We start from the raw sequence: 57,671 nt of genomic DNA, 5'->3' as shown, positions 1-57,671 counted from the left end.
CAACGACCCGAAGATCGAGACGGCCACGCTCCGCCAGATCGAGCGCGCCTACCAGGTCGCCGAGCGCTGGCACCGCGGCCAGAAGCGCAAGAGCGGCGACCCGTACATCACGCACCCCCTCGCCGTCACCACCATCCTCGCCGAGCTGGGCATGGATCCGGCCACGTTGATGGCCGGCCTGCTGCACGACACGGTCGAGGACACCGAGTACGGCCTGGACGACCTGCGCCGCGACTTCGGCGACGTCGTCACGCTGCTCGTCGACGGCGTCACCAAGCTGGACAAGGTCAAGTTCGGCGAGGCCGCGCAGGCCGAGACCGTGCGCAAGATGGTCGTCGCCATGGCCAAGGACCCGCGCGTCCTGGTCATCAAGCTCGCCGACCGCCTGCACAACATGCGCACCATGCGCTACCTCAAGCGCGAGAAGCAGGAGAAGAAGGCGCGCGAGACCCTCGAGATCTACGCGCCGCTCGCCCACCGCCTGGGCATGAACACCATCAAGTGGGAACTGGAGGACCTCGCCTTCGCGATCCTCTACCCCAAGATGTACGACGAGATCGTCCGGCTGGTGGCCGAGCGGGCACCGAAGCGCGACGAGTACCTGGCCATCGTCACCGACGAGGTCCAGCAGGACCTGCGCGCGGCCCGTATCAAGGCGACCGTCACCGGCCGCCCGAAGCACTACTACAGCGTCTACCAGAAGATGATCGTCCGCGGCCGGGACTTCGCGGAGATCTACGACCTGGTGGGCATCCGCGTCCTCGTGGAGACCGTCCGCGACTGCTACGCGGCCCTCGGCACCGTGCACGCGCGATGGAACCCGGTCCCCGGCCGGTTCAAGGACTACATCGCGATGCCCAAGTTCAACATGTACCAGTCGCTGCACACGACGGTCATCGGCCCCGGCGGCAAGCCGGTCGAGCTGCAGATCCGCACGTTCGACATGCACCGCCGCGCCGAGTACGGCATCGCCGCGCACTGGAAGTACAAGCAGGAGGCCGTCGCCGGCGCGTCCAAGGTGCGCACCGACGCCCCCAAGTCGTCCGGCAAGAGCAAGGACGACCACCTCAACGACATGGCGTGGCTGCGCCAGCTCCTCGACTGGCAGAAGGAGACCGAGGACCCGGGCGAGTTCCTGGAGTCCCTGCGCTTCGACCTGTCCCGTAACGAGGTCTTCGTCTTCACCCCCAAGGGCGACGTCATAGCGCTCCCCGCCGGGGCCACCCCGGTGGACTTCGCCTACGCGGTGCACACCGAGGTCGGGCACCGCACCATAGGCGCCCGCGTCAACGGCCGGCTGGTCCCGCTGGAGTCCACCCTCGACAACGGCGACCTGGTGGAGGTCTTCACCTCCAAGGCGGCCGGGGCCGGCCCCTCCCGGGACTGGCTCGGCTTTGTCAAGTCACCGCGCGCCCGCAACAAGATCCGCGCCTGGTTCTCCAAGGAGCGCCGCGACGAGGCGATCGAGCAGGGCAAGGACGCCATCGTCCGTGCGATGCGCAAACAGAACCTGCCGATCCAGCGCATCCTGACCGGCGACTCCCTGGTGACCCTCGCGCACGAGATGCGCTATGCCGACATCTCCGCGCTGTACGCGGCGATCGGCGAGGGCCATGTCTCCGCGCAGAACATCGTGCAGAAGCTGGTCCAGGCCCTGGGCGGCGAGGAGGCCGCCACCGAGGAGATCGACGAGTCGGTCCCGCCGGCCCGCGGCCGCAGCCGCAAGCGCCGCTCCAGCGCCGACCCGGGCGTCGTGGTCAAGGGCGTCGAGGACGTGTGGGTCAAGCTGGCCCGCTGCTGCACACCCGTCCCCGGCGACCCCATCATCGGCTTCGTCACCCGCGGCAGCGGGGTGTCGGTCCACCGCAGCGACTGTGTGAACGTCGACTCGCTTTCCCGTGAGCCCGAGCGCATCCTCGACGTCGAGTGGGCGCCCACCCAGTCCTCGGTCTTCCTGGTCGCCATCCAGGTCGAGGCCCTGGACCGCTCCCGGCTGCTCTCGGACGTCACGCGCGTGCTGTCCGACCAGCACGTCAACATCCTCTCCGCGGCCGTCCAGACCTCCCGCGACCGCGTCGCCACCTCCCGCTTCACCTTCGAGATGGGCGACCCGAAGCACTTGGGCCACGTCCTCAAGGCGGTCCGCGGAGTGGAGGGCGTCTACGACGTGTACCGGGTGACCTCGGCGCGCAGCAGGTCCTAACCGCCCACTGCGGCCACACGAGAGGGGGGCTGCCGTACGAGGTGTACGGGAGCCCCCCTCTCGCGTGCGCGTCGGCCGATCAGCCTCCGAACTCCTGCAGACCCTTCAGCGCCTGGTCCAGCAGCGCCTGCCGGCCGTCCAGCTCACGCTGGAGCTTGTCGGCCTTGGCGTTGTTGCCCTGCGCGCGGGCCTGCTCGATCTGACCCCGGAGCTTGTCCACGGCGGCCTGCAGCTGGCCGGTCAGACCCGCGGCACGCGCGCGTGCCTCCGGGTTCGTCCGGCGCCACTCGGCCTCCTCGGCCTCCTGGATGGCCCGCTCGACGGCGTGCATCCGGCCCTCGACCTTGGGCCGGGCGTCGCGCGGCACGTGGCCGATGGCCTCCCAGCGCTCGTTCACGTTCCGGAAGGCCGCGCGGGCCGCCTTCAGGTCCGTGACCGGCAGGAGCTTCTCGGCCTCCTCGGCCAGCTCCTCCTTCAGCTTCAGGTTCTCCGCCTGCTCGGCGTCCCGCTCCGCGAAGACCGAGCTGCGGGCCGCGAAGAAGACGTCCTGGGCACCGCGGAAGCGGTTCCACAGGTCGTCCTCGTGCTCGCGCTGAGCGCGGCCCGCGGCCTTCCACTCGGACATCAGCTCGCGGTAGCGCGCCGCCGTCGCGCCCCAGTCCGTCGAGTTCGACAGCGCCTCCGCCTCGGAGACCAGCCGCTCCTTGGTGCGGCGGGCCTCCTCGCGCTGCGCGTCCAGCTGCGCGAAGTGCTGCTTGCGCCGCTTGGAGAACGCCGACCGCGCGTGCGAGAAGCGGTGCCACAGTTCGTCGTCGGACTTGCGGTCCAGACGGGGCAGCCCCTTCCAGGTGTCCACCAGGGCCCGCAACCGCTCACCGGCCGCCCGCCACTGGTCGGACTGCGACAGCTCCTCCGCCTCGGCGACCAGCGCCTCCTTGGACTTGCGCGCCTCGTCGGACTGCTTCGCCCGCTGCGCCTTGCGCTCCTCGCGGCGCGCCTCCACCAGCTCCACGAGCTTGTCCAGCCGGACCCGCAGGGCGTCCAGGTCGCCCACCACGTGGTGCGCGTCGACCTGCTCCCGGATGTGGTCGATGGCGGCCTGGGCGTCCTTGGCCGACAGGTCGGTGGTCTTCACTCGCTTCTCGAGGAGGCCGATCTCGACAACCAGGCCCTCGTACTTGCGCTCGAAATAGGCCAGCGCCTCCTCGGGGGAGCCCGCCTGCCAGGAACCGACGACCTGCTCGCCGTCGGCCGTACGCACGTACACGGTCCCCGTCTCGTCGACGCGGCCCCACGGGTCGCTGCTCACAGCGCCTCCTCCACATGATGCCTGCGGGGGGCCTGAAGCTCCCCCGGGCATCGTCCACAGTTTCGTCACGGCCAACATAGGCGACCGGCGGGGGGCCTGTCCGCATCCCGCGCGACCGAAATTTCGCAGTTGGGGGTCAGGATTCGGTGATCGTGGCCTTGTTGATCACGACCGTCGCGTTGGGCGCCGTATTGCCCGTCTGAGGGTCGGGAGCCTGCGCCCCGGCGGCCGCGATCTTCTTCAGGACCTTCATGCCCGCCTCGGACACCGTACCGAACGGTGTGTAGTCGGCCGGCAGCTGACTGTCCTGGTAGACGAGGAAGAACTGGCTGCCCCCGGTGTTCCGGCCCTTCTTGGCCTGCGGGTTGTACTGGTTCGCCATCGCGACCGTGCCCGCCGGGTAGACCCCGCCCTTGAGGCTCTTGTCCTTGAGGTTCTCGTCCGGGATGGTGTAGCCCGGTCCGCCCATGCCGGTGCCCTGCGGGTCACCGCATTGCAGGACGTAGATGCCCTGGTCGGTGAGCCGGTGGCACTTGCTGTGGTCCAGGTAGCCCTTGCCGAGCAGGAAGTCGAACGAGTTGACGGTGTGCGGCGCGGCCGACGCCTTCAGCGCGACGTCTATCTCACCGCAGGTCGTGTCCAGCTTCATCGTGTACTGCGCGGACTTGTCGATGGTCATCGCCGGTTCCTTCTTCCAGGTCTGCGACTTGACCTTGCCCGGGGCCGGCTTCTCGCAGGGGTCCGGCGCCTTGCTGGGCGTCGCGCTCGGGCTGACCTCCGCGTTCGCGTTCTCCTTCTTGCCGTCGTCCTCGAACGGCTTGGTCAGGAAGACCGTCACCGAGAGCACCACGACCACGCCGAGAACCGAGGCGATCACGGAGTTGCGGATACGGGCCTTGCGTCGCGCGTCCGTGCGTCGCTGCTGCTGCCGCAAGAACTTCTCCCGGGCGAGCTGACGCCGCCGCTGTTCCTGGCTGACCACCGGGTTCTCTCCTCATGGGTCTCGAACGTCGACCGGTACGCCTGCGTCCTGAGTGCCGAGCGCCTGCGTGTGCCCCGTACCGTATATGGGTTCGCTGAGGAATCGGCAGCGCCGGTAGGCTCTGTGAGCAGCCGTAGCCGCCCGTATCGACACAACGAAGGACGATCGTGCTCATTGCCGGGTTCCCCGCCGGGGCCTGGGGGACGAACTGCTACCTCGTCGCCCCCGCCGCCGGTGAGGAGTGCGTGATCATCGACCCCGGCCATCAGGCCGCCGACGGCGTCGAGGAAGCGATCAGGAAGCATCGCCTCAAGCCGGTGGCCGTCGTCCTCACCCACGGCCACATCGACCACGTCGCCTCGGTCGTCCCGGTGTGCGGCGCGCACGACGTGCCGGCCTGGATCCACCCCGACGACCGGTACATGATGAGCGACCCCGAGAAGGGGATCGGCCGCTCCATCGGCATGCCGCTGCTGGGCGAGCTGACCGTGGGGGAGCCGGACGATGTCAAGGAACTGGCCGACGGGGCGAAGCTGGAACTGGCCGGCCTGGAGCTGTCCGTCGCGCACGCGCCCGGCCATACCAAGGGGTCGGTGACCTTCGGCATGCCCGAGGCGGCGGACATCCCGCCGATCCTGTTCTCGGGCGACCTGCTGTTCGCCGGCTCCATCGGACGCACCGACCTGCCCGGCGGTGACATGGCCGAGATGCTCGACTCGCTGGCCCGCGTGTGCCTGCCGCTCGACGACTCGACCGTGGTGCTGTCCGGCCACGGCCCCCAGACGACCATCGGCCAGGAGCGCGCCACCAACCCGTATCTGCGGCAGGTGGCGGCCGGCCAGGGAGCTCCCGAGGCTCCCCGACGAGGAATGTGACGAGACCTTCCGTGAGCACCTTCAAGGCCCCCAAGGGCACGTACGACCTGATCCCGCCGGACAGCGCCAAGTACCTGGCCGTCCGTGAGGCGATCGCCGCCCCGCTGCGCAACTCCGGCTACGGCTACATCGAGACGCCGGGCTTCGAGAACGTCGAGCTCTTCGCGCGCGGCGTCGGCGAGTCCACCGACATCGTCACCAAGGAGATGTACGCCTTCGAGACCAAGGGCGGCGACCGGCTCGCCCTGCGCCCCGAGGGGACGGCCTCCGTCCTGCGCGCCGCGCTGGAGGCCAACCTGCACAAGGCGGGCAACCTCCCGGTCAAGCTCTGGTACTCCGGCTCGTACTACCGCTACGAGCGTCCCCAGAAGGGCCGCTACCGCCACTTCTCGCAGGTCGGTGCCGAGGCGATCGGCGCGGAGGACCCGGCGCTGGACGCCGAGTTGATCATCCTGGCCGACCAGGCGTACCGCTCGCTGGGCCTGAGCGACTTCCGGATCCTGCTCAACAGCCTCGGCGACCAGGAGTGCCGGCCGGTGTACCGGTCGGCGCTGCAGGAGTTCCTGCGCGGCCTGGACCTCGACGAGGACACCCTGCGCCGCGCGGAGATCAACCCGCTGCGCGTCCTGGACGACAAGCGCGAGGCGGTCCAGAAGCAGCTGGGGGACGCGCCCCTGCTGCGGGACTACCTGTGCGACGCGTGCAAGGCGTACCACGAGGAGGTGCGCGAGCTGATCACGGCGGCGGGCGTCTCCTTCGAGGACGACCCGAAGCTGGTGCGCGGCCTGGACTACTACACCCGCACCACCTTCGAGTTCGTCCACGACGGCCTCGGCTCCCAGTCCGCGGTGGGCGGCGGCGGCCGTTACGACGGTCTGTCCGAGATGATCGGCGGTCCCGCGCTGCCGTCCGTCGGCTGGGCCCTCGGCGTCGACCGCACGGTCCTCGCCCTGGAGGCGGAGGGCGTCGAGCTCGAACTGCCCGCCACCACCAGCGTGTTCGCCGTCCCGCTCGGCGAGGAGGCCCGCCGCGTCCTGTTCGCCAAGGTCACCGAGCTGCGCAAGAACGGCATCGCGGCCGACTTCTCCTACGGCGGCAAGGGCCTCAAGGGCGCCATGAAGAACGCCAACCGCAGCGGCGCCCGCTACACGGTCGTCGCCGGTGAACGCGACCTCGCCGAGGGCGTCGTCCAGCTCAAGGACATGGAGTCGGGCGAGCAGACGGCGGTGGGCGTCAACGAGATCGTGGCCGAGCTGGAGGCCAGGCTCGGCTGAGTGCCGCGGAGGGCGCCGGGGTCTCCCGGCGCCCTGCGCACCGCGCCGGAGCGTCAACTCCGGTCACGTCGACGACGAGGTCGTACCCCTGTGCGCCCATGCGACGAGAGACGGCCGGAATGCACCCCTCGGGGACGACCGGACGGACATCCTTATGTCCACTGAACGGTGGACGGCGGCCCCGTTGCGGCACAATGGCCCTGCCCGAAGATGTTCAGGTCTCAAGTGACGGATCGGCGTGATGAGCAAGACGACAGTCAAGGACGTCTCCACGGAGCCCGAGCCGCAGCGCGCCGAGAGCGCGCCCCGGGCGGAGGGCGGCAGCCGGGCCCTCGCCCTGCTGCTGGTGATCACCGGCGCGGCCGGACTGCTCGCCGCCTGGGTCATCACGATCGACAAGTTCAAGATCCTCGAAGCCAAGGTCGAGGGCAAGACGTTCACGCCCGGCTGCAGTTTCAACCCCGTGGTCTCCTGCGGCAGCGTCATGGAGAGCAAGCAGGCCGCGGTCTTCGGGTTCCCCAACCCGATGCTCGGCCTCGTCTGCTACGGGATCGTCGTCGGCGTCGGCATGGCCCTGCTCGCCCGGGCCCGCTTCCCGCGCTGGTACTGGCTCACCTTCAACGCCGGCTGCCTCTTCGGCGTGGGCTTCTGCGCCTGGCTGATGTTCCAGTCCCTGTACCGGATCAACGCGCTCTGCCTGTGGTGCAGCCTCGCCTGGGTCGCCACCATCCTGATGTTCTGGTACGTGACGTCGTTCAACATCCGCAAGGGCTTCCTGCCCGCCCCGAGCTGGCTCAAGAGCTTCTTCGGCGAGTTCACCTGGGTGATGCCCGTGCTGCACATCGGCATCATCGGCATGCTGATCCTGACCCGCTGGTGGGACTTCTGGCTCAGCTGAGCCGCCGGATCCGGGGCCCGGCCGGACTGTCAGTGCCGTGAATTAGGGTTTTGGACGTGGAGCCCGACCTGTTCACCGCCGCAGCCGAAGAACGCCAGGAGAAGGAGCCGTCCAGCAGCCCCCTGGCCGTTCGCATGCGCCCGCGCACCCTCGACGAGGTCGTGGGCCAGCAGCATCTGCTCAAGCCGGGATCCCCGCTGCGCAGACTGGTGGGGGAGGCCTCCGGCCCGGCCGGCCCCTCCTCGGTGCTCCTGTGGGGCCCGCCCGGCACCGGCAAGACCACCCTGGCCTATGTCGTCTCCAAGGCGACCGACGCCCGCTTCGTGGAGCTCTCGGCGATCACCGCCGGCGTCAAGGAGGTCCGCGCGGTCATCGACGGTGCCCGCCGCGCCTCCGGCGGCTACGGCAAGGAGACCGTCCTCTTCCTCGACGAGATCCACCGCTTCAGCAAGGCCCAGCAGGACTCCCTGCTCCCTGCCGTCGAGAACCGCTGGGTGACGCTCATCGCCGCGACGACGGAGAACCCGTACTTCTCGGTGATCTCACCCCTGCTGTCCCGCTCGCTGCTGCTCACCCTCGAACCGCTCACGGACGACGACATCAGGGCCCTCATCCGGCGCGCCCTCACCGACGAGCGCGGCCTCAAGGACGCCGTCACCCTCCCCGAGGAGACCGAGGACCACCTCCTGCGCATCGCAGGCGGCGACGCCCGCCGCGCCCTGACCGCCCTGGAGGCGGCCGCCGGAGCAGCGCTCGACAAGGGTGAGGCGGAGATCGGCCTGACGACCCTGGAGGAGACGGTCGACCGGGCCGCCGTGAAGTACGACCGCGACGGCGACCAGCACTACGACGTGGCGAGCGCCCTGATCAAGTCCATCCGCGGCTCGGACGTCGACGCCGCGCTGCACTACCTGGCCCGGATGATCGAGGCCGGCGAGGACCCCCGCTTCATCGCCCGCCGCCTGATGATCTCCGCCAGCGAGGACATCGGCCTGGCCGACCCGACCGCCCTGCAGACGGCGGTCGCCGCCGCCCAGGCCGTGGCCATGATCGGTTTCCCCGAGGCCGCCCTCACCCTCAGCCACGCCACCATCGCCCTCGCCCTGGCTCCCAAGTCCAACGCCGCGACCACCGCGATCGGCGCCGCCCTGGAGGACGTCCGCAAGGGCCTGGCCGGCCCTGTCCCCGCCCACCTGCGGGACAGTCACTACAAGGGCGCGACCAAGCTCGGCCACGGCCAGGGCTACGTCTACCCGCACGACCTGCCCGAGGGCATCGCCGCCCAGCAGTACGCCCCGGACGAGCTGAAGGACCGCGAGTACTACGCACCGACCCGGCACGGCGCCGAGGCCCGCTACGCGGACGCGGTGGAGTGGACCCGGAAGAACCTCGGTCGAAAGCGGTCCTGAGCACCCTGTAAACTCGTCCGGAGTGCCGCGTCCCGTGCAGTCAGAACGGGACAGCCGGCCGGAGTCCCGATCCCCCGGGATCGGCTCCAGGAGCGTCGCGCACCGTCGAACGGTGTCGCGGGCAGCCCACCACCACCCGTCCCGCGACGGGAGCGGTCGGTGGGCCACTCGCGTGCTGCACGTATGTGCCCAGACCAGGGGAGCGGCTGCCCACCCGGGCCCGACAGGGTCCCAGGCGGGTTTCCCCGGCTGCGGATGCGACCTCCCACCACCCTGACAAGCCGATACAACGAAAGCGAAAAACAGTGGCGAACCAGTCCCGCCCCAAGGTCAAGAAGTCGCGTGCCCTCGGCATCGCGCTGACCCCGAAGGCCGTCAAGTACTTCGAGGCCCGCCCCTACCCCCCGGGTGAGCACGGCCGCGGCCGCAAGCAGAACTCGGACTACAAGGTCCGTCTGCTCGAGAAGCAGCGTCTGCGCGCGCAGTACGACGTGTCCGAGCGCCAGCTCGTCCGCGCCTACGAGCGTGCCTCCAAGGTCCAGGGCAAGACCGGTGAGGCCCTGATCATCGAGCTCGAGCGTCGTCTCGACGCCCTGGTCCTGCGTTCGGGCATCGCCCGCACCATCTACCAGGCCCGTCAGATGGTCGTCCACGGCCACATCGCGGTCAACGGCAAGAAGGTCGACAAGCCCTCCTTCCGCGTCCGCCCGGACGACGTCGTCCAGGTCCGTGAGCGCTCCAAGGAGAAGACCCTCTTCACGATCGCTCGTGAGGGTGGCTTCGCCCCCGACGGTGAGACCCCGCGCTACCTCCAGGTGAACCTCAAGGCCCTGGCGTTCCGCCTGGACCGCGAGCCGAACCGCAAGGAGATCCCGGTGATCTGCGACGAGCAGCTCGTCGTCGAGTACTACGCCCGCTGATCCACGGCAGGCACGCGGTACCCCGGCCCGCCGTCTCCCCGCCCCTCCGGGCGGGCGAGGCGGCGGGCTTTCGCGTTGCCCGGCCGAGGGGGCGCTCCGACGCGGGCTGTCGCGTTCGCCCTGGCCGGAGGGCGATCCGGCGCGGGCTTCGGCGATCGACCCGGTGGCAGAGGGCGATGCGGAGAGGGCTTTCGCCATCGACCCGGTGCCGGAGGGTAATCCGGTACGGAGCGCCACCCCCGGCGCGATAGGCTCGTCGCACGACTTTTTCGATGTTCAGGCACGTTTCAGGGAGCGGGTGCACACAGTGTCCGGTGGAGAGGTTGCCGGGATTCTGGTGGCCGTCTTCTGGGCGATCCTGGTCTCCTTCCTCGCCGTCGCACTGGCGAGGGTGGCCCAGACGCTCAAGGCGACCACCAAGCTCGTGGCGGACGTGACCGACCAGGCCGTCCCGCTGCTGGCCGACGCCTCCGCGGCGGTGCGCTCCGCGCAGACCCAGATCGACCGGGTCGACTCGATCGCCTCCGACGTACAAGAGGTCACGTCGAACGCCTCCGCGCTGTCGACCACCGTCGCCTCCACCTTCGGCGGCCCCCTGGTCAAGGTCGCGGCCTTCGGCTACGGCGTGCGCCGGGCCCTCGGCGGCGGCAAGGAGGACGTGCCCGGCAAGGCGTCCAGGCGTACCGTGATCGTGGGCCGCACGGTGACCCGGCGCAGCGCCCGAGACAAGAGGGACTGAGAGCCAGCGATGTTCCGCCGTACCTTCTGGTTCACCACGGGCGTCGCCGCCGGTGTGTGGGCCACCACCAAGGTCAATCGCAAGCTGAAGCAGCTGACCCCCGAGAGCCTTGCCAGAACCGCCGGGAACAAGGCGCTCGAGGCCGGTCACCGCATCAAGGACCGAGCGGTCGGCTTCGCGCTCGACGTCAGGGACAACATGGCCCTGCGGGAGGCCGAACTCGGCGACGCCCTCGGGATCAACGAGAATCCCGAACTCCCCGCGCCCCGGCGGCACATCGCCATCGAGAACCGCAACAACCCCAAGTACGTCGACGGTTCGCAGCACCAGACGTACCAGACGTACCCGTACAACCGGAATGAGGACCACTGATGGAGTCGGCTGAGATTCGCCGCCGCTGGTTGAGCTTCTTCGAGGAGCGCGGTCACACCGTCGTCCCTTCGGCGTCGCTCATCGCGGACGACCCGACTCTGCTCCTCGTCCCGGCCGGCATGGTGCCCTTCAAGCCCTACTTCCTGGGAGAGGTCAAGCCGCCCTTCACGCGCGCCACCAGCGTGCAGAAGTGCGTGCGCACGCCGGACATCGAAGAGGTCGGCAAGACCACCCGGCACGGCACGTTCTTCCAGATGTGCGGCAACTTCTCCTTCGGTGACTACTTCAAGGAAGGCGCCATCAAGTTCGCCTGGGAGCTGCTCACCAGCCCCCAGGACAAGGGCGGTTACGGCCTCGACCCCGAGCGCCTGTGGATCACCGTCTACAAGGACGACGACGAGGCCGAGCAGATCTGGCACGAGGTCGTCGGCGTGCCGAAGGAGCGCATCCAGCGCCTCGGCATGAAGGACAACTTCTGGTCCATGGGCGTGCCCGGCCCCTGCGGTCCCTGCTCCGAGATCAACTACGACCGCGGCCCCGAGTTCGGCGCCGAGGGCGGCCCCGCCGTCAACGACGAGCGGTACGTGGAGATCTGGAACCTCGTCTTCATGCAGTACGTGCGCGGCGAGGGCATCGGCAAGGACAACTTCGAGATCCTCGGCGAACTGCCCAGCAAGAACATCGACACGGGCCTCGGCCTGGAGCGTCTCGCCATGATTCTGCAGGGCGTGCAGAACATGTACGAGATCGACACCTCCATGGCCGTCATCAAGAAGGCCACCGAGCTGACCGGCGTGGCCTACGGCGACGCCCACGAGTCGGACGTCTCCCTGCGCGTGGTCACCGACCACATGCGCACCTCCGTGATGCTGATCGGCGACGGTGTCACCCCCGGCAACGAGGGCCGCGGCTACGTCCTGCGCCGCATCATGCGCCGCGCCATCCGCAACATGCGCCTGCTCGGCGCCACCGGTCCGGTCGTCAAGGACCTGGTCGACACCGTGATCGAGATGATGGGCCAGCAGTACCCCGAGCTCATCACCGACCGCGAGCGCATCGAGAAGGTCGCCCTCGCCGAGGAGAACGCCTTCCTCAAGACGCTCAAGGCCGGCACCAACATCCTCGACACGGCCGTCACCGACACCAAGGCCGCCGGCGGCACCGTCCTGCCCGGCGACAAGGCCTTCCTGCTCCACGACACCTGGGGCTTCCCGATCGACCTCACCCTGGAGATGGCCGCCGAACAGGGCCTCTCCGTGGACGAGGAGGGCTTCCGCCGCCTGATGAAGGAGCAGCGGGAGCGCGCCAAGGCCGACGCCCAGGCCAAGAAGACCGGGCACGCCGGCGCCGGCGCCTACCGTGAGATCGCCGACCAGGCCGGTGCCACCGACTTCATCGGCTACACCGACACCGAGTCCGAGTCCACGATCGTCGGCATCCTCGTCGACGGCGCCTCCTCCCCGGCCGCCACCGAGGGCGACGAGGTCGAGATCGTCCTCGACCGCACCCCCTTCTACGCCGAGGGCGGCGGCCAGATCGGCGACACCGGCCGCATCAAGGTCGACACCGGTGCCGTCATCGAGGTCCGCGACTGCCAGAAGCCGGTCCCGGGTGTCTACGTGCACAAGGGCGTCGTCCAGGTCGGCGAGGTGACCGTCGGCGCCAAGGCTCACGCCTCGATCGACTCCCGCCGCCGCAAGGCCATCGCCCGTGCCCACTCGGCCACGCACCTGACCCACCAGGCCCTGCGCGACGCCCTCGGCCCGACGGCCGCCCAGGCCGGTTCCGAGAACCAGCCCGGCCGCTTCCGCTTCGACTTCGGCTCGCCCTCGGCCGTCCCGACGGCCGTGATGACCGACGTCGAGCAGAAGATCAACGAGGTGCTCGCCCGCGACCTGGACGTCCGCGCCGACGTCATGGGCATCGACGAGGCCAAGAAGCAGGGCGCCATCGCCGAGTTCGGCGAGAAGTACGGCGAGCGCGTCCGCGTGGTCACCATCGGCGACTTCTCCAAGGAGCTGTGCGGCGGCACCCACGTGCACAACACCGCCCAGCTGGGCCTGGTCAAGCTGCTCGGCGAGTCCTCCATCGGCTCCGGTGTCCGCCGCATCGAGGCCCTGGTCGGCGTGGACGCCTACAACTTCCTCGCCCGCGAGCACACGGTCGTCGCCCAGCTCCAGGAGCTGATCAAGGGCCGACCGGAGGAGCTCCCGGAGAAGGTCTCCGCCATGCTCGGCAAGCTCAAGGACGCCGAGAAGGAGATCGAGAAGTTCCGCGCCGAGAAGGTCCTCCAGGCCGCCGCCGGTCTCGCCGAGTCGGCCAAGGACATCCGCGGCGTTGCTGTCGTGACCGGTCAGGTCCCGGACGGCACGACCGCCGACGACCTGCGGAAGCTGGTCCTCGACGTGCGCGGACGCATCCAGGGCGGGCGGGCCGCCGTCGTCGCCCTGTTCACGGTGGCGAACGGTAAGCCGCTCACGGTCATCGCCACCAACGAGGCCGCCCGCGAGCGCGGCCTGAAGGCCGGCGACCTCGTCCGCACGGCCGCCAAGACCCTCGGCGGCGGCGGAGGCGGCAAGCCGGACGTCGCCCAGGGCGGCGGCCAGAACCCTGCCGCCATCGGTGACGCCGTGGACGCCGTGGAGCGTCTGGTCACCGAGACGGCCAAGTAAGAGACGGGTCGGACAGCATGCGCAGAGGACGTCGACTCGCGATCGACGTCGGGGACGCCCGCATCGGGGTCGCCTCGTGCGACCCCGACGGGATCCTCGCCACCCCGGTGGAGACGGTCCCGGGGCGTGACATCCCCGCAGCTCAGCGACGGTTGAAGCAACTCGTCGAGGAGTACGAGCCCCTGGAGGTCGTGGTCGGTCTCCCACGCTCCCTCAAAGGGGGCGAGGGCCCGGCCGCGGTCAAGGTCCGGGGCTTCACCCAGGAACTGGCCCGCATGATCTCACCGGTTCCGGTGAGACTCGTCGACGAACGCATGACGACGGTGACGGCCAGCCAGGGACTGCGCGCCTCGGGCGTGAAGTCCAAGAAGGGCCGGTCCGTCATCGACCAGGCAGCGGCCGTGATCATCCTGCAACAGGCCCTCGAATCCGAACGGGTGTCAGGTAAAGCACCCGGCGAAGGCGTCGAAGTGGTCATCTGATCGCGGTACGGTAACGTTCCGCGCGATGCGGCGGCATTCGAACAGCCACCGCACAGCAAGAGGCGGGGCGGGAGCCGGGCCGGAAGCCGCGCGACCGCCGCCTCGCGGCTCTAGGGGATCGATGACTGAGTATGGCCGGGGCCAAGGCTCCGAACCGTGGCATCCGGAGGACCCGTTGTACGGGGACGGCGGATGGGACGGGCAGCACGCCCACCAGGGTCAGCAGCCCCCCTACGGCGGCCAGCCGCAGCACTATCCACAGCAGCCGCAGCAGCAGTACGGCGACTGGGGCGCCGGTGACCAGTCCGGCTACGGTCAGGCGCAGCAGCAGTACCCGTACGACCAGCAGTACGCGGCGCAGGCCCATGGTCACCAGCAGTACCCCGGCCCCCAGGGTCCCGGACCCCAGCAGCCCCAGGGCTACCCCCCGCAGCAGTACGACACCGGCGGCTGGGCCACCGGCTCCCACCAGCAGGTCCCGTACCCCGGTGACCCCCAGGACCCGTACGGCCAGCAGGCCGGTGCGTACGACGCGGGCCGGCAGGACTACTACGGCACGCCCGACGCCTATCCACCCCCGGAGCCGCCCGGCCGGCGCGGGGTCGAGCCCGAACTGGCCGCACCGGAACCGGAGACGGACTGGGACCCCGGCCCCGACCAGGGCGAGCACGCCTTCTTCGCGGGCGGGGACGACGATGACGACGGTGACGAGCCGGAGGGGCGTCGCGGGCGCGACGACAAGCGGGGACGCGGCGGCGGCACACCGAAGAAGCGCCGCAACGGCATGGCCTGCCTGCTGGTCGCCGTGATCCTCGGCGGCGGTCTGGCGGGTGTGAGCTACTTCGGCTACCAGTTCTACCAGGACCGTTTCGGTGACGCCCCGGACTTCGCGGGGGACGGCAACGGGCAGCAGGTGTCCGTCGAGATCCCCGCGGGGTCGGACGGGTACGCGATCGGGCGGGCGCTGAAGTCCGCCGGTGTCGTCAGGAGCGTCGACGCCTTCGTCTCGGCCCAGGCCGACAACCCCGAGGGCCGGAGCATCCAGGACGGCGTGTACACGCTGCAGAAGCAAATGTCGGCCGCCAGCGCGGTCGAACTGATGCTCAGTCCGAAGAGCCGCGACAACCTGATCATCGCCGAGGGCCGGCGCAACGCCGACATCTACCGCCTGATCGACAAGCGGCTGGGCGTCAAGGCGGGCACCACCGCGGCGGTGGCCGAGAAGGACTACAAGAAGCTCGGCCTGCCCGCGTGGGCGCAGAACCACGCCCAGGTCAAGGACCCGCTGGAAGGCTTCCTCTACCCCTCCAGCTACGGCGTGAGCGAGGGGCAGAAGCCCGCCGAGGTCCTGAAGCAGATGGTCGCCCGGGCCACCGCGACGTACGAGAAGCTCGGGGTCGAGAAGAAGGCCGAGAGCCTCGGACTCGAGGACCCGTGGCAGCTCGTCACCGTCGCCAGTCTGGTCCAGGCCGAGGGCACCAGCCACGACGACTTCCGCAAGATGGCCGAGGTCGTCTACAACCGCATGAAGCCCGGGAACCCGCAGACCAACGGCATGCTGGAGTTCGACTCCACCTACAACTACATCAAGAACCAGAGCAAGATCGACCTGAGTCTGAGCGAACTGCGGAACTACGACAACCCGTACAACACGTACTTCCACAAGGGGCTGCCGCCCGGTCCGATCGACAACCCGGGCGAGGACGCGATCAAGGGCGCCCTGAAGCCGACGGACGACGGCTGGTACTACTTCATCTCGCTCGACGGCAAGACCAGCAAGTTCACGAAGACGAACGCCGAACACCAGAAGCTGGTCGACAAGTTCAACGCCTCGCGGAACAACTGAGGAACCCCCTGATGGCCGCACCCCGTCGAGCCGCCGTGCTCGGCTCCCCGATCGCCCACTCGCTCTCGCCGGTCCTGCACCGCGCGGCCTACCGGGAGTTGGGCCTGGCCGACTGGACCTACGACAGGTTCGAGGTCGACGAGGCCGGGCTGGCCGGGTTCTTCGAGGCGCTCGGGCCCGAGTGGGCCGGGCTCTCGCTGACCATGCCGTTGAAGCGGGCCGTGATCCCGCTGCTCGACGAGATCAGCCGGACCGCCGCCTCGGTCGACGCCGTCAACACGGTCGTCCGCACCGGGGACGGACGCAGCATCGGCGACAACACCGACATCCCCGGCATGGTCGCCGCCCTGCGGGAGCACGGCATCGACAAGGTCGACGCCGCCGCCGTCCTCGGTGCCGGCGCCACCGCCTCCTCCGCGCTCGCCGCGCTGGCCCGGATCTGCCCGGGCGAGATCACCGTCTACGTGCGCAGCGAGGCCCGGGCCGCCGAGATGCGGCAGTGGGCCGAGCGGCTCGACGTCGCCGTCCGTATAGCCGACTGGGCGGACGCCGAGCAGGCCCTGCGCGCCCCGCTGGTGATCAGCACCACACCGGCCGGTGTCACCGACGCCCTCGCCCGGTCCGTGCCGGAGCGCCCGGCCGCCCTCTTCGACGTCCTCTACGACCCCTGGCCCACCGACCTCGCAGCCCGCTGGTCGGCGTACGGCGGTGCCGTCGTCAGCGGCCTCGACCTGCTGGTGCACCAGGCCGTGCTCCAGGTCGAGCAGATGACGGGGAGGGCACCGGCGCCCCTGGACGCCATGCGAAAAGCGGGCGAGCGGGCTCTCGCCGACCGATAAGATCCGCTCTCGGTTCCGCAGGGGGCGGAACAGGGGAGGGGAACGTCCGTCATGTCCACAGGCCTGCCGCAGGCATCCGTCAAGTCCCAGATATTCGAGTCGCTGCTGGGATTCCTGCCCGACTGGGTGCAGATCACGGTGCTCGCCCTGATCGTGCTCGCCGTCGTGGCGTCCTGGGTCGTCAAGATCAAGCGGAAGATCGCCTACCGGCGGGCCGTCCGGAACGGGCAGCCGGTGCACGCCGCCGCCCGGTACGGGCAGGGACGCGGCGCGGACTACCTGGGGCAGTACGCGCCCCAGCAGACCCAGCCGGGACAGCAGGGCAGCGGGGCCGGTCACCCGGGGGCCGTCGCCCCGCAGGCGCGGCCCGCGCAGCAGCCGAGCGGTGCCGACTTCCTCGGGGCGTACGCGCCGCAGCAGCGCCAGGGCGACGGTCCGTCCGCGAACGCGTCCGCTTGATGGACCGGACGCCGGGCGAGCGGCCTCGGCGTGGGAGGATCGGAGACGGCGGACCGGGCCGCGCACCCGGGCACGCCGTCGCCGTACGCGACGAGGCGCGTACGCAGGGCAGTACCAGAGCGCGAGCACTGAGGAGCACCGTTGAGCAGGTTGCGCTGGCTGACCGCGGGGGAGTCCCACGGTCCCGCACTCGTGGCGACGCTGGAGGGCCTTCCCGCCGGCGTGCCGATCACCACGGACATGGTGGCGGACCATCTCGCGAGGCGGCGCCTGGGCTATGGGCGCGGTGCCCGGATGAAGTTCGAGCGCGACGAGGTCACCTTCCTCGGCGGCGTCCGGCACGGCCTGACCCTCGGCTCCCCGGTCGCGATCATGGTGGGCAACACCGAGTGGCCGAAGTGGGAACAGGTCATGGCCGCCGACCCGGTCGACCCGGAGATCCTCGACGGGCTCGCCCGCAACGCCCCGCTGACCCGGCCCCGGCCCGGCCACGCCGACCTGGCGGGCATGCAGAAGTACGGCTTCGACGAGGCCCGGCCGATCCTGGAGCGCGCCTCCGCGCGTGAGACGGCCGCCCGCGTCGCCCTCGGAGCGGTGGCCCGCTCGTACCTGAAGGAGACCACCGGCGTCGAGATCGTCAGCCACGTGGTGGAGCTGGCGGCGGCCAAGGCGCCGAAGGGCGTGTACCCGGCCCCGGCCGACGTCGAGAAGCTGGACGCGGACCCGGTGCGCTGCCTGGACGCGGACGCGTCGAAGGCGATGGTCGCCGAGATCGACCAGGCCCACAAGGACGGCGACACCCTCGGCGGCGTGGTCGAGATCCTGGCGTACGGCGTGCCCGTCGGCCTCGGTTCGCACGTGCACTGGGACCGCAAGCTGGACGCCCGGCTCGCCGGCGCCCTCATGGGCATCCAGGCGATCAAGGGCGTCGAGATCGGCGACGGATTCGAACTGGCCCGGATCCCCGGCTCCAAGGCGCACGACGAGATCGTGAAGACCGACGAGGGCATCCGGCGCACCTCCGGCCGCTCGGGCGGCACCGAGGGCGGTCTGACCACGGGCGAGCTGCTGCGGGTCCGCGCCGCGATGAAGCCGATCGCGACCGTGCCGCGCGCCCTGCAGACCGTGGACGTCACCACCGGCGAGGCGGCGCAGGCCCACCACCAGCGCTCCGACGTCTCCGCGGTCCCCGCCGCCGGCATCGTCGCCGAGGCCATGGTGGCCCTGGTGCTCGCGGACGCGGTGGCGGAGAAGTTCGGCGGCGACTCGGTGGCCGAGACCCGCCGCAACGTCACGTCGTACCTCGACAACCTCGCCATCCGATGAGCGGCCCGCTGGTCGTCCTGGTCGGTCCCATGGGCGTCGGCAAGTCCACCGTCGGGCAGCTGCTCGCCGAACGGCTCGGCGTCTCCTACCGGGACACCGACGACGACATCGTCACCGCCCAGGGCCGGACCATCGCCGAGATCTTCGTCGACGAGGGCGAGTCCGCCTTCCGGGCGATCGAGAAGGCCGCCGTCCACACGGCGATCGCCGAGCACCACGGGGTGCTGGCCCTCGGCGGCGGCGCGATCCTCGACGCCGACACACGCGCGCTGCTCGCCGGGCAGCGGGTGGCGTACCTCTCCATGGACGTCGAGGAGGCCGTCAAGCGCACCGGCCTCAACGCCGCCCGCCCGCTGCTCGCGGTCAACCCGCGCAAACAGTGGCGCGAGCTGATGGAGGCCCGCCGCCACCTGTACGAGGAGGTCGCCACGGCCGTGATCGCCACCGACGGCCGTACGCCCGAAGAGGTCACCGAAGCCGCCCTGGACGCACTGGAGTTGAAGGAAGCATGAGCGAGGCAGTGACGCGGATCCAGATCGGCGGCACGGCGGGCACCGACCCCTACGAGGTGCTGGTCGGCCGGCAGTTGCTGGGGGAGCTCGGCGGACTGATCGGCGACAAGGCCCAGCGGGTCGCGATCGTCCACCCCGAGGCTCTGGCCGAGACCGGTGAGGCGCTGCGCGCGGACCTGGCCGAGCAGGGCTACGAGGCCATCGCCGTCCAGGTGCCCAACGCCGAGGAGGCCAAGACCGCCGAGGTCGCCGCCTACTGCTGGAAGGCGCTCGGCCAGTCCGGGTTCACGCGCACGGACGTCATCGTCGGCGTCGGCGGCGGCGCGACCACGGACCTCGCCGGGTTCGTCGCCGCCACCTGGCTGCGCGGGGTGCGCTGGATCGCCATCCCGACGACCGTGCTCGCCATGGTGGACGCGGCCGTCGGCGGCAAGACCGGCATCAACACCGCCGAGGGCAAGAACCTCGTGGGCGCCTTCCACCCGCCCGCCGGTGTGCTCTGCGACCTGGCCGCGCTGGACTCCCTGCCGGTCAACGACTACGTCTCCGGACTCGCGGAGGTCATCAAGGCCGGCTTCATCGCCGACCCGGTGATCCTCGACCTCATCGAGTCCGACGTGCAGGGCGCCCGCACCCCGGCCGGTCCGCACACCGCCGAGCTCATCGAGCGCTCCATCCGGGTCAAGGCCGACGTCGTGTCGTCCGACCTCAAGGAGTCCGGCCTGCGCGAGATCCTCAACTACGGCCACACGCTGGGTCACGCCATCGAGAAGAACGAGCGCTACAAGTGGCGCCACGGCGCGGCGGTCGCCGTCGGCATGCACTTCGCGGCCGAACTGGGGCGTCTGGCAGGCCGGCTGGACGACGCGACGGCCGACCGGCACCGCACGATCCTCGAAGCGGTCGGACTGCCCCTGCACTACCGGTACGACCAGTGGCCCAAGCTGCTGGAGACCATGAAGGTCGACAAGAAGTCCCGGGGCAACCTGCTGCGCTTCATCGTCCTCGACGGTCTGGCCAAGCCCACCGTCCTGGAGGGGCCCGACCCGGCCGTGCTGCTCGCCGCGTACGGCGAAGTGGGGCAGTAAGTCCCCCGGCGCGCCTTCCGCCCGAAATCACCTTACGGCGCCGGGCACTTCGGGCCGCCCCCGGCCGTTCACACATCGACGACCGGGGGCGGTACCGTTCGGTAGCACGCGGGTACCGCCCCGCTGTCAGCGACCATCGCCTGTACGAGACGGAGTGGCACCGGATGCAGCACGCAGTGGGTTCTCCGCTGCCGCCGCCCCATCAGCCGGGGCACGGACCGGCCACGAGCTGGTCGCCGGCCGCACATCACCCGGGCCCGCCGAACGCGGGCGCCCACCAGGGCTCCGTGCCCGTCCCCCCGCCGCCCCCGGCTCCCGGCTACCCGGCGCCCCCGCCCGGACCGGCCTCGGCCACCGCCCCGCCGGCGCCGGAGACCACCGGCCATGTACCGCTGCCGCCGGGCGGCCCGGTCGCCATGCCCATGGCCCCGCCCGCCGCGACCGTCCCCGACCCCGCCGGCACGACCCTCGCGGTGCTGCTCATCGGCCCCGCGGGCGCCGGCAAGACCAGCGTCGCCAAGTACTGGGCGGACCACCGCCGGGTCCCCACGGCGCACATCAGCCTCGACGACGTCCGCGAGTGGGTCCGCTCCGGCTTCGCCGACCCCCAGTCCGGGTGGAACGACAACTCCGAGGCGCAGTACCGCCTGGCCCGCCGCACCTGCGGCTTCGCCGCGCGCAACTTCCTCGCCAACGGCATCTCGTGCATCCTCGACGACGCGGTCTTCCCCGACCGCCCGGTCGTCGGCCTCGGCGGCTGGAAGCGTCACGTGGGGCCGGGCCTGCTGCCGGTCGTGCTCCTCCCCGGGCTGGACGTCGTCCTCGAACGCAACGCGGAGCGCTCGGGCAACCGGCGGCTGTCCGACGAGGAGGTCGCCCGCATCCACGGCCGCATGGCCGGGTGGTACGGCTCCGGTCTCCCGATCATCGACAACTCCCAGCTGGACGTCCCGGAGACGGCGAGGGTCCTGGACGAGGTCCTGGCCAGGTCGATCGCCAGCCCACCCCAGTGGTGAGCGCCCCGTAGGGGCGCGGGGAACTGCGCGACAAGCCACCACATGGCCGCGGACGGCATACGACCCCGCACGGCAGGCCGTCTCCCGAGCGGCACCCCGCACCGGACGCCGCCCACCCCAGTGGTGAGCGCCCCGTAGGGGCGCGGGGAACTGCGCGACGAGCCACCACACGGCCGCGGACGGCCTACGACCCCGCACGGCACGCCGTCTCCCGAACGGCACCCCGCACCGGACGCCGCCCACTCAGCCGCCCTCAACCGGCACAAAACCGGCGAAGCCCATACGCTCGGGTCATGTCAGAGGTGTACGCGGCCCGCCGGACGCGTCTGAGGGACTACTGCAACGCGGGCGGCAGCGCGGCGGCGCTGGTCTCCCGCCCCGCCAACGTGCGCTATCTCGCGGGCGCCGCCCCGCCCGGCGCCGTCCTGCTGCTGGGCCGGACCGAGGAACAGGACCTCCTGGTCTGTGCCGGACCTGCGGCCGACCGCCCCACGCCCGAACGCCCCGACGAGGCCCTGCGCGTCCACACCCTTCCCGGCGCGGACGGCGGCGACCCGGCCGTCGCGGCGGCCCGCCTCGCCGAGGGCCAGCGCGCCGACTCCCTCGCCGTCGAGGAGCACCACCTCACCGTCGCCCGGCACCGCGCCCTCGGCTCGGCCGCGCCGCGGCTGCGTCTGGCGGCTCTCGGCAGCGCGGTCGAGCAGCTCAGGGTCGTCAAGGACGAGGAGGAGATCTCCTGCCTGCGCATCGGCGCCGAGATCGCCGACCAGGCCCTCGGCGAGCTGCTGGAGTCGATCCTCGTCGGCCGCACCGAACGCCATCTCGCCCTGGAGCTCGAGCGGCGACTCGTGGACCACGGGGCGGACGGACCGGCCTTCCCGACGTCCGTGGCGACCGGACCGAACTCCGGCCGCCCCGGACACCGGCCCACCGACCGCCGCGTCGAGGAGGGCGACTTCCTCTCCGTGTGCCTCGGCGCGACGTATCGCGGCTACCGCTGCGAGATCGGCCGCACCTTCGTCATCGGCACCGCTCCCGCCGACTGGCAGATCGAGCTGTACGACCTGGTCTTCGCCGCCCAGCGGGCCGGGCGTGAGAGCCTGGTACCCGGCGCCGCCTGCCGGGACGTCGACCACGCCGCCCGCCAGGTCCTGGACTCCGCGGGGTACACGGAGGGCCTGACGCTCCTGACCGGACACGGTGTGGGGCTCGAAATCGACGAGGACCCTCAATTGAGTCCCGCGGCCATGGGTAAACTGGACGCTTGCGTGCCAGTCACCGTCGAACCGGGGGTCCACCTCCCGGGCCGGGGCGGTGTCCGGATCGATGACACGCTCGTCGTCCGCCCCGAGGCGGACGGCGGACCCGAGCTACTCACCATCACGACCAAGGAGCTGCTCGCCCTGTAGCCAGGCAGGTGCGTGCCCCGGGGTCGTACGTCAGTCCAGGAGATTCCGCAACCGTGGCTTCCACGAACGACCTCAAGAACGGCATGGTGCTCAAGCTCGAAGGCGGCCAGCTCTGGTCCGTCGTCGAGTTCCAGCACGTCAAGCCCGGCAAGGGCCCGGCCTTCGTGCGCACCAAGCTCAAGAACGTGCTCTCCGGCAAGGTCGTCGACAAGACCTTCAACGCCGGCGTCAAGGTCGAAACGGCCACCGTCGACAAGCGCGACATGCAGTTCTCCTACATGGACGGCGAGTACTTCGTCTTCATGGACATGGAGACCTACGACCAGCTCCACGTCGACAGGAAGGCCGTCGGCGACGCCGCCAACTTCCTGATCGAGGGCTTCACCGCCACCGTCGCGCAGCACGAGGGCGAGGTGCTCTTCGTCGAGCTGCCCGCCGCCGTCGAGCTCGTCATCCAGGAGACCGAGCCGGGCGTCCAGGGCGACCGCTCCACCGGCGGCACCAAGCCCGCCATCCTGGAGACCGGTCACCAGATCAACGTGCCCCTCTTCATCACCACCGGTGAGAAGATCAAGGTCGACACCCGCACCAGCGACTACCTCGGCCGGGTGAACAGCTAACCGTGGCTGCCCGCAACACGGCCCGTAAGCGCGCCTTCCAGATCCTCTTCGAGGGGGACCAGCGCGGCGCTGAGGTGCTGACCGTCCTCGCGGACTGGGTCCGGCTGTCCCGGGCGGACACCCGGCAGCCTCCGGTCAGTGAGTACACGATGGAGCTGGTCGAGGGCTACGCGAAGCACGCGAAGCGCATCGACGAGCTGATCGCGCAGTACTCCGTGGGCTGGACCCTCGACCGGATGCCCGTCGTCGACCGCAACATCCTGCGGCTCGGTGCCTACGAGCTGATCTGGGTCGACGCGACGCCGGACGCCGTCGTCCTCGACGAGATGGTGCAGCTCGCGAAGGAGTTCTCCACGGACGAGTCGCCCTCGTTCGTGAACGGCCTGCTCGGCCGTCTGAAGGAACTCAAGCCCTCGCTCCGCCGCGACGAGGACTGAGACGGACCACATGCCGGAGGGCCCGCAGCGTCACCGCTGCGGGCCCTCCGGCGTTCCCGGACGTCCTCGGCCCGGCACGGCGGCGTCGGCGCCGCACAACGCCGTCGGGGGCAGCCGAGAACCATATGGTTTCGGCCACCCCCGGCGGCACGTTTCTGCTCAGCCCTTCCGCCGGCCCGGCGGAGCGGTCAGGCCTCCTCGTGGGACGCCACCGCGCGGCGCGCGTCCGCGTCCAGGACACCCCAGCTGATCAGCTGCTCCGTGAGGACGGACGGCGACTGGTCGTAGATGACGGCCAGTGTGCGCAGGTCGTCCTGGCGGATCGACAGCACCTTGCCGTTGTAGTCACCGCGCTGCGACTGGATCGTGGCCGCGTAGCGCTGGAGGGGGCCCGCCTTCTCGGCCGGCACCGTGGCCAGCCGCTCCAGGTCCAGGACCAGCTTCGGCGGCGGCTCGGCGGCTCCGCCCGGGGTCGTGCCCGGAAGCAGTTCCTGCACCGGAACGCCGTAGAAATCCGCCAGCTCGGCAAGGCGCTGTACGGTCACGGCACGGTCGCCGCGCTCGTACGAACCGACCACGACCGCCTTCCAGCGTCCCTGGGACTTCTCCTCGACACCGTGGAGGGAAAGGCCCTGCTGGGTGCGGATCGCCCGGAGCTTGGCCCCGAGCTGTTTGGCGTATTCGCTGGACATATAGCTCCCCGGCACTGTGTCGACGCGTCTGGCGTGGGTGCCAGCCCGCGCGGCTGGTAACTCACTGTGAGGTTACGCAGCGTTACTCTGCCGCGTCAAGCCGAATGGTCCGCACCGACTCTTCCGTGGTATCGGCCTCCCATTGGGCCGGATGGGTGATCCGAGGGGGCCGTACGGGCGATCTGGGGGACCTGCTACCGTGTATGGCGCAATCTCGACGTCCTTTAAGGTCCGTCCCGTGAGGCGGAGAAGGAGGTCCGTTTCGTATGGACACGCACGACACGCAGTCCGATGCCCGGCCCGTTCTCGAAGGGCCCGACATCGCGCGCGTGCTGACCCGCATCGCCCACGAGATCGTCGAACGCGCCAAGGGCGCCGACGACGTGGTGCTCCTCGGCATTCCGACCCGGGGCGTCTTCCTGGCCCGGCGCATCGCCGACAAGCTCGAGCAGATCACCGAGCGCAAGGTCCCCTGCGGCTCGCTCGACATCACCATGTACCGCGACGACCTGCGCATGCACCCGCCGCGCGCGCTGGCCCGCACCGAGATCCCCGGTGACGGCCTCGACGGCAAGCTCGTCGTCCTCGTCGACGACGTGCTCTTCTCCGGCCGCACCATCCGCGCCGCCCTCGACGCCCTGAACGACCTCGGGCGCCCGCGCGCGGTGCAGCTCGCCGTCCTCGTCGACCGCGGACACCGCGAACTGCCCATCCGCGCCGACTACGTCGGCAAGAACCTCCCCACGTCGTTGCGGGAGACGGTCAAGGTCCAGCTCGCCGAGGAGGACGGTCGCGACACCGTGCTGCTCGGTGCCAAGCCGACCCCGCAGTAGCGCTCCAGGCGTACGCCGCGTCGTACGCCTGCCCGGCCCGCGCTCCCGCGCGCCCGTCTGCCCCGATTCTCCCGAATGAACTGCCTTACGGAGCCTGACAGATGCAGCGTCATCTCATCTCGGCCGCCGACCTCACCCGCGACGACGCCGTCCTGATCCTCGACACCGCCGAGGAGATGGCCCGCGTCGCCGACCGGCCGATCAAGAAGCTGCCGACCCTGCGCGGCCGCACGATCGTCAACCTCTTCTTCGAGGACTCCACCCGGACCCGGATCTCCTTCGAGGCCGCCGAGAAGCGGCTGTCCGCGGACGTCATCAACTTCACCGCCAAGGGCTCCAGCGTCTCCAAGGGCGAGTCCCTGAAGGACACCGCCCAGACCCTGGAGGCCATGGGCGTCGACGCCGTCGTCATCCGGCACGGCGCCTCCGGAGCCCCGTACCGCCTCGCCAACTCCGGCTGGATCGACGCCGCCGTCGTCAACGCCGGCGACGGCACCCACCAGCACCCCACCCAGGCCCTGCTGGACGCCTTCACCATGCGCCGCCGCCTGATCGGCCCGGACGCCGGACTCGGCCAGGACCTGGAGGGCAAGCGCATCACGCTCGTCGGCGACGTCCTGCACAGCCGGGTCGCCCGCTCCAACGTCGACCTGCTGCACACCCTCGGCGCCGAGGTCACCCTCGTCGCCCCGCCCACCCTGCTGCCGGTCGGCATCGAGACCTGGCCCTGCGAGGTCTCCTACGACCTCGACAGCACGCTGCCGAAGTCCGACGCGGTGATGATGCTGCGCGTCCAGCGCGAGCGCATGAACGCCGCCTTCTTCCCCACCGAGCGCGAGTACTCCCGGCGCTACGGCCTCGACGGCGACCGCATGGCCCGGATGCCCGAGCACGCCATCGTGATGCACCCCGGCCCGATGGTCCGCGGCATGGAGATCACCGCCGAGGTCGCCGACTCCGACCGCTGCACCGTCGTCGAGCAGGTCGCAAACGGAGTGTCCATCCGGATGGCCGTCCTGTACCTGCTGCTCGGTGGGAACGAACCCGCCGTCACCCACCCCCGCACCGAGGAGAAGTAAGACAGATGAGCAAGACCCTGATCCGTGGTGCCAAGGTGCTGGGCGGCGCGCCGCAGGACGTGCTGATCGACGGCGGCACCATCGCCGAGGTGGGCGGCGGGCTGTCCGCCGAGGGCGCGGAGGTCGTCGAGGCCGACGGCAAGGTGCTGCTGCCGGGCCTGGTCGACCTGCACACCCATCTGCGCGAGCCCGGCCGTGAGGACTCCGAGACCGTCCTCACCGGCACGCGCGCCGCCGCCTCCGGCGGTTTCACCACCGTCTTCGCCATGGCCAACACCTTCCCGGTCGCCGACACCGCCGGTGTCGTCGAGCAGGTCTGGCGGCTCGGCAAGGAGCACGGCTACTGCGACGTCCAGCCCATCGGCGCCGTCACCGTCGGCCTGGAGGGCAGGAAGCTCGCCGAGCTGGGCGCCATGCACGAGTCCGCCGCCGGCGTCACCGTCTTCTCCGACGACGGCAAGTGCGTCCACGACGCCGTGATCATGCGCCGGGCCCTGGAGTACGTGAAGGCCTTCGGCGGTGTCGTCGCCCAGCACGCGCAGGAGCCGCGGCTGACCGAGGGCGCCGAGATGAACGAGGGCGTCGTCTCCGCCGAGCTCGGCCTCGGGGGCTGGCCCGCGGTGGCCGAAGAATCGATCATCGCCCGGGATGTCCTGCTCGCCGACCACGTCGGCTCCCGCGTCCACATCTGCCACCTGTCGACCGCCGGGTCCGTGGAGATCGTCCGCTGGGCCAAGTCCCGCGGCATCCAGGTCACCGCCGAGGTCACCCCGCACCACCTCCTCCTCACGGATGAGCTGGTGCGCACCTACAACCCCGTCTACAAGGTCAACCCGCCGCTGCGCACCGAGCGCGACGTGATGGCCCTGCGCGAGGCGCTCGCCGACGGCACGATCGACATCGTCGCCACCGACCACGCCCCGCACCCGCACGAGGACAAGGACTGCGAGTGGGCCGCGGCCGCCATGGGCATGGTCGGCCTGGAGACCGCGCTGTCAGTGGTGCAGGAGACCATGGTCGACACGGGTCTGCTGGACTGGGCCGGCGTCGCCGACCGGATGTCCGCCAAGCCCGCGCAGATCGGACAGGCCACGGGCCACGGACGTCCCGTCTCGGCAGGTGAGCCCGCCAACCTCACCCTGGTCGACACGGCATACCGTGGCCTGGTGGAACCCGCGGGCTTCGCCTCGCGCAGCCGCAACACCCCCTACGAGGGACGCGAGCTGCCGGGCCGTGTGACGCACACGTGGCTGCGGGGCAAGGCCACGCTCGTCGACGGGAAGCTCACGTGACACCTGTACTCCTGCTCGCCGCCGAGAAGGAATCGGCGCAAGTGACCGACTGGGCCGCCCGCATCGGCTGGGTCGTCGGCCTCGCCCTGTTCGTCGCGCTCGTCTACTGGCTGATGCGCGAGGGCTGGAAGTGGCGCGGCACCCTCCAGGGCGACCTGCCCGAGCTGCCCACCACCCCGGACGCGCCGGGCCCGGCGCGACTGACCATGAGCGGCCGCTACCACGGCTCCACCACCGCCGGGCAGTGGCTCGACCGCATCGTCGCGCACGGCCTGGGCACCCGCAGCCGGGCCGAGCTGGCCCTGACGGACGCCGGCCTCGACGTCGTACGCCCCGGCGCGGAGGACTTCTTCGTCCCGGTCGCGGCCCTGCGCGAGGCCCGCCTCGACAAGGGCATCGCCGGCAAGGTGCTCACCGAGGGCGGCCTGCTCGTCGTCACCTGGGAGCACGGCGACCGGCTGATCGACTCCGGATTCCGCTCCGACCACGCCGCCGAGCACCACGAGTGGGTCGCGGCCCTCACCTCGATGATCGAAACGCACAGCAAGGAAGGCGCCGAACGATGACCACCTCCACCAGGGGAGCCGCCAGGACTCCCGCCGTACTCGTCCTGGAGGACGGCCGGGTCTTCCGCGGCCGCGCCTACGGGGCCGTGGGGGAGACCTTCGGCGAAGCGGTGTTCTCCACCGGCATGACCGGCTACCAGGAGACCCTGACCGACCCCTCCTACCACCGCCAGGTGGTCGTGATGACCGCCCCGCACGTCGGCAACACCGGCATCAACGACGAGGACATGGAGTCCCGGAAGATCTGGGTCTCCGGCTACGTCGTGCGCGACCCCGCGCGCGTGCCGTCCAACTGGCGCTCCCGGCGCACACTGGACGAGGAACTGGACGCCCAGGGCGTCGTCGGCATCAGCGGCATCGACACCCGCGCCCTCACCCGTCACCTGCGCGAGCGCGGCGCGATGCGCGTCGGCATCTTCAGCGGTGACGCCGTCCGGGACGACGCCGCACTGCTGGCCCGCGTCCAGGAAGCCCCGCAGATGAAGGGGGCGAACCTCTCCGCCGAGGTCGCCACCACCGAGCCGTACGTCGTCCCGGCCATCGGCGAGAAGAAGTTCACCGTCGCCGCCGTCGACCTCGGCATCAAGGGCATGACCCCGCACCGCATGGCCGAGCGCGGCATCGAGGTGCACGTGCTCCCGGCGACCGCCACCGTCGAGGACGTCTACGCGGTGAACCCGGACGGCGTGTTCTTCTCCAACGGCCCCGGCGACCCGGCCACCGCCGACCACCCCGTCTCCGTGATGCAGGGGGTCCTGGAGCGCGGCACCCCGCTGTTCGGCATCTGCTTCGGCAACCAGATCCTGGGCCGCGCGCTCGGCTTCGGCACCTTCAAGCTGAAGTACGGCCACCGCGGCATCAACCAGCCGGTGCAGGACCGCACCACCGGCAAGGTCGAGGTCACCGCGCACAACCACGGCTTCGCCGTCGACGCCCCCCTCGACCAGGTCTCCGAGACCCCGTTCGGCCGCGCCGAGGTGTCCCACGTCTGCCTGAACGACAACGTGGTGGAGGGGCTCCAGCTGCTCGACCGCCCCGCCTTCAGCGTCCAGTACCACCCCGAAGCAGCAGCCGGTCCGCACGACGCCGCCTATCTGTTCGACCGCTTCGTATCCCTGATGGAGGGCCAGCGTGCCTAAGCGCACCGATATCCAGTCCGTCCTGGTCATCGGCTCCGGCCCGATCGTCATCGGCCAGGCCGCCGAGTTCGACTACTCCGGCACCCAGGCGTGCCGCGTCCTCAAGGCCGAGGGCCTCAGGGTCGTCCTGGTGAACTCCAACCCGGCGACGATCATGACCGACCCGGAGATCGCCGACGCCACCTACGTCGAGCCGATCACCCCCGAGTTCGTCGAGAAGATCATCGCCAAGGAGCGCCCCGACGCGCTGCTGCCCACCCTGGGCGGCCAGACGGCCCTCAACACGGCCATCTCGCTGCACGAGGCGGGCACGCTCGACAAGTACGGCGTCGAGCTGATCGGCGCCAACGTCGAGGCCATCAACAAGGGCGAGGACCGCGACCTCTTCAAGGAGGTCGTCGAGGCCGTACGCCAGAAGATCGGCCACGGCGAGTCCGCCCGCTCGGTCATCTGCCACTCCATGGACGACGTCCTCCAGGGCGTCGAGACGCTCGGCGGCTACCCGGTCGTCGTCCGTCCCTCCTTCACCATGGGCGGCGCCGGCTCCGGCTTCGCCCATGACGAGGAGGAGCTGCGCCGCATCGCCGGCCAGGGCCTCACGCTCTCCCCGACCACCGAGGTGCTCCTGGAGGAGTCCATCCTCGGCTGGAAGGAGTACGAGCTGGAGCTGATGCGCGACAAGCACGACAACGTCGTGGTCGTCTGCTCCATCGAGAACTTCGACCCCATGGGCGTGCACACCGGCGACTCGATCACCGTGGCGCCCGCCATGACGCTCACCGACCGCGAGTACCAGACCCTGCGCGACATCGGCATCGCCGTGATCCGCGAGGTCGGCGTCGACACCGGCGGCTGCAACATCCAGTTCGCGGTGAACCCCGAGGACGGCCGGGTCATCGTCATCGAGATGAACCCGCGCGTGTCCCGCTCCTCGGCGCTCGCCTCCAAGGCGACCGGCTTCCCCATCGCCAAGATCGCCGCCAAGCTCGCCGTCGGCTACACCCTCGACGAGATCCCGAACGACATCACGCAGGAGACCCCGGCCTCCTTCGAGCCGACGCTCGACTACGTGGTCGTGAAGGCCCCGCGGTTCGCCTTCGAGAAGTTCCCGAGCGCCGACAGCACGCTGACCACCACCATGAAGTCGGTCGGCGAGGCCATGGCCATCGGCCGCAACTTCACCGAGGCCTTCCAGAAGGCGCTGCGCTCCCTGGAGAAGAAGGGCAGCCAGTTCACCTTCGTCGGCGAGCCCGGCGACAAGGAGCAGCTGCTGCGCGAGGCGGTCCGCCCCACCGACGGCCGCATCAACACCGTCATGCAGGCCATCCGCGCGGGCGCCACGCCCGAGGAGATCTTCGACTACACGAAGATCGACCCCTGGTTCGTCGACCAGCTCTTCCTGATCAAGGAGATCGCCGACGAGCTGGCCGAGGCCCCCGAGCTGACCGCCGGCCTCCTCGCCGAGGCCAAGCGGCACGGCTTCTCCGACCTGCAGATCGCCGAGATCCGCGGCCTGCGCGAGGACGTCGTCCGCGAGGTCCGGCACGCCCTGGGCATCCGCCCGGTCTACAAGACGGTCGACACCTGCGCCGCCGAGTTCGCCGCGAAGACGCCGTACTTCTACTCCTCCTACGACGAGGAGACGGAGGTCGCCCCCCGTGAGAAGCCGGCCGTCATCATCCTGGGCTCCGGCCCGAACCGCATCGGCCAGGGCATCGAGTTCGACTACTCCTGCGTCCACGCCTCCTTCGCCCTGAGCGACGCGGGCTACGAGACGGTGATGGTCAACTGCAACCCCGAGACCGTCTCCACGGACTACGACACCTCCGACCGCCTGTACTTCGAGCCGCTGACGCTCGAGGACGTGCTGGAGATCGTGCACGCCGAACAGCAGGCCGGCCCCGTCGCCGGTGTCGTCGTCCAGCTGGGCGGCCAGACCCCGCTGGGCCTGTCGCAGGCGCTCAAGGACAACGGCGTGCCGATCGTCGGCACCTCCCCGGAGTCCATCCACGCCGCCGAGGACCGCGGTGCTTTCGGCCGGGTCCTCAAGGAGGCCGGCCTGCCCGCCCCCAAGCACGGCACGGCCACGACCTTCTCCGAGGCCAAGGCCATCGCCGACGAGATCGGCTACCCGGTCCTGGTCCGCCCCTCCTACGTCCTCGGCGGGCGCGGCATGGAGATCGTCTACGACGAGGCGCGCCTGGAGGCGTACATCGCCGAGTCGACCGAGATCAGCCCCTCGCGGCCGGTCCTGGTGGACCGGTTCCTCGACGACGCCATCGAGATCGACGTCGACGCCCTCTACGACGGCGAGGAGCTCTACCTCGGCGGCGTGATGGAGCACATCGAGGAGGCCGGCATCCACTCCGGCGACTCGGCGTGCGCCCTGCCCCCGATCACCCTCGGCGGCTTCGACATCAAGCGCCTGCGCGCCTCCACGGAGGGCATCGCCAAGGGCGTCGGGGTGCGTGGCCTGATCAACATCCAGTTCGCGCTCGCTGGTGACATCCTGTACGTCCTGGAGGCCAACCCCCGCGCGTCCCGCACCGTCCCCTTCACCTCGAAGGCGACGGCGGTGCCGCTGGCCAAGGCCGCCGCGCGCATCTCGCTCGGCGCCACCATCGCCGAGCTGCGCGCCGAGGGCCTCCTCCCGGCCACCGGCGACGGCGGCGAGCTGCCGTTCGACGCGCCGATCTCCGTCAAGGAGGCCGTCATGCCGTGGTCGCGCTTCCGCGACATCCACGGCCGCGGCGTCGACACGGTCCTCGGCCCGGAGATGCGCTCCACCGGCGAGGTCATGGGCATCGACTCCGTCTTCGGCACGGCGTACGCCAAGTCGCAGGCCGGTGCCTACGGCCCGCTGCCCACCAAGGGACGCGCGTTCATCTCGGTCGCCAACCGCGACAAGCGCTCGATGATCTTCCCGGCCCGTGAGCTCGTCGCGCACGGCTTCGAGCTGCTCGCCACCTCCGGTACGGCCGAGGTCCTCAAGCGCAACGGCATCAACGCCACCGTCGTGCGCAAGCAGTCCGAGGGCACCGGCCCGAACGGCGAGAAGACCATCGTCCAGCTCATCCACGACGGCGAGGTCGACCTCATCGTCAACACCCCGTACGGCACGGGCGGCCGCCTCGACGGCTACGACATCCGTACGGCGGCCGTGGCGCGCTCCGTGCCCTGCCTGACGACGGTCCAGGCCCTCGCGGCGGCGGTCCAGGGCATCGACGCCCTCAACCGCGGCGACGTGAGCGTCCGATCGCTCCAGGAACACGCCGAGCACCTGACCGCGGCCCGCGACTAGCAACCCCGAGGGGGACACCGGAAACGGTGTCCCCCTCTTCGTGAGGACACCACGTCCTCGTGAGGACACCATGTACACGTTCTTCTTCCGTCTCGTCTTCAAGCGGCTGGACCCGGAGCAGGCCCACCACATGGCCTTCCGCTGGATCCGCCTGGCCGCCCGCGTGCCCGTGCTGCGCACCTTCCTCGCGGCCGCCCTCGCGCCCCGCTACGAGGAGCTGCGCACCGAGGCCCTCGGGCTGCGCATGCACGGCCCCTTCGGGCTCGCGGCCGGCTTCGACAAGAACGCCGTCGGCATCGACGGCATGGCCATGCTCGGCTTCGACCACGTCGAGATCGGCACGGTGACCGGTGAGCCCCAGCCCGGCAACCCCAAGCAGCGGCTGTTCCGCCTGGTCAAGGACCGGGCGCTCATCAACCGCATGGGCTTCAACAACGACGGCTCGCTCCGCGTCGCCGCCCGCCTGGCCTCCCGGACGCCCGTCTTCAAGCCGGTCGTCGGCGTCAACATCGGCAAGACCAAGGTCGTCCCCGAGGAGGAGGCCGTCGCCGACTACGTGAAGTCCGCCGAGCGGCTCGCCCCCTACGCCGACTACCTGGTCGTCAACGTCTCCTCACCGAACACGCCCGGCCTGCGCAACCTCCAGGCCACCGAGGCCCTGCGCCCGCTGCTGAGCGCCGTCCGCGAGGCCGCCGACCGCACGGTGTCCACCCGCCGCGTGCCACTCCTGGTGAAGATCGCGCCGGACCTCGCCGACGAGGACGTCGACGCCGTCGCCGACCTCGCCGTGGAGCTCGGGCTGGACGGGATCATCGCCACGAACACCACCATCGCGCGCGAGGGACTCGGCCTGAAGTCCGACCCCACCCTGGTCAAGGAGACCGGCGGCCTGTCGGGGGCACCCCTGAAGGAACGCTCCCTGGAGGTCCTGCGCCGCCTCTACGCGCGCGTGGGCGACCGCATCACCCTGGTGGGCGTCGGCGGCATCGAGAACGCCGAGGACGCCTGGCAGCGCATCCTGGCCGGTGCCACGCTGGTCCAGGGCTACAGCGCCTTCATCTACGAGGGGCCCTTCTGGGGCCGCGCGATCCACAAGGGGCTCGCCGCACGCCTGGCCGGCAGCCCGTACGCCACGCTCGCCGACGCGGTGGGCGCCGACGTGAGGAAGACGGCATGAGCGGTCTCGAACCCTTCGGCGCACGCCTGCGCCGGGCCATGGACGAGCGCGGTCCGCTGTGCGTCGGCATCGACCCGCACGCCTCCCTGCTCGCCGAGTGGGGCCTGAACGACGACGTGGCCGGCCTGGAGCGGTTCAGCCGCACGGTCGTCGAGGCCGTCGCCGACCGGGTCGCCGTGCTCAAGCCGCAGAGCGCTTTCTTCGAGCGCTTCGGCTCCCGCGGCGTCGCCGTCCTGGAGAAGGCGGTCGCCGAGGCCCGGGCGGCGGGCGCGCTGGTCGTCATGGACGCCAAGCGCGGCGACATCGGCTCCACCATGGCCGCCTATGCCGAGTCCTTCCTGCACAAGGACGCACCGCTGTTCTCCGACGCCCTGACGGTCTCCCCGTACCTCGGCTACGGATCGCTCGGCCCGGCCGTCGCGCTGGCCCGTGAGAGCGGCGCCGGACTGTTCGTGCTGGCGCTGACCTCGAACCCGGAGGGCGGCGAGGTCCAGCACGCGGTGCGGGCCGACGGCCGGAACGTCGGAGCGACGATGCTGGCGCACCTCGCCGCCGAGAACGCGGGGGAGGAGCCCCTGGGATCCTTCGGCGCGGTCGTGGGCGCCACCCTCGGTGATCTGTCGACGTACGACCTGGACATCAACGGCCCCCTCCTGGCGCCCGGCATCGGCGCCCAGGGCGCCACGCCGGCCGATCTTCCGGGGGTCTTCGGCGCGGCGGTGCGCAACGTCGTGCCGAACGTCAGCCGGGGAGTGCTGCGCCACGGTCCCGACACGGTCGCTCTGCGTGACGCCGCGAAACGCTTCGCGGAGGAGATCCGCGTGGCCGTGACGTCCTCGTGAGGCGGTCCAGACCTTCTGGTGAGACCTCCGATGAGTGGTCCGGGGCCGGCTTGAGTCTGAATACATCCTCAAATCCGGGGCAGTATGTCCTAAATGTCCGTTCAGATGAAGGCTGACCAGGACTTTTCCGCTGTTCTCAATGACTCCGGCGGACTTGCCCGCTAGTCTCCGACGAGAGAACGGGCAAGCGTGTGTTGCTCGTGGCTCCCCAGGTGTGGGGCGACTAGGTTCCTCACCGGTCCGTATCCGACAGTTCGACATCCGAGGTGACGTAGGCGTGGCTCTTCCGCCCCTTACCCCTGAACAGCGCGCAGCCGCGCTCGAAAAGGCCGCCGCGGCTCGCCGGGAGCGGGCCGAGGTCAAGAATCGACTCAAGCACTCCGGCGCCTCCCTTCACGAGGTCATCAAGCAGGGCCAGGAGAACGACGTCATCGGCAAGATGAAGGTCTCCGCCCTCCTCGAGTCGCTGCCGGGCGTGGGCAAGGTCCGCGCCAAGCAGATCATGGAGCGACTCGGCATCTCCGAGAGCCGCCGCGTGCGCGGTCTCGGTTCCAACCAGATCGCCTCCCTGGAGCGCGAGTTCGGCAGCACCGGCTCCTGAAGCGGGCCGTCCGGGGAACCGAGTCCCGGGCACTCCGCGATTGCTGGATAATCGCTGCATGGCTGCAACACCCCGGGGGACGTCCCCCGTACCCCCGGACGTACGTCCGCGGCTGACCGTGCTCTCCGGCCCCTCCGGGGTCGGCAAGAGCACGGTCGTCGCCCACATGCGCAAGGAACACCCCGAGGTCTGGCTCTCCGTGTCGGCCACGACCCGGGGGCCCCGCCCCGGCGAGCAGCACGGAGTCCACTACTTCTTCGTCTCCGACGACGAGATGGACAAGCTCATCGCCAACGGGGAGCTGCTGGAGTGGGCCGAGTTCGCCGGCAACCGCTATGGCACGCCGCGAGCGGCCGTGCAGGAGCGCCTGGAGAACGGCGAGCCCGTCCTCCTCGAGATCGACCTGCAGGGCGCCCGACTGGTCCGCGAGTCGATGCCCGAGGCCCAGCTGGTGTTCCTGGCTCCCCCCTCATGGGAGGAACTCGTGCGCCGACTCACCGGGCGGGGCACCGAACCGCCCGAGGTGATCGAGCGCCGGCTCGATGCGGCGAAGATCGAACTCGCGGCGGAGCCGGAGTTCGACACCACCCTGGTCAACACCTCCGTCGAGGACGTGGCACGCGAGCTGCTAGCCTTGATGGACGTCGTGTGACCATCGCTGATCATTCCGGTCGGCCGATCACCCCGACAGAATCTTTCCCATCCATCGGAAGGTAGAGCGTGTCCTCTTCCATCTCCGCGCCCGAGGGCATCATCAACCCGCCGATCGACGAGCTCCTCGAGGCCACCGACTCGAAGTACAGCCTCGTGATCTACGCGGCCAAGCGTGCCCGCCAGATCAACGCGTACTACTCGCAGCTCGGCGAGGGTCTCCTCGAGTACGTCGGTCCTCTCGTCGACACCCACGTCCACGAGAAGCCGCTGTCGATCGCCCTCCGCGAGATCAACGCGGGGCTCCTGACGTCCGAGGCCGTCGAGGGCCCGGCGCAGTAAATAGGATCTTCAGCTTGACGCTGACTTGTCCACAGGCCCGGCAGGCCGACTGCCGGGCCTGTGGTGTGTCATGGAGTCGTACGGTGGGCCGGTCACCGAGGTCCGGGAGAGACGGGGAGAGACGTGGACAAGCCGAAGGTCGTTCTGGGGGTCAGCGGTGGCATCGCCGCGTACAAGGCCTGTGAGCTGCTGCGGCGGCTGACGGAGTCGGGCCACGACGTGCGCGTGGTGCCGACGGCCTCCGCGCTGCAGTTCGTCGGCGCCGCCACCTGGTCCGCGCTGTCCGGCAACCCCGTCTCCACCGAGGTCTGGGACGACGTGCACGAGGTCCCGCACGTCCGCATCGGTCAGCACGCCGACCTGGTCGTCGTCGCCCCCGCCACCGCCGACATGCTCGCCAAGGCGGCCCACGGCCTCGCCGACGACCTCCTCACCAACACGCTGCTCACCGCCCGATGTCCGGTGGTCTTCGCGCCCGCCATGCACACGGAGATGTGGGAGCACCCGGCCACCCAGGACAACGTGGCGACGCTGCGCCGCCGCGGCGCCCTCGTCATCGAGCCGGCCGTGGGCCGCCTCACCGGCGTCGACACCGGCAAGGGCCGGCTGCCCGACCCGGGCGAGATCTTCGAGGTCTGCCGCCGTGTGCTGGCCCGGGGCGTCACCGAGCCCGACCTCACGGGCCGGCACGTCGTCGTCACCGCCGGCGGCACCCGCGAGCCCCTGGACCCCGTCCGCTTCCTCGGCAACCGCTCCTCCGGCAAGCAGGGCTACGCCCTCGCCCGCACCGCCGCCGCCCGCGGCGCCCGCGTCACGCTGATCGCGGCCAACAGCACCCTGCCCGCCCCGGCCGGCGTCGACGTCGTCCCGGTCGGCACCGCCGTGCAACTGCGCGAGGCCGTGCTGCGTGCCGCCCCCGACGCCGACGCCGTGGTGATGGCGGCCGCGGTGGCGGACTTCCGCCCCGCGGCGTACGCGGCCGGGAAGATCAAGAAGAAGGACGGCCGGGAGCCGGAGCCGATCACCCTCGTGCGCAACCCCGACGTCCTGGCGGAGATCTCCGCGGACCGGGCCCGCGCCGGACAGGTGATAGTCGGCTTCGCCGCCGAGACGGACGACGTCCTCGCCAACGGCCGTGCCAAGCTCAAGCGCAAGGGCTGCGATCTGCTGGTGGTGAACGAGGTGGGCGAGCGCAAGACCTTCGGCTCCGAGGAGAACGAGGCGGTCGTGCTCGGCGCCGACGGCAGCGAGACCGCCGTGGCGCACGGGCCCAAGGAAGCCCTCGCCGAGACCGTCTGGGACCTGGTGGCCGAGCGCCTGCGCTGATGTCCGACCACCCCGGGCCCACTCGAAAACGGGTCGACCCGGGCGTGGCGCCTCTGGCCAAGGCAGCTCGCCATTGGGCAGAATGCCTGTGCCGCAGGTCACAGCACTCCCGAGTGGCGAGACAGGGGGACCGTGGCCGAAGCGTGACCCGTAAACTGTTCCACGGACGGCGCCGGGTGCAGCCCCCGCCGTCCGCCAATGATCAGACAGCAGCCGCTGCAACCTCAGGGAGCGTTGTGTCCCGTCGCCTTTTCACCTCGGAGTCCGTGACCGAGGGTCACCCCGACAAGATCGCTGACCAGATCAGCGACACCATCCTCGACGCGCTCCTGCGCGAGGACCCGTCCTCCCGGGTCGCCGTCGAGACCCTGATCACGACCGGCCTGGTGCACGTGGCCGGCGAGGTCACGACCAAGACGTACGCGGACATCGCGACGCTGGTCCGGAACAAGATCCTCGAGATCGGCTACGACTCCTCCAAGAAGGGCTTCGACGGCGCGTCCTGCGGCGTGTCGGTGTCCATCGGCGCGCAGTCCCCGGACATCGCCCAGGGCGTGGACACGGCCTACGAGAAGCGCGTCGAGGGCGACGAGGACGAGCTCGACAAGCAGGGCGCCGGCGACCAGGGCCTGATGTTCGGCTACGCGACGGACGAGACGCCGACGCTGATGCCCCTGCCCATCTTCCTGGCCCACCGCCTGTCGAAGCGGCTGTCCGACGTGCGCAAGAACGGCACCATCCCCTACCTGCGCCCCGACGGCAAGACCCAGGTCACCATCGAGTACGACGGCGACAAGGCGGTCCGTCTGGACACCGTCGTGGTCTCCTCGCAGCACGCCTCCGACATCGACCTGGACTCACTGCTGGCTCCGGACATCAAGGAGTTCGTGGTCGAGCCCGAGCTGAAGGCTCTGCTGGACGACGGCATCAAGCTCGACACGGAGAACTACCGGCTCCTGGTCAACCCCACCGGCCGCTTCGAGATCGGCGGCCCGATGGGTGACGCCGGCCTGACCGGCCGCAAGATCATCATCGACACCTACGGCGGCATGGCCCGCCACGGCGGCGGTGCGTTCTCCGGCAAGGACCCGTCCAAGGTCGACCGCTCCGCGGCGTACGCGATGCGCTGGGTCGCGAAGAACGTGGTCGCCGCGGGTCTCGCCACCCGCTGCGAGGTCCAGGTCGCGTACGCGATCGGCAAGGCCGAGCCGGTGGGCCTGTTCGTCGAGACCTTCGGCACCGCCAAGGTCGACACGGACCGGATCGAGAAGGCGATCGACGAGGTCTTCGACCTCCGCCCGGCCGCCATCATCCGCGACCTCGACCTGCTCCGCCCGATCTACTCCCAGACGGCGGCGTACGGCCACTTCGGCCGCGAGCTCCCCGACTTCACGTGGGAGCGCACGGACCGCGTGGACGCGCTGCGCAAGGCGGCGGGGCTGTAAGTCCCGCGCCCAGGTCATCCGCACGAGGCCCGGCTTCCTTGGGAGGCCGGGCCTCGTCGTGCGCCCAGGGGCTCCGTCTCCTTCGCGCCCGTCGTCTTCTCCTGCGGGTTCTCCCGCGGGTTCTCCTGCGGGCGGAACGGTTCGCGGGCCGCGACGGGCGGTCCCTGCGCTGGAGGCGCGCCCGGCGCCCGGTGAGTCCGGTGCCTCCGGTGCGCCCGGTACGCCCGGTACGAAGGCTACGGATACTTCTGGCTCACAGGAGCCTCGCGGGTTCGGATCCCGCCGTCGGCCGGGCCGTGCCCGGTGGCGTGGCCGAGTGGTCCAAGGCGCGGTGAACGCCGTCGTCGCCGGGGAACTCGGGCGCTGCCGGTTGTCAGTGGTGTTTGGTAAGAATGCAAGCGTGAGCAGCGAGAACGAACAGGCGGGGCGGGGTGCGGAGGGTGCGCCGCCCGAGCAGCTCGCGCTCATCCGGGACAGTGTGCGCAAGGCCGGCACGCCCCGGGCCAAGCCGCGGACCTGGCGGGGGGCCGCGCTCGCCAAGGAGCTGCCCGTCGCGCGGGTCCTCGTCGACAAGGGCGTGCTCCACCTCGACCGGTACTTCGACTACGCCGTGCCCGAGGAGCTCGACGCGGACGCCCAGCCGGGCGTGCGGGTGCGGGTCCGGTTCGGAGCCGGGCGGCATCGCGTGCGCGAAGGGCGGCGCGAGGGCGGCGGGCTGATCGACGGCTACCTCATCGAGCGGCTGCCGGAGTCCGACTACTCCGGGCCGCTGGCCGCCCTCGCCCAGGTCGTGTCGCCCGAGCGGGTGCTGAGCGAGGAGCTCCTCGGGCTGGCCCGGGCGGTCGCCGACCGGTACGCCGGCAGCCTCGCCGACGTCCTGCAGCTCGCCGTCCCGCCGCGCAACGCCCGCGCCGAGCAGCGGTCCTCTCCCGACCCGCTGCCCCCGCCCCCGGCGCCCGGGGCGGGCTCCTGGCAGCGGTACGAGCGGGGTACGGCCTTCCTGGAGTCCCTGGCCGCCGGCGGGGCGCCCCGGGCCGTGTGGAACGCCTTGCCCGGGCCGCGGTGGAGTGAGGAACTGGCCCGCGCCGTCGCCGCGACACTGGCCTCCGGGCGCGGGGCGCTCGCCGTCCTGCCCGACGGGCGGGCGGTCGCCCGGGTCGACGCCGCCCTCACCGCCCTGCTGGGGGAGGGGCGGCACGCGGTGCTCACCGCCGACGCCGGCCCCGAGAAGCGGTACGCGCAGTGGCTCGCGGTGCGGCGCGGATCCGTGCGGGCCGTGATCGGGACCAGGGCCGCCATGTTCGCACCGGTCCAGGACCTCGGTCTGGTCGCCCTCTGGGACGACGGCGACGACAGCCACAGCGAACAGCACGCCCCGCAGCCGCACGCCCGCGAGGTGCTCCTGCTGCGCGCCGCCCAGGACAAGTGCGGCTTCCTGCTGGGGAGCTGGGGCTGCACGGTGGAGGCCGCGCAGCTCGTCGAGAGCGGCTGGGCGCGGCCGCTCGTCGCCGGGCGGGAGCAGGTACGCCAGGCGGCCCCGCTCGTACGGACCGTCGGGGACCAGGATCTCGCCCGGGACGAGGCCGCCCGGGCCGCCCGGCTGCCGACTCTCGCCTGGCAGGCCGTCAGGGACGGGCTGCGGAACGGCCCGGTGCTGGTGCAGGTGCCCCGCAGGGGGTACGTGCCGCGCATGGCCTGTGCCGGCTGCCGGGCGCCCGCGCGCTGCCGGCACTGCTCCGGGCCGCTGGAGGCGCCGGACGGCGGTGCTCTGAACTGCGGGTGGTGCGGGCGCGAGGAGAGCCGCTGGCACTGCCCGGACTGCGGATCCTTCCGGCTGCGCGCCTCGGTCGTCGGGGCCCGGCGGACCGCCGAGGAGCTGGGCCGTGCCTTCCCCGCCGTCCCCGTGCGCACCTCGGGGCGCGAGCACGTGCTGGACACGGTGCCGGGGGCGCCCGCGCTGGTGGTGAGCACACCGGGGGCCGAGCCGGTCGCCGAGGGCGGGTACGCGGCGGCGCTGCTGCTCGACGGGTGGGCCATGCTCGGGCGGCCCGACCTGCGGGCCGGGGAGGACGCGCTGCGGCGGTGGATCGGGGCCGCGTCCCTCGTCCGGCCCCAGGCGGCCGGCGGCACGGTGGTGGTCGTGGCCGAGCCGACGCTGCGGCCCGTGCAGGCGCTGGTCCGCTGGGATCCCGTCGGTCACGCGGTGCGGGAGCTCGCCGAGCGGGCCGAGCTGGGCTTTCCTCCGGTGTCGCGGATGGCGGCCGTCTCGGGCCCGCCGGAGTCGGTGGCCGACTTCCTGCGTGCGGCCGAACTGCCGCCCGAGGCAGAGGTGCTGGGGCCGGTGCCGTTGCCCGTGTCCGCCGCCGGGCGACCGCGGCGGGCGGGAGCGCCACCGCCCGGGGAGCAGTGGGAGCGGGCGCTGCTTCGGGTGCCGCCGGGCAGGGGCGCGGCGCTGGCAGCCGCGCTCAAGGCCGCGCAGGCCGCGCGGATGGCCCGGGGAAACGGAGGGGGAGCGCGGACGGCCCGGGGGAGCGGCGCGGGAGCCGGAGCCGGAGCCGGAGCCGGGGCCGGTGCCGGGGTCTGGGTGCGGATCGACCCGGCCGACATCGGGTGAGCGTCCGACGGGAACGCCCTCCTGGCCGGATACGCGGCTGCCCTCTCGGAGGGGAAGCCGTCTTGGCCGGGTACGTGGCTGCCCTCCCGAAGGGGAAGCCGTCCTGGGCGGGTACGCGGCCACCTCTCGAAAGGGAAGCCGCCCTGGCCGGATACGCGGCTGCCCTCCTGAAGAGAAGCCGTCCCGGCCGGGATACGCGGCCGCCCTCCCGGAGGTGTTCCGAGAGGGCGGAGCAGAGGGCTCGTCAGCCGTTGCGCGGGCCCGGGAAGGCCGTCGGCCTGACCTCGTCGCGGAGGGACGGGCTGCCGGCCGTCGGCTGCGTGGGCATGGAGCGCGCCGCGGGGACCGTCGGCACGGTGGGCAGGCCGGTGGTCACGTTGACCGAGCGGCCGCCCGTCGGCTCCGGCGTGCGCTCCGGCTCGGGGGCGGCCGTCTGGGCCGCGGTGCGGCGGGCGCCGTAACGGCGGTGGACCGCCTGCTTGGTGACTCCGAGCGCGGAGCCCACCGCGTCCCACGAGAAGCCGAGTGAACGGTCGAAGTCCACGGCCGCCGTGACCAGCGTCTCGACACTGTCCCGCAGCTCCTGGGCGAGACGTACCGTCGGGGCGGGAGCGCGTCCGTAGACGACGAAGCCCGTGGAGGGACCGGAGCGGCGCGGGCGGTAGACGTTACCCAACTGGGCGGTGAGGGTGCGCAGTGCGTCCACCTGCCGGCGGACCCGCTCGATGTCCCGCACCAGCAAGTGCAGGCTGGCCCGAGCCTGGGCGTCGTGGGTTGCGTGGTCGGCCATGAACAAGCCTCTCGAACCGGCGTTGAAAGGAATGGGCCGCGATCGCGGCCCTTTGTGGTCAACTCTGTCTTGACAACGCGGATTCGCCCCCCGGGTCACGGTGTGGGGGCGCGGGGGCATATGCGTGCGCCCGTTTGCGCGGGGTGCGCGCCTCGGCCAACGGCCTTCGGTGGCTCTCCCCACCCGGGCTCATAGACTTGGGCGTTGCCCGTCACCGTCCCCGCCCGAGAGGCCCCCACCACCCCATGAAGCTCGTCTTCGCCGGTACACCCGAGGTCGCCGTTCCCGCCCTGGACGCTCTGCTCGCCTCCGGGCGGCACGAGGTGGCCGCCGTCGTCACGCGGCCCGACGCCCCGGCCGGGCGCGGACGCCGGCTCGTCGCGTCGCCCGTCGCCGAGCGGGCGGAGGAGGCCGGCATCGAGGTGCTGAAGCCCGCGAAGCCGAAGGACCCCGAGTTCCTGGAGCGGCTGCGGGAGATCGGGCCGGACTGCTGCCCCGTCGTCGCCTACGGCGCGCTGCTGCCCCGGGTGGCCCTCGACATCCCCGCGCACGGCTGGGTCAACCTGCACTTCTCCCTGCTGCCGGCCTGGCGCGGTGCCGCCCCCGTGCAGCACGCCATCATGGCCGGCGACGAGATCACCGGGGCGTCCACGTTCCTGATCGAGGAGGGGCTCGACTCCGGCCCGGTGTACGGGACGGTGACCGAGGAGATCCGGGCCACCGACACCAGCGGGGACCTGCTGACGCGGCTCGCCTTCGCCGGGGCCGGGCTGCTCGCGGCGACCATGGACGGCATCGAGGACGGCACTCTGAAGGCCGTACCGCAGCCGGCCGACGGGATCAGCCTCGCCCCGAAGGTCAACGTCGAGGACGCGCACCTGGACTGGAACGCCCCCGCGCTGCGGGTCGACCGGATGGTGCGGGGCTGCACCCCGGCCCCCGGCGCCTGGACCACGTTCCGTGGTGAGCGGCTCAAGCTCATCCAGGTCGCCCCCGTGCCCGACCGGACGGACCTCGCCCCGGGGCAGATCGCCGCCGGGAAGAACAACGTGTACGCCGGCACCGGCTCGTACGGCGTCGAGCTGCTGTGGGTGCAGGCCCAGGGCAAGAAGCCGATGCGGGCGGCGGACTGGGCCCGCGGCGTACGGATCGGCGAGGGCGAGCAGCTCGGGAGCTGATGCTCGGCAGAGCCCCGCACGTGAGTCGGCACGGCCCCGCAGCCGCAGCCGGGCAGCCCCCGCCCCGGCCCGGCAGCCGCAGCCGGGCAGCCCCCGCCCGGCCCGGCAGCCCAGCCGGGCAGGCCCCGCCCGTGGCCCCCCGCCCGCCCGGCAGCCGCAGCCGGGCAGCCGCAGCCGGGCAGCCCCCGCCCGGCCCGGCAGCCCAGCCAGGCAGCCCCCGACCGTGGCCCCGCCCAGCCCCGCAGCCGCAGCCGCAGCCGGAGATGCCCCACCCCTCGCGCAGGCTGCCCGGGCACTCCGGGCGGCCGCTCCGCGACGTACCCCGCTGCCGTTCCCCTCACCTCCCTGCGGCGTAGGCTGGACGGCGCACTTCCTCTCACCACCGGAGCACCTTTTTCGTGAGCGAACAGCCCCGTCGAGCCCGCACGTCAGGCAAGCCCTACCGCCGGCCAAAGAAGGACCCCGTCCGCATCCTCGCCTTCGAGGCGCTGAGGGCCGTGGACGAGCGGGACGCCTACGCCAACCTCGTCCTGCCCCCGCTGCTGCGCAAGGCGCGGGAGAACGACGACTTCGACGCCCGGGACGCCGCGCTCGCCACCGAGCTGGTGTACGGCACGCTCCGGCGGCAGGGGACGTACGACGCGATTCTGGCGTCGTGTGTGGACCGGCCGCTCGGCGAGGTCGACCCGCCCGTGCTGGACGTGCTGAGCCTCGGCGCGCACCAGCTGCTCGGCACCCGCATCCCGACGCACGCGGCCGTGTCCGCCACCGTCGAGCTCGCCCGGGTCGTGCTCGGCGACGGGCGTGCCAAGTTCGTCAACGCGGTGCTGCGCAAGGTCGCGCAGGACGACCTGGACGGCTGGCTGGAGCGGGTCGCGCCCCCGTACGACGAGGACCCCGAGGACCATCTCGCCGTCGTCCACTCGCATCCCCGGTGGGTCGTCTCCGCGCTGTGGGACTCCCTGGGCGGCGGGCGCGACGGCGTCGAGGAGCTGCTGCGCGCCGACAACGAGCGGCCCGAGGTGACCCTCGTGGCACGGCCCGGCCGGGCCACCGCCGAGGAGCTGCTCCAGGAGGACGCCGCCGTGGCGGGCCGCTGGTCGCCCTACGCCGTGCGGCTGACCGAGGGCGGTGAGCCGGGTGCCGTCCCGGCCGTGCGGGACGGGCGTGCGGGCGTGCAGGACGAGGGCAGCCAGCTCGTGGCGATCGCTCTCGCCAACGCGCCCCTGGACGGGCCCGACCGGCGCTGGCTGGACGGGTGCGCGGGGCCGGGCGGCAAGGCGGCGCTGCTCGGCGCGCTGGCCGCCGAGCGGGGCGCCCTGCTCGTCGCCTCGGAGAAGCAGACCCACCGCGCCGGCCTCGTCGCGAGGGCGCTGGACGGCAACCCCGGGCCGTACCAGGTGATCGCCGCCGACGGGACGCGTCCGGCCTGGCGGCCGGGCAGCTTCGACCGGGTGCTGGTCGACGTGCCCTGCACCGGCCTCGGCGCGTTGCGTCGCCGTCCCGAGGCGCGCTGGCGGCGCCGCCCCGAGGACCTGGAGGGCTTCGCGCCGCTGCAGCGCGGGCTGCTGCGCACGGCCCTGGAGTCGGTGCGCGTGGGCGGCGTCGTGGGCTACGCGACCTGCTCGCCGCACCTCGCCGAGACCCGGGCCGTGGTCGCCGACGTACTCAAGCAGTACCCGGACACCGACCTCGTCGACGCCCGGCCGCTGCTGCCGGGCGTACCGGATCTGGGCGAGGGGCCCGACGTACAGCTGTGGCCGCATGTGCACGGGACCGACGCGATGTACCTGGCGCTCATTCGCCGGACCGGCTGACCCCCGCTCCCACGCCCTCCCGGGCCGCCGCGCCACCGTCCTCCCTGGCCAGCCGGTGCGGCCACCACACCTTCGGGCCGACGTCCAGGAACAGCGCCGTCACCAGGACCGAGCGCACGACGAACGTGTCGATGAGGACGCCCAGCGCGACCGCGAAGCCGATCTCGGCGAAGCCCACCAGCGGGAGGGTGCCGAGGGCGGCGAAGGTGCCGGCCAGGACCAGGCCGGCGGAGGTGATGACCGCGCCGGTGGTGGCGAGCCCGGTGACCACGCCCGGTCTGGTGCCCTGGCGGGTCGCCTCCTCGCGGATGCGGGTGGTCAGGAAGATGTTGTAGTCGATGCCCAGGGCGACCAGGAAGACGAAGACGAACAGCGGGAAGTCGGTCGCCTCCCCCGCGTAGTCGAACACGTACCGGAAGGCCAGGGCGCTGATGCCGAGCGCCGCCGTGAACGACAGGATCACCGTACCGACCAGCAACAGGGGGCCGATCAGGGCGCGCAGCAGCACGCACAGGATCAGCAGGACGACGAGCAGCACCAGCGGGATGATCAGCACGTTGTCATGGGTGGTCGCCTCGTCCATGTCCAGCAGGGCCGCCGTACCGCCGCCCACCTGGGCGTCGGCGTCCGGCACCGCGTGCACGGCGTCCCGGACGCGCTCCACCGTCCGCTTGGCGGCCTCGCTGTCCGCCGGGGCGGTCATGGTGGCCTCGAAGAGGACCTTGCCCTCGTGGAACGGTTTCGTGCCGGGTGGCAGCCCCAGGGACGTCGGAACCACACCCTGCGTCCCGGCGACCGTGCGGCCCACCTGCTCGGCCTGCGCACGGTTGCTCACGATGACCAGGGGATCTCCGCTGCCCGCCGGGAAGTAGCGCGCCGACACCTCCTGACCGGTGATCGAGTCGGGTTTCCCGGTGAAGGCGTCCGCGTTGCCGATGCCCTCCGCGCGCAGCTGGACCAGGCCCAGCGAGCAGATCGCCAGGGCCACCGCCGTCACCCCCCACGTCATCCGGGGCCGGTGTGCGATGCGGCGGCCCATGCGCGCCCAGACGCCGCGCTCGGTCGGATCGGGGGTGCCCAGGTGCGGGATCACCGGCCAGAAGATCCACCGGCCGAAGATCACCAGCAGGGCGGGGAACAGACTCATCATCGCCAGCAGGGCGACCGCCACGCCGATCGCGGCGACCGGTCCCAGGCTGCTCGTGGAGTTCATCTCGGCGACCAGCAGCACCAGCATGCTCAGCACCACGGTCGCACCGGAGGCGAGGACCGCGGGGCCGGCGCGGTGCAGCGCCAGGGCCATCGCCTCGTGCCGGTCCTCGTGCCGGCGCAGCTCTTCCCGGTAGCGGGCGACCAGCAGCAGGGCGTAGTCGGTCCCGGCGCCGAAGACGAGCACCGTGAGGATGCCCGCGCTCTGCCCGTTGACCGTCAGGCCCGCGTGCGCCGCCAGCAGGTAGACCAGCGCCTGTGCGGTGAACAGCGCGCACACCACCGCGATCAGCGGGACCAACAGCAGGGTCGGGCTGCGGTACGTGATGAGCAGCATGACGATGACGACGGCCATCGCCGCGAACAGCAGCGTCGAGTCGATGCCCTCGAAGGCCTTCGCGAAGTCGGCGGAGGTGCCGCCCGGGCCGGTGATGTGCACCGTCATCCCGTCGCTGCCGGTGCCGACGTCGTCCCGGATCGAGTCCACTGCGGGCGAGATCCGCTCCCAGCCCTTCTCGTCCATCATGATCGGTACGAGCACCTGCGCCGCCCGCGGATCGACCTGCCGGTCGAACACCGGCCCCCGGGTCTGCTCCCCGATGATGCCGTGGTCGCTCAGCTGCTTCAGCTGCCGCACGTCCCCGGCGATCACCGCCCGGTCCTGGGCCGTCAGGCCGCTCTCACGCGCGTAGATCACCACCGCCGGGATCTGCTCCGGACGGAAGTCCTCGGAGATCTGCAGCACCTGGGTCGACTCGGCCGACCCGGGCAGCCAGGACGCGGCGTCGTTGTCCTGGGCGTCGGTGAGCTTCATGGCGAGCGGCGCGGCGACGACCACCACGACCACCCAGAACACCAGCACGACCCACTTGGCCCGCCGCCCGCAGACGAGGTGCGCGACGCCCTCTTTCATGCCGTTCCCTTCCGCGAGGACGCCCGGTGAAGGGCGCGGGGCTGTGACATGTGCGGCTCCGCCGCGTGGGCGCGGCACGCCACGTGAGTCCCGCAGCCGACAGACCAGCTGGGTCCGATGCTCACAAGCCCCGAAGGGCATGGCAGTCTTAGGACATGGCCGCGCAGATCAACCCCAGCATCCTGTCCGCAGACTTCGCCCGCCTCGCGGACGAGGCGAAGGCCGTGGAGGGAGCCGACTGGCTCCACGTCGACGTGATGGACAACCATTTCGTCCCGAACCTCACGCTCGGCGTGCCGGTCGTAGAGTCGCTGGCCCGTGCGACGGACACCCCGCTGGACTGCCATCTGATGATCGAGGCCCCCGATCGGTGGGCGCCCCAGTACGTCGAGGCGGGGGCCGGTTCCGTCACCTTCCACGTCGAGGCCGCCGCCGCACCGGTCCGGCTCGCCCGGGAGATCCGTGCCAAGGGCGCCCGCGCCTCCATGGCGCTGAAGCCCGCGACCCCCATCGAGCCGTACGAGGACCTGCTCCCCGAGCTCGACATGCTGCTGATCATGACGGTCGAACCGGGCTTCGGGGGACAGGCCTTCCTCGACATCATGCTTCCGAAGATTCGCCGCACCCGCGAGTTGATCAGCAAGCACGGACTGGAGCTCTGGCTCCAGGTGGACGGCGGAGTTTCCGCGTCCACCATCGAGCGGTGCGCGGACGCAGGAGCCGACGTCTTCGTGGCCGGATCGGCGGTCTACGGGGCAAACGACCCGGCAGAAGCGGTACGTGCACTACGCACCCAGGCCGAGTCGGCGACGGCGAAGGCCACCTGGGCCTGCGACCACTGAGCCACAGCAAAGTGAACGGCTCTCATCAGGGCTGATCAACCGCGCCACATCTGCAAGGATGAACGGCGAATCCAGAGTGTGAACAGCAGTGAGGAGAACGCCGTGTCGGGTATGTCGGCGGGCCGGTCAGCCATGCGGATGGGACCCGCTGAGCTGGTGCAGGCGGCGGCCATGGCCCGCCGCTTCTACCTCGAGGGCAAGTCCAAGATCCAGATCGCGGAGGAGTTCGGCGTCAGCCGCTTCAAGGTGGCCCGGGTCCTGGAGACCGCCCTCGAACGGGATCTCGTACGGATCGAGATCCGCGTGCCCGCCGAGCTGGACGCCGAGCGCTCGGACGCGCTCCGCGCCCGCTACGGCCTCAGGCACGCCGTCGTGGTCGAGTCCCCGGCCGAAGCCGAGGAGACGCCCGACCCCGAGAACCTGGGAGAAGTGGCCGCCGACCTGCTCGGCGAACTGGTCGACGAAGGGGATGTGCTGGGCCTGGCCTGGGGCCGCTCCACCATCCACATGGCGGCCGCGCTGGACCGGCTGCCCCCGTGCACGGTGGTGCAGCTGACGGGTGTCTACGACGCCGGGACGGCCGAACGCGGCTCCGTCGAGGCCGTACGCCGCGCCGCCCAGGTGTCCGGCGGCGACGCCCACCCCATCTACGCCCCGATGCTGCTGCCCGACGCGGCCACGGCCACGGCGCTGCGCAACCAGACGGGGATCGCCCGGGCCTTCGAGCACTTCGACAAGGTCACCGTCGCCTGTGTCTCCATCGGCTCCTGGGAGCCCGGCATCTCCACCGTGCACGACATGCTCAGCGACGAGGAACGCGCGCACTACGCCTCCCTCGGCGTCGCCGCCGAGATGTCCGCGCACCTCTTCGACGCCGACGGTCGCCGGGTCGGCCGGGACCTCGGCGAGCGGTGCATCACGGTGAAGGCCGACCAGCTGCGCCGGATCCCCGAGGTCGTCGCGATCGCGGGCGGACAGCGCAAGGGGCCGGCGATCGACGCGGTGCTGCGCTCCGGGCTCGTCACCAGCCTGGTGACGGACACCTCGGCCGCCGACTACCTCATGACGGCCGGACCGACGCCCAAGGCCGCGCTCAACCGGGCCGACCCGGACGGAGTCTGACGCGTGGCCGGCACGAAGCCCGGGGTGCCGGACGACCCGGCGGGCCGGATCGTCGTCGTACTGGACCTGGACGGGGTCACGGACAAGGCGGGCCTCATGGACCGCTGCGCCCGTGACCTGGCCCTGCCCGACTGGTTCGGCCGCAACTGGGACGCCCTCGCCGACTGCCTGTCCGACCCCGCCCTCTGGCCCGAGGGGGCGGGGGACCGGGGTCTGCTGGTCGTCGTCCAGGGCTGGCGGGCGTACGCCGAGGCGCGGCCCGACGAGTGGCAGGTCGCCGAGGAGATCTTCGCGGAGGCGACCGACCGGGGGCCCGGGCTGTTCGTCACCCTCGGCCTTGGATGATCCTCCGAGAGGCCTCCTGACCAGCCTGGATGATCTGCTGGGGGTGGATCGGGGCACCGGCATGGGAGAATGAAGTACGTGCTCTTTCCCCCTGGCCGGCCGGTCCGGGGGTCACCTCTGATCGACTGGGATGTGCAGCACGTGCGTTTCCTCAATGACATCCAGCCCGGGTACGACCTGACGTACGACGACGTCTTCATGGTGCCGAGCCGCTCCTCGGTGGGCTCGCGGCAGGCCGTCGACCTCAGCTCCCCGGACGGCACGGGCACCACCATCCCGCTCGTCGTCGCCAACATGACCGCCATCGCCGGGCGCCGCATGGCCGAGACCGTGGCGCGCCGCGGCGGCCTCGTGGTGATACCGCAGGACATCCCCCTCGACGTGGTCACCGACGTCGTGACCTGGGTGAAGAACCGGCACCTGGTGCTGGACACCCCGATCATCCTCTCCCCGCACCAGACGGTCGCCGACGCGCTGGCCCTGCTGCCCAAGCGGGCGCACAACGCCGGTGTCGTGGTCGACGGCGACCACAAGCCGGTCGGTGTGGTCACCGACGCCGACCTGTCCGGCGTGGACCGCTTCACCCAGCTCGCCGAGGTCATGTCCCGGGACCTGCTGCTCATCGACGCGGACATGGACCCGGGCGAGGCCTTCGGCACCCTCGACCAGGCCAACCGCCGCTACGCCCCCGCGGTCCACCAGGACGGCACCCTCGCCGGCATCCTGACCCGCAAGGGCGCCCTGCGCGCCACGCTCTACACGCCGGCCACCGACGCCCGGGGGCGGCTGCGCATCGCCGCCGCCGTCGGCATCAACGGCGACGTCGCGGGCAAGGCGCAAGCGCTGCTGGACGCCGGGGTCGACGCGCTCGTCATCGACACCGCGCACGGCCACCAGGAGTCGATGATCAGCGCCCTGAAGCTGGTGCGCGACCTCGACCCGCGGGTGCCGATCGTCGCGGGCAACGTGGTCGCCGCCGCGGGTGTGCGCGACCTGATCGAGGCCGGCGCGGACATCGTCAAGGTCGGGGTCGGTCCCGGTGCCATGTGCACCACCCGCATGATGACCGGCGTCGGTCGGCCGCAGTTCTCCGCCGTCCTGGAGTGCGCCGCCGAGGCGAGGAAGTACGGCAAGCACGTGTGGGCCGACGGCGGCGTCCGCCACCCGCGCGACGTGGCCATGGCCCTCGCGGCCGGGGCGTCCAACGTGATGGTCGGCTCCTGGTTCGCCGGCACCTACGAGTCCCCGGGCGACCTGCAGCACGACGCCCAGGGCCGCGCCTACAAGGAGTCCTTCGGCATGGCCTCCGCCCGGGCCGTGCGCAACCGCACCTCCGAGGAGTCGGCGTACGACCGGGCCCGCAAGGCGCTGTTCGAGGAGGGCATCTCCACCTCGCGCATGTTCCTCGACCCGGCCCGCCCGGGTGTGGAGGACCTGATCGACTCGATCATCGCGGGCGTCCGCTCCTCCTGCACCTACGCGGGTGCCGGCTCCCTGGAGGAGTTCGCCGAGAAGGCCATCGTCGGCATCCAGAGCGCCGCCGGCTACGCCGAGGGCAAGCCCCTGCACGCCAGCTGGAGCTGACGGCCCGACGCCCCTGCCGACGGCCCCCGCCGACGTGCCCCTGCGGGACGACGGGGGCCGTTCGCGTACCCGGGGCCCGACCGTCGGCGCGCGGAAATGCCGCGTGCGGGACCGAGGCCGCGTGTGCCTCCACAGGCCCTCTGACGGGTCCTGATGCAACACTCGACAGCCGCCCCGCAACGAACACCCGCACATCCCCCGGTTACGCAATGATCTTGCATGTATGCGCAAGGTTGCTGCATTTCACCAGCAACGCCGATCCTCATAGGCTGTCGCCTCGTACGTGGCGTGGCGGGGACTCCGCTCGGTGGGTCCCTGCTCAAGGGCGCCCGCGGTCCCTGCCGCCCTGACCGGCAGCGAAAAGGAGCCAGCGCGTGCTCGACCAAGGCGCACCCCCGCAGAACCCAGGCCCCACGGCGGCCTCCGCACCTCCCGGACTCGGCGCCCGCCTCATGCGCCGCAAGCCGGTGGAACGCCTGGTCGCGGAGGGTGGCCAGGGCGAGGGTGGGTCACTGCGCCGCACTCTCGGGCTGTGGCAGCTGACCATGATCAGCATCGGTGCCACGCTCGGCACCGGCATCTTCGTGGTCCTCGGCGAGGCCGTCCCCAAGGCGGGGCCCGCCGTCACCCTCTCCTTCGTGATCGCCGGTCTCACGGCCCTCTTCTCGGCCCTGTCCTACGCCGAGCTGGCCGGGACCATCCCGGTCTCCGGCTCCTCGTACTCGTATGCGTACGCAACGATGGGCGAGCTGATCGCCTGGATATGCGGCTGGTGCCTGATCCTGGAGTACGGCGTGTCGGTCGCCGCCGTCGCCGTCGGCTGGGGCGAGTACCTGAACGAACTGCTCGACGGGACCATCGGCGTCACCATCCCGGCCGCCCTGTCCGCCCCGCCCGGCGACGGCGGCGTGTTCAACCTGCCCGCGCTGATCGTCGTCCTGCTCGCGATGGCGTTCCTGCTGGGCGGCGCCCGCGAGTCCGCCCGCGCCAACACCGTCATGGTCGTCGTGAAGATCGCCGCGCTGGTGATGTTCTGCGCCATCGGCGTCCAGGGCTTCCGCTCCGGCAACTACGAGAACTTCATGCCCCTCGGCATGGCCGGCGTCAGCGCCGCAGGTGCCACGCTGTTCTTCTCCTACATCGGCTTCGACGCCGCCTCCACCGCCGGTGAGGAGGCCAAGAACGCCCAGCGCGACCTGCCCCGCGCGATCATGCTGTCGCTGGTCATCGTCACCGCGCTGTACGTCCTCGTCGCCGCCGTCGCGGTCGGCGCCAAGCCCTGGAAGGGCTTCACCGACTCCGAGGCCGCCCTCGCCCAGATCATGCGCGAAGTCACCGGCCAGACCTTCTGGGGCACGCTGCTGGCGTTCTGCGCCGTCATCGCCATCGCGAGCGTGGTGCTGACCGTGCTGTACGGCCAGACCCGCATCCTCTTCGCCATGTCCCGCGACGGTCTGGTGCCGAAGGTGTTCGCCCGGGTCCACCCGAAGACCGGCGCCCCCCGCGCCAACACCCTGATCGTGTCGCTGTTCTGCGGTGTCCTGGCCGCCGCGATCCCGCTCGGGCAGCTCGCCGACGCCACCAGCATCGGCACCCTGTTCGCCTTCGCGCTGGTCAACGTGGCCGTCGTCGTGCTGCGCCGGACCAAGCCGGACATGCCGCGCACCTTCCGGGTGCCGCTCTCGCCGGTCCTGCCCGCGCTGGGCTTCGCCTTCTGCGTCTGGATGATGGGCAGCCTGTCGACCGTGACCTGGGTGGTCTTCGGTGTCTGGATGGCCGCCGGTCTCGTGTTCTACTTCGGGTACGGCTACCGCCGTTCCCGACTCGCACCATCATCCGAGAAGTGATCGACCCACTGTGCTGAACGATCTCGACGAACGCATCGTGCACGCCCTCGCCGAGGACGCCCGCCGCTCCTACGCCGACATCGGCCAACTCGTCGGCCTGTCCGCGCCCGCCGTGAAGCGACGCGTGGACCGGCTGCGGGCCACCGGAGCCATCACCGGCTTCACCGTCCGCGTGGACCCGGGCGCCCTCGGCTGGGAGACCGAGGGGTTCGTCGAGATCTACTGCCGGGGCAACACGTCCCCGGAGACCATCCAGCGGGGTCTGGAGCGGTACCAGGAGGTCGTGGCCGCGTCCACCGTCACCGGGGACGCGGACGCGATCGCCCAGGTCTTCGCCTCCGACATGCGCCACTTCGAACGGGTCCTGGAACGGATCGCCGGTGAGCCGTTCGTCGAGCGGACCAAATCCGTGCTCGTGCTCTCGCCGCTGCTGCGGCGCTTCTCGTCGGGGTCGCCCACGTAACTGCGTGGCCCGCTCCACGCGACACCTCTAGCCTGGGTGTCATGACCCGGCGACATTGATCCACCAGCCGTGCCTCCCGAGGGCCGCCTCGGCCGCCGTACCTCCGGCGTCCGATCCGCCCTTCCGGGAAGGCCTCATGACACTCACACCCGCGCGCGTGCCCGCCACCGGCGTCCGCCGCCTGACGCGCACGCTGTACGGCTACGCGTTCCTCGACGACCTCGTCCTGCTCTACCCGGTGTACGCGCTGCTGTTCGCCGACACCGGCCTGTCGCTCTGGCAGATCTCCTCCCTGTTCGCCCTGTGGTCGGTCACCGGTGTGGTGCTCGAAGTGCCCTCCGGCGCGTGGGCCGACGCCATGTCGCGGCGCAGGCTGCTGTGGATCGGCCCACTGCTGACCGCCGTCGGCTTCGCCCTGTGGGTGGCCGTCCCGTCGTACGGGGCCTTCGCGGTCGGCTTCGTGCTGTGGGGCGCGGGCGGCGCGCTCGGCTCGGGCGCCCTGGAGGCGCTGGTCTACGACGAGCTCGACCGGCTCGGCGCCGCCGACCGCTACGCACGGGTCATGGGCCGGGCCCGGGCCGCACGGCTGCTGGGCACGGTGGCCGCCACCGGCCTCGCCGGGCCCGTCCTCGCGCGAGGCGGCTACCCGGCCGTCGGCGCCGCCAGCCTCCTTGCCTGTGTGCTGACCGCGGTCACCGCGACCCGGCTCCCCGAGCACCGGACGCGGCCGGAGACCACCGGGGACAGCTGGGCGACGACCCTGCGGACCGGACTGGCCGAGGTCCGCGGGGACCGTTCGGTGCGCGGCGCCCTGCTGCTGGTCCCGGCCGTGGCCGCGGTGTGGGGCGCGCTCGACGAGTACGCCCCTCTGCTGGTCCGGGAGATCGGCGTCGCCGAGACGACCGTGCCCTACCTGGTGATGCTGATCTGGGCGGGTGTCACCGCCGGGAGCCTCCTGGCCGGGCCGGCCGAACGCCTCGGCACGCGGGGGCTCGCGGCGCTGCTCGCGGGCGGCGCCCTCGCCCTCGCCGGGGGCGCGGCGACCCGGTCCCTCGCCGGCATCGCCCTGGTGAGCCTCGCCTTCGCGGCGTTCCAGCTGGCCGAGGTGCTCGCCGACGTCCGTCTCCAGCACCGCATCGACGAATCCCGCCGGGCGACCCTCACCTCGGTGGCGAGCCTGGGCACCGAGCTGGCGACGGTCGCGACGTTCGGCGTGTACGCGCTGCTCGGGACCGACATGGCGCACAGCACCGTCTTCGCGGTACTGGCGATCCCCTATCTGGTGACGGCCCTGGCGCTGGCTAGAGCGCGGGCTGCCACGGCACGACCGTGAAGTCGCCCGTCCCCTTCGCGACCTTCTCGAAGGGGGCGGAGCTCACGCACTTGGGCAGCTCCTTCGTGTCGACGGGGCTGCCCGTGGAGGCCCAGCTGTAGCCGAGCCGGTCATGGCGGCCGAGGTCGTGGACGGTGACGCCGACCCGCTTGCCCTCGGCGCCCGGCAGGTCGGAGTCGGTGATGACACCGGAGACCACGGCGACCTTGCCTCCGGTGAGCAGGCAGTCGACCTTCACCTCGGCCCGGGCGCCCGCGCCGTTCAGATAGTGGCTGAACTCGAAGGTGCCGGTGGCCTTCGACGGGTCGGCCTTGTCCTTGGCGGCCAGGTGGGCGTCGAACGAGAACGTGATGTCGTCCCCGGCGGAGCGGTACAGCTTGGCGGTACCGCTGAGGGCGGCGGCCTCCCGCTGGTGCGGTGCGTTCGGCGTGTGCGAGGTGAGGGCCGCGGCCTCCCGCTGCCGGGGCGCGTCCGAGGCGGTTGCCCGCTGCCGGGGCGTGTCCGACGCGGTGGCTGCCGAGGCCGCCCCGGCCGTGAGCAGCAGCGCGGAGCCGAGCACGACGATCTTCGTACGGCGCTTCATTCCGGGTCCTTCCGCAGGTCGTGTGGACGGCCCTTACTCTTCCGGCCCGGCGCGGCGGGGACATCGCGCCCAGGGCGGGACCCCGTCTCCGCCGCGCGGCGGGGGAGGTCCTGCGGAGCTGCGCTCCCAGGAGGAGCGGGAGTGCGACCCGGGGCGCGCAACGAATCGCCGCCGGCCCCCCTGCGGACGCAATGAACCGTTCACCGGCGCGCAACGGCTCCTTCTTGTCCGCCCTGGTCAGCCGCCCGTACCGTCTACGTGGCCCCTCCAATGACCCCGTGGGCCCTCAGACCACCCGTCGCCCGGTGAGGATCACGCATGCGCACCGCCCTGCTCCAGAGCTCCGGCCGCCCCGGCTCCACCGTCGAGAACCTCAAGGTCCTCGACGAGGCCGCCGGCCGGGCCGCCGCCCAGGGCGCCGGGCTGCTGGTCACCTCCGAGCTGTTCCTGACGGGGTACGCCATCGGCGACGAGATCGGCCGGCTCGCCGAGCCCGCCGACGGCGACTGCGCCGACGCCGTCGCCGAGATCGCGACCCGCCACGGCCTGGCGATCGCCTACGGCTACCCCGAGCGGGCCGGCGAGACCGTCTTCAACTCCGTCCAGCTGATCTCCGCCGACGGCACCCGGCTCGCCAACCACCGCAAGACGCACCTCTTCGGCTGCTTCGAGCACGACCACTTCACCCCCGGGGACCTGCCGGTCGTCCAGGCCGAGATCGACGGCCTGCGTATCGGTCTCCTGATCTGCTACGACGTGGAGTTCCCGGAGAACGTCCGCGCCCACGCCCTGGCCGGCACCGACCTGCTCGTCGTCCCGACCGCGCAGATGCACCCGTTCCAGTTCGTCGCCGAGTCGGTGATCCCGGTCCGGGCCTTCGAGAACCAGATGTACGTCGCGTACGTCAACCGGGTCGGCCCGGAAGGGGAGTTCGAGTTCGTCGGCCTCTCCACCCTGGCCGGGCCCGACGGGGTCGCCCGGACCCGCGCCGGACGCGGTGAGGAACTCGTGCTCGCCGACGTCGACCCGGCCTTCCTCGCCGCGTCGCGCGAGAACAACCCGTATCTGCGGGACCGACGGCCCGGCCTGTACGGCTCGCTCGTCTGACACCCCCTGAACCGCCCGAACGTCTCTGTGCAAGGAGTCCGTACCCCATGACGTCCACCGTGCCCAACGCCGTCGAGCACGCTGACGCGCAGCAGCCGCCGATCACCATGTTCGGCCCGGACTTCCCGTACGCGTACGACGACTTCCTCGCCCACCCGGCGGGCCTCGGGCAGATACCCGCGACCGGGCACGGCACGGAGGTCGCGGTCATCGGCGGCGGCCTGTCCGGCATCGTCGCCGCGTACGAGCTGATGAAGATGGGCCTCAAGCCGGTCGTGTACGAGGCCGACCAGATCGGTGGCCGGCTGCGCACGGTGGGCTTCGACGGGTGCGACGACTCCCTCACCGCCGAGATGGGCGCGATGCGCTTCCCGCCGTCCTCCACGGCCCTGCAGCACTACATCGACCTGGTCGGCCTGGAGACGCGGCCGTTCCCCAACCCCCTCGCCGAGGCCACCCCGTCGACCGTCGTCGACCTCAAGGGCGAGTCGCACTACGCCGAGACGATCGAGGACCTGCCGCAGGTCTACCGGGACGTCGCCGAGGCCTGGGGCCGCTGCCTGGAGGAGGGCGCCGACTTCTCCGACATGAACCGCGCCCTGCGCGAGCGGGACGTGCCGCGCATCCGCGAGATCTGGTCCAAGCTCGTCGAGAAGCTCGACAACCAGACCTTCTACGGCTTCCTCTGCGACTCCGAGGCGTTCAAGTCGTTCCGCCACCGCGAGATCTTCGGCCAGGTCGGCTTCGGCACCGGCGGCTGGGACACCGACTTCCCGAACTCCATCCTGGAGATCCTGCGCGTCGTCTACACCGAGGCCGACGACCACCACCGCGGCATCGTCGGCGGCTCCCAGCAGCTGCCGCTGCGCCTGTGGGAGCGCGAGCCGCAGAAGATCGTCCACTGGGCCCAGGGGACCTCGCTCGCGACCCTGCACGAGGGCGGCGAGCCCC

51 protein-coding genes (2 of these 51 cut by a window edge) are annotated in these 57,671 nt (G+C 71.4%); 45 read left to right on the top strand and 6 right to left on the bottom strand.

Annotated features, from left to right (window positions below):
- A protein-coding gene (relA, locus tag ACFV20_RS24005) for a GTP pyrophosphokinase (protein WP_385659538.1) crosses the window boundary here: on the top strand, window positions 1-2,203 show its 3' portion. It extends 317 nt beyond the left edge of the window; the window shows 2,203 of its 2,520 coding nt (coding positions 318-2,520); its start codon lies beyond the left edge, outside the window; it ends in the stop codon at window positions 2,201-2,203.
- Window positions 2,204-2,282: 79 nt separating this feature from the next.
- On the opposite strand, the gene ACFV20_RS24000 is transcribed toward relA, so the two are convergent.
- Both ACFV20_RS24000 and ACFV20_RS23995 read right to left on the bottom strand, forming a co-directional pair.
- Window positions 2,283-3,512: a DUF349 domain-containing protein gene (locus ACFV20_RS24000; RefSeq protein ID WP_385659536.1), complete on the bottom strand. Its 1,230-nt coding sequence runs from the start codon at window positions 3,510-3,512 to the stop codon at window positions 2,283-2,285.
- Window positions 3,513-3,648: 136 nt separating this feature from the next.
- Entirely contained in the window at window positions 3,649-4,494 is an 846-nt protein-coding gene (locus tag ACFV20_RS23995) for a peptidylprolyl isomerase (RefSeq protein ID WP_385659534.1), read from the bottom strand.
- 167 nt (window positions 4,495-4,661) lie between these two features.
- On the opposite strand from ACFV20_RS23995, the gene ACFV20_RS23990 reads away from it, so the two are divergent.
- The 19 genes from ACFV20_RS23990 to nusB all read left to right on the top strand — a co-directional run bounded on the left by ACFV20_RS23990 (window position 4,662) and on the right by nusB (window position 23,687).
- Window positions 4,662-5,369, top strand: a complete 708-nt coding sequence (locus tag ACFV20_RS23990; RefSeq protein WP_385659533.1) for an MBL fold metallo-hydrolase — start codon at window positions 4,662-4,664, stop codon at window positions 5,367-5,369.
- A gap of 11 nt (window positions 5,370-5,380) precedes the next feature.
- On the top strand, window positions 5,381-6,643 hold the full coding sequence (gene hisS / locus ACFV20_RS23985; protein ID WP_385659531.1) for a histidine--tRNA ligase: 1,263 nt from the start codon (window positions 5,381-5,383) through the stop codon (window positions 6,641-6,643).
- Between the two features lie 241 nt (window positions 6,644-6,884).
- A complete protein-coding gene (locus ACFV20_RS23980; RefSeq protein ID WP_385659529.1) occupies window positions 6,885-7,541 on the top strand; it encodes a vitamin K epoxide reductase family protein in 657 nt (218 codons plus the stop codon).
- 56 nt (window positions 7,542-7,597) lie between these two features.
- Window positions 7,598-8,950, top strand: coding sequence for a replication-associated recombination protein A (locus ACFV20_RS23975; RefSeq protein WP_385659528.1), 1,353 nt, complete (start codon window positions 7,598-7,600; stop codon window positions 8,948-8,950).
- Between the two features lie 305 nt (window positions 8,951-9,255).
- On the top strand, window positions 9,256-9,870 hold the full coding sequence (rpsD, locus tag ACFV20_RS23970) for a 30S ribosomal protein S4 (protein ID WP_010046470.1): 615 nt from the start codon (window positions 9,256-9,258) through the stop codon (window positions 9,868-9,870).
- 298 nt (window positions 9,871-10,168) lie between these two features.
- Window positions 10,169-10,609 carry a DUF948 domain-containing protein gene (locus tag ACFV20_RS23965; RefSeq protein ID WP_385659526.1) on the top strand — a complete coding sequence of 147 codons (441 nt, stop codon included), beginning with the start codon at window positions 10,169-10,171 and terminating at the stop codon, window positions 10,607-10,609.
- A gap of 9 nt (window positions 10,610-10,618) precedes the next feature.
- Complete coding sequence (locus tag ACFV20_RS23960) at window positions 10,619-10,981, top strand: hypothetical protein (RefSeq protein ID WP_385659524.1); 363 nt, start codon at window positions 10,619-10,621, stop codon at window positions 10,979-10,981.
- On the top strand, window positions 10,981-13,653 hold the full coding sequence (alaS, locus tag ACFV20_RS23955; protein ID WP_385659522.1) for an alanine--tRNA ligase: 2,673 nt from the start codon (window positions 10,981-10,983) through the stop codon (window positions 13,651-13,653). The genes ACFV20_RS23960 and alaS overlap by 1 nt, the downstream gene beginning before the upstream one ends.
- Before the next feature lie 17 nt (window positions 13,654-13,670).
- Complete coding sequence (gene ruvX / locus ACFV20_RS23950) at window positions 13,671-14,135, top strand: Holliday junction resolvase RuvX (protein WP_385659521.1); 465 nt, start codon at window positions 13,671-13,673, stop codon at window positions 14,133-14,135.
- Window positions 14,136-14,256: 121 nt separating this feature from the next.
- Window positions 14,257-15,981 (top strand): endolytic transglycosylase MltG, encoded by a 1,725-nt coding sequence (gene mltG, locus ACFV20_RS23945; RefSeq protein ID WP_385659519.1) that lies wholly within the window; start codon window positions 14,257-14,259, stop codon window positions 15,979-15,981.
- A gap of 11 nt (window positions 15,982-15,992) precedes the next feature.
- Window positions 15,993-16,820, top strand: a complete 828-nt coding sequence (locus tag ACFV20_RS23940) for a shikimate dehydrogenase (protein ID WP_385659517.1) — start codon at window positions 15,993-15,995, stop codon at window positions 16,818-16,820.
- Between the two features lie 51 nt (window positions 16,821-16,871).
- On the top strand, window positions 16,872-17,279 hold the full coding sequence (locus tag ACFV20_RS23935; RefSeq protein WP_385659515.1) for a hypothetical protein: 408 nt from the start codon (window positions 16,872-16,874) through the stop codon (window positions 17,277-17,279).
- A 141-nt stretch (window positions 17,280-17,420) separates the two neighbouring features.
- Window positions 17,421-18,605 carry a chorismate synthase gene (gene aroC, locus ACFV20_RS23930; RefSeq protein ID WP_385659513.1) on the top strand — a complete coding sequence of 395 codons (1,185 nt, stop codon included), beginning with the start codon at window positions 17,421-17,423 and terminating at the stop codon, window positions 18,603-18,605.
- Window positions 18,602-19,117 (top strand): shikimate kinase, encoded by a 516-nt coding sequence (locus ACFV20_RS23925; RefSeq protein ID WP_385659511.1) that lies wholly within the window; start codon window positions 18,602-18,604, stop codon window positions 19,115-19,117. The genes aroC and ACFV20_RS23925 overlap by 4 nt, the downstream gene beginning before the upstream one ends.
- Window positions 19,114-20,205: a 3-dehydroquinate synthase gene (gene aroB / locus ACFV20_RS23920; RefSeq protein WP_385659510.1), complete on the top strand. Its 1,092-nt coding sequence runs from the start codon at window positions 19,114-19,116 to the stop codon at window positions 20,203-20,205. Before ACFV20_RS23925 ends, aroB begins: the two co-directional genes overlap by 4 nt.
- Before the next feature lie 164 nt (window positions 20,206-20,369).
- Entirely contained in the window at window positions 20,370-21,221 is an 852-nt protein-coding gene (locus tag ACFV20_RS23915; protein WP_385659508.1) for a Pro-rich N-terminal domain-containing protein, read from the top strand.
- 293 nt (window positions 21,222-21,514) lie between these two features.
- Window positions 21,515-22,630, top strand: a complete 1,116-nt coding sequence (locus ACFV20_RS23910) for an aminopeptidase P family protein (protein WP_385659506.1) — start codon at window positions 21,515-21,517, stop codon at window positions 22,628-22,630.
- Between the two features lie 53 nt (window positions 22,631-22,683).
- Window positions 22,684-23,250 (top strand): elongation factor P, encoded by a 567-nt coding sequence (efp, locus tag ACFV20_RS23905; RefSeq protein WP_031138970.1) that lies wholly within the window; start codon window positions 22,684-22,686, stop codon window positions 23,248-23,250.
- 2 nt (window positions 23,251-23,252) lie between these two features.
- Window positions 23,253-23,687, top strand: coding sequence for a transcription antitermination factor NusB (gene nusB / locus ACFV20_RS23900; RefSeq protein WP_385659503.1), 435 nt, complete (start codon window positions 23,253-23,255; stop codon window positions 23,685-23,687).
- 188 nt (window positions 23,688-23,875) lie between these two features.
- On the opposite strand, the gene bldD is transcribed toward nusB, so the two are convergent.
- On the bottom strand, window positions 23,876-24,379 hold the full coding sequence (bldD, locus tag ACFV20_RS23895) for a transcriptional regulator BldD (RefSeq protein ID WP_018570201.1): 504 nt from the start codon (window positions 24,377-24,379) through the stop codon (window positions 23,876-23,878).
- A 266-nt stretch (window positions 24,380-24,645) separates the two neighbouring features.
- Here bldD and pyrR point away from each other — a divergent pair, with 266 nt between their 5' ends.
- From pyrR to ACFV20_RS23825, 14 genes are all read left to right on the top strand, one after another.
- The gene (pyrR, locus tag ACFV20_RS23890) at window positions 24,646-25,212 is read left to right on the top strand and encodes a bifunctional pyr operon transcriptional regulator/uracil phosphoribosyltransferase PyrR (protein WP_030843153.1); all 567 of its coding nucleotides are present in this window, start codon (window positions 24,646-24,648) and stop codon (window positions 25,210-25,212) included.
- Window positions 25,213-25,313: 101 nt separating this feature from the next.
- A complete protein-coding gene (locus ACFV20_RS23885; RefSeq protein ID WP_221756649.1) occupies window positions 25,314-26,291 on the top strand; it encodes an aspartate carbamoyltransferase catalytic subunit in 978 nt (325 codons plus the stop codon).
- Window positions 26,292-26,296: 5 nt separating this feature from the next.
- Entirely contained in the window at window positions 26,297-27,583 is a 1,287-nt protein-coding gene (locus ACFV20_RS23880) for a dihydroorotase (RefSeq protein ID WP_385659501.1), read from the top strand.
- Entirely contained in the window at window positions 27,580-28,149 is a 570-nt protein-coding gene (locus ACFV20_RS23875) for a hypothetical protein (protein ID WP_385659500.1), read from the top strand. The genes ACFV20_RS23880 and ACFV20_RS23875 overlap by 4 nt, the downstream gene beginning before the upstream one ends.
- Window positions 28,146-29,288, top strand: coding sequence for a glutamine-hydrolyzing carbamoyl-phosphate synthase small subunit (gene carA, locus ACFV20_RS23870; RefSeq protein WP_385659498.1), 1,143 nt, complete (start codon window positions 28,146-28,148; stop codon window positions 29,286-29,288). Before ACFV20_RS23875 ends, carA begins: the two co-directional genes overlap by 4 nt.
- Window positions 29,281-32,589, top strand: a complete 3,309-nt coding sequence (carB, locus tag ACFV20_RS23865) for a carbamoyl-phosphate synthase large subunit (RefSeq protein WP_385659496.1) — start codon at window positions 29,281-29,283, stop codon at window positions 32,587-32,589. Before carA ends, carB begins: the two co-directional genes overlap by 8 nt.
- Window positions 32,590-32,659: 70 nt before the next feature.
- The gene (locus tag ACFV20_RS23860; RefSeq protein ID WP_385659494.1) at window positions 32,660-33,766 is read left to right on the top strand and encodes a quinone-dependent dihydroorotate dehydrogenase; all 1,107 of its coding nucleotides are present in this window, start codon (window positions 32,660-32,662) and stop codon (window positions 33,764-33,766) included.
- Window positions 33,763-34,608, top strand: a complete 846-nt coding sequence (gene pyrF / locus ACFV20_RS23855) for an orotidine-5'-phosphate decarboxylase (RefSeq protein ID WP_385659492.1) — start codon at window positions 33,763-33,765, stop codon at window positions 34,606-34,608. The genes ACFV20_RS23860 and pyrF overlap by 4 nt, the downstream gene beginning before the upstream one ends.
- Before the next feature lie 277 nt (window positions 34,609-34,885).
- Window positions 34,886-35,209, top strand: coding sequence for an integration host factor (locus ACFV20_RS23850; RefSeq protein WP_003977346.1), 324 nt, complete (start codon window positions 34,886-34,888; stop codon window positions 35,207-35,209).
- Between the two features lie 58 nt (window positions 35,210-35,267).
- Entirely contained in the window at window positions 35,268-35,861 is a 594-nt protein-coding gene (gene gmk, locus ACFV20_RS23845; protein WP_385659490.1) for a guanylate kinase, read from the top strand.
- A gap of 68 nt (window positions 35,862-35,929) precedes the next feature.
- Complete coding sequence (gene rpoZ, locus ACFV20_RS23840; RefSeq protein ID WP_003988945.1) at window positions 35,930-36,202, top strand: DNA-directed RNA polymerase subunit omega; 273 nt, start codon at window positions 35,930-35,932, stop codon at window positions 36,200-36,202.
- Window positions 36,203-36,325: 123 nt separating this feature from the next.
- Window positions 36,326-37,528, top strand: a complete 1,203-nt coding sequence (coaBC, locus tag ACFV20_RS23835) for a bifunctional phosphopantothenoylcysteine decarboxylase/phosphopantothenate--cysteine ligase CoaBC (RefSeq protein WP_385659488.1) — start codon at window positions 36,326-36,328, stop codon at window positions 37,526-37,528.
- A 236-nt stretch (window positions 37,529-37,764) separates the two neighbouring features.
- The gene (metK, locus tag ACFV20_RS23830) at window positions 37,765-38,973 is read left to right on the top strand and encodes a methionine adenosyltransferase (RefSeq protein WP_385659487.1); all 1,209 of its coding nucleotides are present in this window, start codon (window positions 37,765-37,767) and stop codon (window positions 38,971-38,973) included.
- Window positions 38,974-39,373: 400 nt separating this feature from the next.
- Window positions 39,374-41,587: a primosomal protein N' gene (locus tag ACFV20_RS23825; protein ID WP_385659485.1), complete on the top strand. Its 2,214-nt coding sequence runs from the start codon at window positions 39,374-39,376 to the stop codon at window positions 41,585-41,587.
- A 244-nt stretch (window positions 41,588-41,831) separates the two neighbouring features.
- Here the strand turns inward: ACFV20_RS23825 and ACFV20_RS23820 are convergent, their stop codons facing one another.
- Window positions 41,832-42,377: a hypothetical protein gene (locus tag ACFV20_RS23820; RefSeq protein ID WP_385659483.1), complete on the bottom strand. Its 546-nt coding sequence runs from the start codon at window positions 42,375-42,377 to the stop codon at window positions 41,832-41,834.
- A 245-nt stretch (window positions 42,378-42,622) separates the two neighbouring features.
- On the opposite strand from ACFV20_RS23820, the gene fmt reads away from it, so the two are divergent.
- On the top strand, window positions 42,623-43,555 hold the full coding sequence (fmt, locus tag ACFV20_RS23815) for a methionyl-tRNA formyltransferase (protein WP_385659482.1): 933 nt from the start codon (window positions 42,623-42,625) through the stop codon (window positions 43,553-43,555).
- Window positions 43,556-43,953: 398 nt separating this feature from the next.
- The gene (locus ACFV20_RS23810) at window positions 43,954-45,372 is read left to right on the top strand and encodes an RsmB/NOP family class I SAM-dependent RNA methyltransferase (RefSeq protein ID WP_385659480.1); all 1,419 of its coding nucleotides are present in this window, start codon (window positions 43,954-43,956) and stop codon (window positions 45,370-45,372) included.
- Here ACFV20_RS23810 and ACFV20_RS23805 read toward each other — a convergent pair.
- Entirely contained in the window at window positions 45,353-47,494 is a 2,142-nt protein-coding gene (locus ACFV20_RS23805) for an MMPL family transporter (RefSeq protein WP_385659478.1), read from the bottom strand. The two genes, ACFV20_RS23810 and ACFV20_RS23805, sit on opposite strands and share 20 nt — an antisense overlap.
- A gap of 155 nt (window positions 47,495-47,649) precedes the next feature.
- On the opposite strand from ACFV20_RS23805, the gene rpe reads away from it, so the two are divergent.
- From rpe to ACFV20_RS23770, 7 genes are all read left to right on the top strand, one after another.
- Complete coding sequence (gene rpe, locus ACFV20_RS23800) at window positions 47,650-48,336, top strand: ribulose-phosphate 3-epimerase (RefSeq protein WP_385659476.1); 687 nt, start codon at window positions 47,650-47,652, stop codon at window positions 48,334-48,336.
- A 78-nt stretch (window positions 48,337-48,414) separates the two neighbouring features.
- Window positions 48,415-49,458 (top strand): sugar-binding transcriptional regulator, encoded by a 1,044-nt coding sequence (locus ACFV20_RS23795; protein ID WP_385659475.1) that lies wholly within the window; start codon window positions 48,415-48,417, stop codon window positions 49,456-49,458.
- Window positions 49,459-49,482: 24 nt separating this feature from the next.
- Window positions 49,483-49,803 carry a barstar family protein gene (locus ACFV20_RS23790; RefSeq protein WP_385659553.1) on the top strand — a complete coding sequence of 107 codons (321 nt, stop codon included), beginning with the start codon at window positions 49,483-49,485 and terminating at the stop codon, window positions 49,801-49,803.
- 141 nt (window positions 49,804-49,944) lie between these two features.
- Window positions 49,945-51,387 (top strand): GuaB1 family IMP dehydrogenase-related protein, encoded by a 1,443-nt coding sequence (locus tag ACFV20_RS23785; RefSeq protein ID WP_385659473.1) that lies wholly within the window; start codon window positions 49,945-49,947, stop codon window positions 51,385-51,387.
- A 374-nt stretch (window positions 51,388-51,761) separates the two neighbouring features.
- Window positions 51,762-53,234, top strand: a complete 1,473-nt coding sequence (locus ACFV20_RS23780) for an amino acid permease (RefSeq protein WP_385659471.1) — start codon at window positions 51,762-51,764, stop codon at window positions 53,232-53,234.
- Window positions 53,235-53,244: 10 nt separating this feature from the next.
- Complete coding sequence (locus tag ACFV20_RS23775; RefSeq protein WP_053668336.1) at window positions 53,245-53,697, top strand: Lrp/AsnC family transcriptional regulator; 453 nt, start codon at window positions 53,245-53,247, stop codon at window positions 53,695-53,697.
- A gap of 136 nt (window positions 53,698-53,833) precedes the next feature.
- Window positions 53,834-55,030 carry an MFS transporter gene (locus tag ACFV20_RS23770; RefSeq protein WP_385659469.1) on the top strand — a complete coding sequence of 399 codons (1,197 nt, stop codon included), beginning with the start codon at window positions 53,834-53,836 and terminating at the stop codon, window positions 55,028-55,030.
- Here the strand turns inward: ACFV20_RS23770 and ACFV20_RS23765 are convergent.
- On the bottom strand, window positions 54,999-55,613 hold the full coding sequence (locus ACFV20_RS23765) for a Repetin (protein ID WP_385659468.1): 615 nt from the start codon (window positions 55,611-55,613) through the stop codon (window positions 54,999-55,001). The two genes, ACFV20_RS23770 and ACFV20_RS23765, sit on opposite strands and share 32 nt — an antisense overlap.
- Window positions 55,614-55,931: 318 nt before the next feature.
- Here ACFV20_RS23765 and ACFV20_RS23760 point away from each other — a divergent pair, with 318 nt between their 5' ends.
- On the top strand, window positions 55,932-56,720 hold the full coding sequence (locus ACFV20_RS23760; RefSeq protein WP_361119408.1) for a carbon-nitrogen hydrolase family protein: 789 nt from the start codon (window positions 55,932-55,934) through the stop codon (window positions 56,718-56,720).
- Between the two features lie 47 nt (window positions 56,721-56,767).
- Window positions 56,768-57,671 carry the 5' portion of a flavin monoamine oxidase family protein gene (locus tag ACFV20_RS23755; RefSeq protein WP_385659466.1) on the top strand. It continues 794 nt past the right edge of the window, so the window shows 904 of its 1,698 coding nt (coding positions 1-904); the start codon lies at window positions 56,768-56,770; the stop codon falls past the right edge of the window.

The sequence above is a fragment of the Streptomyces sp. NPDC059696 genome (assembly GCF_042733745.1).
Classification (GTDB): Bacteria; Actinomycetota; Actinomycetes; order Streptomycetales; family Streptomycetaceae; genus Streptomyces.
The sequence above is the reverse complement of the archived record's forward strand: the minus strand, read 5'-3'. Positions and strand labels throughout refer to the sequence as shown.

What these genes read in the sequence shown, in the direction of transcription:
- ACFV20_RS23980 (WP_385659529.1), top strand. Translation starts at nt 6,885, where the DNA reads ATGAGCAAGACGACAGTCAAGGACGTCTCCACGGAGCCCGAGCCGCAG.
- ACFV20_RS23960 (WP_385659524.1), top strand. Translation starts at nt 10,619, where the DNA reads ATGTTCCGCCGTACCTTCTGGTTCACCACGGGCGTCGCCGCCGGTGTG.
- alaS (WP_385659522.1), top strand. Translation starts at nt 10,981, where the DNA reads ATGGAGTCGGCTGAGATTCGCCGCCGCTGGTTGAGCTTCTTCGAGGAG.
- ruvX (WP_385659521.1), top strand. Translation starts at nt 13,671, where the DNA reads ATGCGCAGAGGACGTCGACTCGCGATCGACGTCGGGGACGCCCGCATC.
- mltG (WP_385659519.1), top strand. Translation starts at nt 14,257, where the DNA reads ATGACTGAGTATGGCCGGGGCCAAGGCTCCGAACCGTGGCATCCGGAG.
- ACFV20_RS23940 (WP_385659517.1), top strand. Translation starts at nt 15,993, where the DNA reads ATGGCCGCACCCCGTCGAGCCGCCGTGCTCGGCTCCCCGATCGCCCAC.
- ACFV20_RS23935 (WP_385659515.1), top strand. Translation starts at nt 16,872, where the DNA reads ATGTCCACAGGCCTGCCGCAGGCATCCGTCAAGTCCCAGATATTCGAG.
- ACFV20_RS23925 (WP_385659511.1), top strand. Translation starts at nt 18,602, where the DNA reads ATGAGCGGCCCGCTGGTCGTCCTGGTCGGTCCCATGGGCGTCGGCAAG.
- aroB (WP_385659510.1), top strand. Translation starts at nt 19,114, where the DNA reads ATGAGCGAGGCAGTGACGCGGATCCAGATCGGCGGCACGGCGGGCACC.
- ACFV20_RS23915 (WP_385659508.1), top strand. Translation starts at nt 20,370, where the DNA reads ATGCAGCACGCAGTGGGTTCTCCGCTGCCGCCGCCCCATCAGCCGGGG.
- ACFV20_RS23910 (WP_385659506.1), top strand. Translation starts at nt 21,515, where the DNA reads ATGTCAGAGGTGTACGCGGCCCGCCGGACGCGTCTGAGGGACTACTGC.
- bldD (WP_018570201.1), bottom strand. Translation starts at nt 24,379, where the DNA reads ATGTCCAGCGAATACGCCAAACAGCTCGGGGCCAAGCTCCGGGCGATC.
- pyrR (WP_030843153.1), top strand. Translation starts at nt 24,646, where the DNA reads ATGGACACGCACGACACGCAGTCCGATGCCCGGCCCGTTCTCGAAGGG.
- ACFV20_RS23885 (WP_221756649.1), top strand. Translation starts at nt 25,314, where the DNA reads ATGCAGCGTCATCTCATCTCGGCCGCCGACCTCACCCGCGACGACGCC.
- ACFV20_RS23880 (WP_385659501.1), top strand. Translation starts at nt 26,297, where the DNA reads ATGAGCAAGACCCTGATCCGTGGTGCCAAGGTGCTGGGCGGCGCGCCG.
- carA (WP_385659498.1), top strand. Translation starts at nt 28,146, where the DNA reads ATGACCACCTCCACCAGGGGAGCCGCCAGGACTCCCGCCGTACTCGTC.
- ACFV20_RS23860 (WP_385659494.1), top strand. Translation starts at nt 32,660, where the DNA reads ATGTACACGTTCTTCTTCCGTCTCGTCTTCAAGCGGCTGGACCCGGAG.
- pyrF (WP_385659492.1), top strand. Translation starts at nt 33,763, where the DNA reads ATGAGCGGTCTCGAACCCTTCGGCGCACGCCTGCGCCGGGCCATGGAC.
- gmk (WP_385659490.1), top strand. Translation starts at nt 35,268, where the DNA reads ATGGCTGCAACACCCCGGGGGACGTCCCCCGTACCCCCGGACGTACGT.
- ACFV20_RS23820 (WP_385659483.1), bottom strand. Translation starts at nt 42,377, where the DNA reads ATGGCCGACCACGCAACCCACGACGCCCAGGCTCGGGCCAGCCTGCAC.
- fmt (WP_385659482.1), top strand. Translation starts at nt 42,623, where the DNA reads ATGAAGCTCGTCTTCGCCGGTACACCCGAGGTCGCCGTTCCCGCCCTG.
- ACFV20_RS23805 (WP_385659478.1), bottom strand. Translation starts at nt 47,494, where the DNA reads ATGAAAGAGGGCGTCGCGCACCTCGTCTGCGGGCGGCGGGCCAAGTGG.
- rpe (WP_385659476.1), top strand. Translation starts at nt 47,650, where the DNA reads ATGGCCGCGCAGATCAACCCCAGCATCCTGTCCGCAGACTTCGCCCGC.
- ACFV20_RS23770 (WP_385659469.1), top strand. Translation starts at nt 53,834, where the DNA reads ATGACACTCACACCCGCGCGCGTGCCCGCCACCGGCGTCCGCCGCCTG.
- ACFV20_RS23765 (WP_385659468.1), bottom strand. Translation starts at nt 55,613, where the DNA reads ATGAAGCGCCGTACGAAGATCGTCGTGCTCGGCTCCGCGCTGCTGCTC.
- ACFV20_RS23760 (WP_361119408.1), top strand. Translation starts at nt 55,932, where the DNA reads ATGCGCACCGCCCTGCTCCAGAGCTCCGGCCGCCCCGGCTCCACCGTC.